43 protein-coding genes (1 of these 43 running past the window's edge) are annotated in these 57,671 nt (G+C 66.4%); 25 read left to right on the forward strand and 18 right to left on the reverse strand.

Annotated elements, in window-relative coordinates; genetic code table 11:
- Positions 1-344: the 5' end (the start) of a hypothetical protein gene (locus F8S13_16300; protein ID KAB8142100.1), read on the reverse strand. Its footprint begins 352 nt before the window's first position; 344 of the gene's 696 nt are visible here — the first part of the coding sequence; it begins with the start codon at positions 342-344; the stop codon falls past the left edge of the window.
- Between the two features lie 241 nt (positions 345-585).
- Between F8S13_16300 and cmk the strand changes: the two genes are divergently transcribed.
- From cmk to F8S13_16345, 9 genes are all read left to right on the forward strand, one after another.
- Positions 586-1,266 carry a (d)CMP kinase gene (cmk, locus tag F8S13_16305; GenBank protein ID KAB8142101.1) on the forward strand — a complete coding sequence of 227 codons (681 nt, stop codon included), beginning with the start codon at positions 586-588 and terminating at the stop codon, positions 1,264-1,266.
- Between the two features lie 31 nt (positions 1,267-1,297).
- Positions 1,298-3,100: a PH domain-containing protein gene (locus F8S13_16310; protein KAB8142102.1), complete on the forward strand. Its 1,803-nt coding sequence runs from the start codon at positions 1,298-1,300 to the stop codon at positions 3,098-3,100.
- A complete protein-coding gene (locus F8S13_16315) occupies positions 3,097-4,962 on the forward strand; it encodes a hypothetical protein (protein KAB8142103.1) in 1,866 nt (621 codons plus the stop codon). The genes F8S13_16310 and F8S13_16315 overlap by 4 nt, the downstream gene beginning before the upstream one ends.
- A 4-nt stretch (positions 4,963-4,966) precedes the next feature.
- Positions 4,967-6,337, forward strand: coding sequence for a tRNA lysidine(34) synthetase TilS (gene tilS / locus F8S13_16320; GenBank protein KAB8142104.1), 1,371 nt, complete (start codon positions 4,967-4,969; stop codon positions 6,335-6,337).
- 149 nt (positions 6,338-6,486) lie between these two features.
- On the forward strand, positions 6,487-7,029 hold the full coding sequence (hpt, locus tag F8S13_16325; GenBank protein KAB8142105.1) for a hypoxanthine phosphoribosyltransferase: 543 nt from the start codon (positions 6,487-6,489) through the stop codon (positions 7,027-7,029).
- A gap of 205 nt (positions 7,030-7,234) precedes the next feature.
- On the forward strand, positions 7,235-9,154 hold the full coding sequence (locus tag F8S13_16330; GenBank protein KAB8142106.1) for an ATP-dependent zinc metalloprotease FtsH: 1,920 nt from the start codon (positions 7,235-7,237) through the stop codon (positions 9,152-9,154).
- A 150-nt stretch (positions 9,155-9,304) separates the two neighbouring features.
- A complete protein-coding gene (locus F8S13_16335) occupies positions 9,305-10,063 on the forward strand; it encodes a YebC/PmpR family DNA-binding transcriptional regulator (protein KAB8142107.1) in 759 nt (252 codons plus the stop codon).
- 75 nt (positions 10,064-10,138) lie between these two features.
- The gene (gene ruvC / locus F8S13_16340) at positions 10,139-10,633 is read left to right on the forward strand and encodes a crossover junction endodeoxyribonuclease RuvC (protein KAB8142108.1); all 495 of its coding nucleotides are present in this window, start codon (positions 10,139-10,141) and stop codon (positions 10,631-10,633) included.
- A gap of 28 nt (positions 10,634-10,661) precedes the next feature.
- On the forward strand, positions 10,662-11,735 hold the full coding sequence (locus tag F8S13_16345) for an isocitrate dehydrogenase (GenBank protein ID KAB8142109.1): 1,074 nt from the start codon (positions 10,662-10,664) through the stop codon (positions 11,733-11,735).
- Between the two features lie 76 nt (positions 11,736-11,811).
- Here the strand turns inward: F8S13_16345 and F8S13_16350 are convergent, their stop codons facing one another.
- The 3 genes from F8S13_16350 to galK all read right to left on the reverse strand — a co-directional run bounded on the left by F8S13_16350 (position 11,812) and on the right by galK (position 15,105).
- Positions 11,812-13,119: a cell wall metabolism sensor histidine kinase WalK gene (locus F8S13_16350; GenBank protein ID KAB8142110.1), complete on the reverse strand. Its 1,308-nt coding sequence runs from the start codon at positions 13,117-13,119 to the stop codon at positions 11,812-11,814.
- Between the two features lie 51 nt (positions 13,120-13,170).
- Positions 13,171-13,869 carry a response regulator transcription factor gene (locus F8S13_16355; GenBank protein ID KAB8142111.1) on the reverse strand — a complete coding sequence of 233 codons (699 nt, stop codon included), beginning with the start codon at positions 13,867-13,869 and terminating at the stop codon, positions 13,171-13,173.
- A 66-nt stretch (positions 13,870-13,935) separates the two neighbouring features.
- Positions 13,936-15,105, reverse strand: coding sequence for a galactokinase (gene galK / locus F8S13_16360; GenBank protein ID KAB8142112.1), 1,170 nt, complete (start codon positions 15,103-15,105; stop codon positions 13,936-13,938).
- A 68-nt stretch (positions 15,106-15,173) separates the two neighbouring features.
- Here galK and F8S13_16365 point away from each other — a divergent pair, with 68 nt between their 5' ends.
- The 9 genes from F8S13_16365 to F8S13_16405 all read left to right on the forward strand — a co-directional run bounded on the left by F8S13_16365 (position 15,174) and on the right by F8S13_16405 (position 25,646).
- Positions 15,174-17,198: a hypothetical protein gene (locus F8S13_16365; protein KAB8142113.1), complete on the forward strand. Its 2,025-nt coding sequence runs from the start codon at positions 15,174-15,176 to the stop codon at positions 17,196-17,198.
- 39 nt (positions 17,199-17,237) lie between these two features.
- A complete protein-coding gene (locus F8S13_16370) occupies positions 17,238-18,668 on the forward strand; it encodes a hypothetical protein (protein ID KAB8142114.1) in 1,431 nt (476 codons plus the stop codon).
- A gap of 41 nt (positions 18,669-18,709) precedes the next feature.
- Entirely contained in the window at positions 18,710-19,621 is a 912-nt protein-coding gene (locus F8S13_16375; protein KAB8142115.1) for a glycosyltransferase family 2 protein, read from the forward strand.
- Complete coding sequence (locus F8S13_16380) at positions 19,612-20,814, forward strand: glycosyltransferase family 4 protein (GenBank protein ID KAB8142116.1); 1,203 nt, start codon at positions 19,612-19,614, stop codon at positions 20,812-20,814. The genes F8S13_16375 and F8S13_16380 overlap by 10 nt, the downstream gene beginning before the upstream one ends.
- 41 nt (positions 20,815-20,855) lie before the next feature.
- Complete coding sequence (locus F8S13_16385; protein ID KAB8142117.1) at positions 20,856-21,791, forward strand: class I SAM-dependent methyltransferase; 936 nt, start codon at positions 20,856-20,858, stop codon at positions 21,789-21,791.
- Between the two features lie 5 nt (positions 21,792-21,796).
- On the forward strand, positions 21,797-22,555 hold the full coding sequence (locus F8S13_16390; protein ID KAB8142118.1) for a class I SAM-dependent methyltransferase: 759 nt from the start codon (positions 21,797-21,799) through the stop codon (positions 22,553-22,555).
- Between the two features lie 3 nt (positions 22,556-22,558).
- Positions 22,559-23,581 carry a hypothetical protein gene (locus tag F8S13_16395; protein KAB8142119.1) on the forward strand — a complete coding sequence of 341 codons (1,023 nt, stop codon included), beginning with the start codon at positions 22,559-22,561 and terminating at the stop codon, positions 23,579-23,581.
- Positions 23,582-23,671: 90 nt separating this feature from the next.
- Entirely contained in the window at positions 23,672-25,072 is a 1,401-nt protein-coding gene (locus F8S13_16400) for a hypothetical protein (protein KAB8142120.1), read from the forward strand.
- Positions 25,073-25,154: 82 nt separating this feature from the next.
- Positions 25,155-25,646, forward strand: a complete 492-nt coding sequence (locus tag F8S13_16405) for a hypothetical protein (GenBank protein KAB8142121.1) — start codon at positions 25,155-25,157, stop codon at positions 25,644-25,646.
- 59 nt (positions 25,647-25,705) lie between these two features.
- Here F8S13_16405 and F8S13_16410 read toward each other — a convergent pair whose 3' ends face one another.
- From F8S13_16410 to F8S13_16440, 7 genes are all read right to left on the reverse strand, one after another.
- Positions 25,706-26,848, reverse strand: a complete 1,143-nt coding sequence (locus F8S13_16410) for a glycosyltransferase (GenBank protein KAB8142122.1) — start codon at positions 26,846-26,848, stop codon at positions 25,706-25,708.
- Positions 26,848-28,503, reverse strand: coding sequence for a nodulation protein (locus F8S13_16415; protein KAB8142123.1), 1,656 nt, complete (start codon positions 28,501-28,503; stop codon positions 26,848-26,850). The genes F8S13_16410 and F8S13_16415 overlap by 1 nt, the downstream gene beginning before the upstream one ends.
- A 141-nt stretch (positions 28,504-28,644) precedes the next feature.
- Complete coding sequence (locus tag F8S13_16420; protein KAB8142124.1) at positions 28,645-30,684, reverse strand: hypothetical protein; 2,040 nt, start codon at positions 30,682-30,684, stop codon at positions 28,645-28,647.
- A 120-nt stretch (positions 30,685-30,804) separates the two neighbouring features.
- Complete coding sequence (locus F8S13_16425) at positions 30,805-31,104, reverse strand: DUF507 family protein (GenBank protein KAB8142125.1); 300 nt, start codon at positions 31,102-31,104, stop codon at positions 30,805-30,807.
- Between the two features lie 116 nt (positions 31,105-31,220).
- Positions 31,221-33,728 (reverse strand): SUMF1/EgtB/PvdO family nonheme iron enzyme, encoded by a 2,508-nt coding sequence (locus F8S13_16430; protein KAB8142126.1) that lies wholly within the window; start codon positions 33,726-33,728, stop codon positions 31,221-31,223.
- A gap of 271 nt (positions 33,729-33,999) precedes the next feature.
- Positions 34,000-34,398, reverse strand: a complete 399-nt coding sequence (locus F8S13_16435; GenBank protein KAB8142127.1) for a response regulator — start codon at positions 34,396-34,398, stop codon at positions 34,000-34,002.
- Positions 34,399-35,116: 718 nt separating this feature from the next.
- Complete coding sequence (locus tag F8S13_16440) at positions 35,117-37,213, reverse strand: elongation factor G (protein ID KAB8142128.1); 2,097 nt, start codon at positions 37,211-37,213, stop codon at positions 35,117-35,119.
- A gap of 1,743 nt (positions 37,214-38,956) precedes the next feature.
- On the opposite strand from F8S13_16440, the gene F8S13_16445 reads away from it, so the two are divergent.
- The gene (locus F8S13_16445) at positions 38,957-39,727 is read left to right on the forward strand and encodes an SDR family NAD(P)-dependent oxidoreductase (protein KAB8142129.1); all 771 of its coding nucleotides are present in this window, start codon (positions 38,957-38,959) and stop codon (positions 39,725-39,727) included.
- Here the strand turns inward: F8S13_16445 and F8S13_16450 are convergent.
- On the reverse strand, positions 39,663-40,247 hold the full coding sequence (locus F8S13_16450; GenBank protein KAB8142130.1) for a dual specificity protein phosphatase family protein: 585 nt from the start codon (positions 40,245-40,247) through the stop codon (positions 39,663-39,665). The genes F8S13_16445 and F8S13_16450 overlap by 65 nt on opposite strands.
- A 79-nt stretch (positions 40,248-40,326) precedes the next feature.
- Between F8S13_16450 and F8S13_16455 the strand changes: the two genes are divergently transcribed.
- The 3 genes from F8S13_16455 to F8S13_16465 are packed head-to-tail and all read left to right on the forward strand — an operon-like array spanning position 40,327 to position 43,336.
- Positions 40,327-40,605: an Lrp/AsnC family transcriptional regulator gene (locus F8S13_16455; protein KAB8142131.1), complete on the forward strand. Its 279-nt coding sequence runs from the start codon at positions 40,327-40,329 to the stop codon at positions 40,603-40,605.
- 4 nt (positions 40,606-40,609) lie between these two features.
- Complete coding sequence (locus tag F8S13_16460) at positions 40,610-42,316, forward strand: hypothetical protein (protein ID KAB8142132.1); 1,707 nt, start codon at positions 40,610-40,612, stop codon at positions 42,314-42,316.
- A gap of 42 nt (positions 42,317-42,358) precedes the next feature.
- Positions 42,359-43,336 (forward strand): quinone oxidoreductase, encoded by a 978-nt coding sequence (locus F8S13_16465; GenBank protein ID KAB8142133.1) that lies wholly within the window; start codon positions 42,359-42,361, stop codon positions 43,334-43,336.
- A gap of 79 nt (positions 43,337-43,415) precedes the next feature.
- On the opposite strand, the gene F8S13_16470 is transcribed toward F8S13_16465, so the two are convergent.
- Complete coding sequence (locus F8S13_16470; protein KAB8142134.1) at positions 43,416-44,042, reverse strand: DUF4388 domain-containing protein; 627 nt, start codon at positions 44,040-44,042, stop codon at positions 43,416-43,418.
- 228 nt (positions 44,043-44,270) lie between these two features.
- Between F8S13_16470 and aroF the strand changes: the two genes are divergently transcribed.
- A complete protein-coding gene (aroF, locus tag F8S13_16475) occupies positions 44,271-45,293 on the forward strand; it encodes a 3-deoxy-7-phosphoheptulonate synthase (protein ID KAB8142135.1) in 1,023 nt (340 codons plus the stop codon).
- Between the two features lie 824 nt (positions 45,294-46,117).
- On the opposite strand, the gene F8S13_16480 is transcribed toward aroF, so the two are convergent.
- The 3 genes from F8S13_16480 to F8S13_16490 are packed head-to-tail and all read right to left on the reverse strand — an operon-like array spanning position 46,118 to position 51,580.
- Entirely contained in the window at positions 46,118-47,443 is a 1,326-nt protein-coding gene (locus tag F8S13_16480; GenBank protein KAB8142136.1) for a nucleotide sugar dehydrogenase, read from the reverse strand.
- A gap of 28 nt (positions 47,444-47,471) precedes the next feature.
- Positions 47,472-48,692: a glycosyltransferase family 4 protein gene (locus tag F8S13_16485; GenBank protein ID KAB8142137.1), complete on the reverse strand. Its 1,221-nt coding sequence runs from the start codon at positions 48,690-48,692 to the stop codon at positions 47,472-47,474.
- Positions 48,689-51,580 carry a glycosyltransferase family 39 protein gene (locus F8S13_16490; protein KAB8142138.1) on the reverse strand — a complete coding sequence of 964 codons (2,892 nt, stop codon included), beginning with the start codon at positions 51,578-51,580 and terminating at the stop codon, positions 48,689-48,691. The genes F8S13_16485 and F8S13_16490 overlap by 4 nt, the downstream gene beginning before the upstream one ends.
- 212 nt (positions 51,581-51,792) lie before the next feature.
- On the opposite strand from F8S13_16490, the gene F8S13_16495 reads away from it, so the two are divergent.
- Entirely contained in the window at positions 51,793-52,017 is a 225-nt protein-coding gene (locus F8S13_16495) for a hypothetical protein (GenBank protein KAB8142139.1), read from the forward strand.
- 72 nt (positions 52,018-52,089) lie between these two features.
- Here F8S13_16495 and F8S13_16500 read toward each other — a convergent pair whose 3' ends face one another.
- Both F8S13_16500 and F8S13_16505 read right to left on the reverse strand, forming a co-directional pair.
- A complete protein-coding gene (locus F8S13_16500; protein ID KAB8142140.1) occupies positions 52,090-53,244 on the reverse strand; it encodes an iron-containing alcohol dehydrogenase in 1,155 nt (384 codons plus the stop codon).
- A 270-nt stretch (positions 53,245-53,514) separates the two neighbouring features.
- Entirely contained in the window at positions 53,515-54,720 is a 1,206-nt protein-coding gene (locus F8S13_16505; GenBank protein ID KAB8142141.1) for a hypothetical protein, read from the reverse strand.
- 758 nt (positions 54,721-55,478) lie between these two features.
- On the opposite strand from F8S13_16505, the gene F8S13_16510 reads away from it, so the two are divergent.
- A complete protein-coding gene (locus F8S13_16510) occupies positions 55,479-57,668 on the forward strand; it encodes a DUF2723 domain-containing protein (GenBank protein KAB8142142.1) in 2,190 nt (729 codons plus the stop codon).
- The last annotated feature ends 3 nt before the right edge of the window (positions 57,669-57,671 follow it).

Below are 57,671 nucleotides of genomic sequence, written 5' to 3' on the forward strand. Positions count from 1 at the left end.
CGGTAGCGCGCCAGACGACCACGGTAGCGCGCCAGACGACCACGGTAGCGCGCCAGACGACCACGGTAGCGCGCCAGACGACCACGGTAGCGCGCCAGACGACCACGGTAGCGCGCCAGACGACCACAGTAGCGCGCCAGACGACCACAGTAGCGCGCCAGACGACCACAGTAGCACCATTTTATCGCATCCCCACGCCATTTCGCCCCTTCGTATCCTCGCGTCTTCGTGGTGAATCGGTTTCCCTGCGTTCTCTTTTGTCTCTTGGTGTCTTGGAGCCTTGGTGGTAAACGAATCGGCGCTCTGTCGAGAACGCAGAAGCCCTGCGCGTCCCAGTCGCGCATATTGCCCGTATCCAGAGGCACATGCTACAATAGCCACAAAATGGCGTACCGAGCGCCTTACGCGCCAGCCGATGCCAAATACCCCACGCACGCCCAACGCCTGGACGATGGACCGATAACTGCATAATTGCACCCAGGCACCGGCGCGCCGTAGGATCGGCTGCGGTACAAGACGAAAACCAGCGGCGCGCGGCCAATGGCGGCCCCACGCCGACACAGAGCGAGTGAGTGAATCGAAACGATGGAAACCCCACACATTATCACGATCGATGGGCCAGCAGGCGCGGGCAAAAGCACCCTGGGCGAGATGCTCGCGCGAAAGCTTGGCTACCTCTACTTTGATACGGGCGTGATGTACCGCGCCCTGACCCTGGCCGCCATCGCGCGCGGGGTCGCCTGCGACGACGTGGCCGGCCTGACCCACCTGGCCGAGACCATCGACATCCAGGTCACCCCGCCCCACATCGAGGACGGCCGCCAGTACACCGTGCGGATCGACGGCCAGGATGTCACCTGGCAGCTGCGCCAGCCCGAGGTCGAGAAGAACGTCTCGGCCTGCTCGCGCGACACCAGCGTGCGCAGCGTGATGCGCAGCCGCCAGCGCGCCATCGGCGAGGCGGGCCGCGTGGTGATGGTCGGGCGCGACATCGGCAGCGTGGTGATGCCCGACGCCCCGCTGAAGATCTACCTTGAGGCATCAATCGACGAGCGGGCCAAGCGGCGCACCGCCGAGCTGCAGGCCCAGGGCCGCCAGGCCGAGGTCGGCCACATCCGCCAGGATGTCGAGCGGCGCGACGCGCTCGACCGCCACGTGATGCAGCCCGCCCCCGACGCCCTGGTGCTGCACAGCGACACGCTCAGCCCCGAGGATGAAGTTGCGGTGATCATGCGCCACATCGCGGCGCAGGCTTCCAGCCGCTGATGAGGCCCTAGCGCCCCAAAGGACGCAATGCATGCTCACATCCCTGCTGATCATTGTTCCGGCCATCCTGCTGGTGCTCACCCTGCTCTCGCGCATCGGCGAGGAGCACGGCGACATCGCCTACGAGCCAGACGAGCACGTCATCTACGCGGCCTACCGCCACTGGACGGTGATCTTCTTCCGCTGCCTGCTGATCGCCATGGTGGCGGCGCTGTTCTTCGCCGCCGCCGCCTACCGCGCGGTGGGCGGCAGCATGGTGGTGGATGCGATCGCGCCGCGCGGCAACGACCTGTTCAACTACATGCTGATCGTGGTGTTCCTGATCATCCTGGGGGTGGGCGGCCAGCAGGCCTATAGCGCCAGGAAAAAAAAGCACAAGCTGCCCATGTGGGAGCGCATGCTGTTCTACATCCTGTTCGCGGCGCTGCTGTTCACCATCGCCTTCCGCTACGACGGCGGGCGGATCTTCAACATCGACCGCGCCAGCGCCGCCGGGCTGGATGTGCTGAACGGCCTGCTGATCGGCATGGGCCTGCTGCTATGCGCCTTTGGGGTCTACACCTACTTCGACCTGCGCGACGACTCGCTGGTGCTGACCAACCTGCGCGTGCTGCGCCGCGAGGTGCAGGAGATCCCCATCCTGGGCGATGTGTTCGCGCTGATCTTCCGCCGCCCGATCGTCATCCGCGAGTATGTGCAGCAGGTGGTGCTGGAGGATATCCAGCAGGTAAACGTGAAGCAGGAGAGCTACTTCGAGTTCTACCTCTGGAAGTTTTTCGAGTTCCTTGAGCGGTTCGGCGTGAAGGGCTACCAGCGCTACGGCACGATCGTGGTGCAGTCGCTCAGCTTCGTGGCCATCCGCTTCGACGACGCATCTGGCCCGGTCGAGATGCAGAAAAAGATCCTGAACCGCGTGCAGGATGTGAACCGCAACGAGACGCCTGACATGCTGCTGCGCCGCACGCTGGAGGAGCAGGTGTGGGGCCAGAAGACCCCGGCGCACCGCAAGATCCGGCGGCACAACATCCAGCAGACGGCGGGCCTGTTCTCGTGGCTGTTCCCGCCCAACCCCGAGTACCAGAATGACGCCAAGCAGACCATCATCTGGCGGCCCTCGTGGGTGTTTATCTTCTGGCGCATGCTGCGGGCCATCCTCACTCTGGTGGGCGTGCTGGTGGCGGCGGCGGTGGTGAGCGCCTACAGCCTGATCGACGGCGCGCTGCTGATGGCGCTGGCCATCCCGCTCATCGCCGGGTCGTGCTTCTGGATGTGGTGGATCTACGACACCTACCAGCACGACCGCTACATCCTCACCGACGAGCGGATCATCGACGAGGACAAGTCGCCCTTCGGCCCCACCAACCGCCGCGAGGCCGAGCTGCGCTCCATCCAGAACGTGCTGTTCGAGGAGGGCTTCGTGGAGGGCCTGCTGAACTACGGCGACGTGATCATCCGCACCGGCGGCGCAGGCGGCGGCGACTTCACGTTCTACCACATCCCCAGCCCGCGCGAGGTGCAGGCCCAGATCAACACCTACGTGGTGGATTTCCGCCGCCGCGAGCAGGAGAAGAACCGCCGCCAGACCATCCAGGCGCTCACCCAGTACCATATCCTGCAGGACAAGCACGACGAGCTGTTCCGAACCGAGCGCGTCGACCAGATGATAGGCACAACCATGCGCAATGTGACCAGCACGATCTCCACCCAGCCCGACGAGGCCGCCACGCGCGAGGTGCTGAGCGCGGCCCGCGCCGAAGCCAAGGCCAGCGCCCGCCGCGAGCTGTACGCCTTTGTCCGCCGCTTCCTCCGCCGCCAGTCGCGAGGCCGCGCATGATCAGCACCCGCACTATGGTCGGCGTGCTGGCCGCGCTGCTGCTGCCGCTGCTGCTGGCAGCCGCCCCGGCCCAGGCCCAGCAGCCCGGCATCCGGCTCGACGCCACGCTGGGCTACGAGGGCATGTACCGCCCCAGCACCTGGACGCCGATCAGCATCACCGCCAGCAACAGCGGCACCAACGCCCAGGGCACGATCGAGTGGAAGGCGGCCAACAGCAGCGCGGTCTTCTCGCAGCAGATCGACCTGCCCAATGGCTCGCAGAAGCATCTGGCGCTCAATGTGCAGCTGCCCAGCTCGACCCGCAGCGGCACGCTCTCATTTATTAGCGGCGGTACGACGCTGGCCCAGATCACCCTGCGCGCCGACGAGCTCGACAGCGACCAGCTGCTGGTGGCAGTGGCCAGCAGCGACTCGGGCCTGCTGAACAGCCTCAGCGGCATGACGGGCAGCAGATTCGCCAGCGCTCGGGTGGCCCACATCGCCCTGGCCGACATCCCCGAGCACGCCGCAGCGCTGGCCTCGGTGAGCGCACTGTTCGTGCACGATCTCGACACCAGCGCCATCACCGAGGCCCAGCGCCGCGCGCTGGGGGCGTGGGCCAGCGTGGGCGGGCAGCTGGTGGTCAGCGGCGGTAGCGGCGACACCACAGTGGCGGCGGGCCTGGGCGACCTGATGCTGGTCGACCTGCCCGGCGGCTACCAGCAGGCCACGCTCAAGCCGCTGGCATCCGGCGCGGCCCAGCAGGCTGGGCTGCCCGACGCCGCCACCATCAGCAACGCCACGCCGCGCCAGGGCAGCAGCCCGCGCTACAGCTCGCTGGTCTACACGCGCTCCACAGGCGGCGGCCAGCTGATCTTCACTGCGTTCGACCTGGCCGCGCTGCGCGGCTGGGCGGGCGAGGCGGGTTTCTGGGGCGGGCTGCTGGAAAACCACCGCATCCAGCCGATCATGCAGTCCATCCAGCAGTACAACGGCACATCGAGCTGGTTCTCGCTCGACAGCATCACCATGCTGCCGGTCTGGGGGCTGTTCTGCATCTTCGCGCTCTACATCCTGGCGCTGGGGCCGGTCAACTACCTCATCCTGCGGCGGCTGCGCAGGCTCGAGCTGGCCTGGGTCACCATCCCCGCGCTGGCGGTGCTGTTTGTGGCGGGCATCTACGTGGGCGGGCGGGCCATGCGCGGCGGCACCACCCAGATCTTCCAGGTGAATATCTTCCAGGGCGGCGCAACCATGGCGGATGGCATCGAGACGAGCTACACCGGCATCTTCTCACCCAACCGCGACAGCTACACGATCGGGTTCGACCCGCAGACGCTGCTGGTGCAGAGCGCCGGTGACGATGGCTTCTATGGCAGCACCAGGATCAGTGGCCAGTACCTCACCGATGATACCGGCATGAAGCTATGGAACGAGGTGGTGGACATTGGCGAGATGCGGACGGTGGTCAGCGAGCGCACCGCCGCCAACCCCGCGCAGGCAAGCGGCAAACTGCGCATGACCGACACATCGCTGAGTGGCAGCATCACCTACAGCGGGATCGAGCTAGAGGATGCGATGGTGGTGCACAGCACCGGCAATGCCCAGCAGCTCGGCAGGCTCAGGCCCAACGAGACCAAGACCATCCAGATCAGCAGCACCTCGCCATCAATCCAGTCGATCAGTATGTCGGAGACGAGCCATGTGCGCCGCGATCAGATCCTCCAGGCGCTGCCCTACCAGATGATGAACCAACCCACATCGGCCTTCCTGATCGGCTGGCAGACCACCGCCACGATAGCGCCCACGATCAACGGCAGCCCCAGCCAGCCGCAGGGCGTCACGCTGTACATCATTCAGCTCGACACGGCGGGCCAGTAGCCCCGTGCGCGACGCGATCGCCCGCCTGTTCGCCGCCCACGCCATGGCCCCGCGCGGCGCGCTGCTGGTGGCCGCCGTGTCGGGCGGGCCGGACTCGCTGGCCATGCTGCACGCGCTGCACGCGCTGCGCGAGCAGCTGGGCATCCGCATCCACGTGGGCCATGTGGACCACATGCTGCGCGGCGCGGCCTCCGCCGCCGACGCGGCCTTCGTGGCCGAGACCGCGCGGGCCTGGGGCCTGCCCTGCACAGTGCAGGCGGTCGACGTGGCGGCCTACGCCCAGGCCCAGCGGCTCAACCTGCACGATGCCGCCCGCCGCGCCCGCTACGAGCTGCTGGCCCAGCTGGGTGGCCAGCTGGGCGCGCACGCCGTGGCCACCGCCCACACCGCCAGCGACCAGGCCGAGACCGTGCTGATGCACCTGCTGCGCGGCGCTGGCCCCGACGGGCTGGGCGGCATCCGCCCAGTGGGCACCATGGCCGGGGCGCGGCTGGTGCGCCCGCTGCTGGGTGTGGCGCGCGCCCAGGTCGAGCAGTACTGCGCCGCCCACCAGCTGCGCCCCCGCGCCGACGCCACCAACGCCGACACCGCCTACACCCGCAACCGGCTGCGCCACGAGCTGCTGCCTCACCTCGCCAGCTACAACCCCCAGATCGAGAGCCTGCTAGGCCGCACCGCCGCGATCTGCGCCGACGAGAGCGACTTCATCCAGCAGGCCCTCGACGCCCAGTGGGGCGCGCTGGCTAGGCAGTCCCCGCTGGGCACCACGCTGGATGGCCCGCGCTGGGCCGCGCTGCACCCCGCGCTGCAGCGCGCCGCGCTGCGCCGCGCCTACGCCGCCCTGGCCACCGGCGAGGCTCTGCCCTGGGAGCAGGTGGAGCAGGCCAGGGCGCTGGCCGCAGGGCCGGTGGGGCGGCGCATGCCGCTGGCGGGCGGGGTGTGGCTGCAGATCGGCTACGGGGGCGAGATCAGCATCGGTGCCGCCCAGCACAGCGGCCCCCAGCTGGGCCACGCCCCGATCGAGCTGGGCGCTATAGGCGACTACCCGCTGGCCAATGGCTGGCGCATCTGGCTCAGCGCCCAGCCGCTGCCGCCGGGGCCGTGGGCCGTCGCCCTGCGCCGCGCCGACCTCCAGCCGCCGCTGCTGGCCCGCCCGCGCCAGCCCGGCGATCGCATCCGCCCCGCCGGGGGGCGCGGCAGCCGCTCGCTGCAAGACCTGTTCGTGGATGCCAAACTGCCCCGCGCCCTGCGCGACCGCTGGCCGATCATCGCCGATGCCCAGCGCGTGCTCTGGGTGCCCGGCCTGCGTGCCGCCGAGGCCGCCAGCGGCCAGGCCGCCGACCTGTGGATCCAGATCTGCCCCCCAGCCGTATAGAAGGCAGATAGTCGCCAGACTGCCCGCCGAGGCGGCGCAGCGCCCATGCCAAAATCGCGTATCATGGCAGCTCTATACGCTACCGGTGCAATCATTCGGCAGATCGTTGCCAGCAGACGCGCCGCACACAGGAAACAGCAGGAGCAGACATGAAGAACGATATGGCATCCATCCTCATCAACGAGGAGCAGCTGCAGGGCCGCATCCGCGAGCTGGCCAAGCAGATCACCGAGGACTACCGCGAGCTGAACGACCTGTTGCTGGTGGGCGTGCTCAAAGGCAGCGTCATGTTCCTGGTCGATCTGGCCCGCAATATCGAGGTGCCGCTGGCCATGGACTTTATGGCCATCTCAAGCTACGGTGCCAGCACCCAGTCCAGCGGGATCGTGCGCATGCTCAAAGATCTGGACACCGACATCAACGGGCGGCACGTGCTGATCGTCGAGGATATCATCGACAGCGGCCTGACCCTGGCCTACCTGGTCGACCAGCTGCAGCGCCGCAACCCGGCCAGCCTGAAGATCTGCGCGCTGCTGAACAAGCCCGAGCGCCGCGTGTCGGATGTGGCGGTCGACTACCTTGGCTTCGACATACCCAACGAGTTCGCCGTCGGCTATGGGCTCGACTACGCCGAGCACTACCGCAACCTACCGTTCATCGGCGTGCTGAAGGAGGAGGTCTACAAGCGCTAGTAGCCCCTAACAGGGCATCGGTGATGGGCGGGCCGCAGAAAACCGACAAATGGTACAAAAACTGTGATCTTGTTACCTTGTCGCGCCTAGAGCGGTTTGCTATAATACCGTCAATTCGCAACTTCACGCTGGCCCTTATCCCTCTTCTGAAGGAAATAGCCTTTTACATCGAGGATCAGTAGGGTCCGGGAGGAACATACCAACTATGGGTGATAACCGCTGGTTGAAAAATAGCTTCGTCTACCTGATCATCTTGGTAGCTGCGCTCGCGCTGTTTTTCAGCTATTTCAGCAATGGGCAGACGCCCCAGCGCTCCATGGACATCCTTGAGGTGCTCAGCAAAGCAAAAGCTGGCCAGCTCAAGCAGATCGACACCACATCCGGATCGACCGATCTGATCGTCACCGATAGCAGCAGCGAGCGCTACAACTCGCGCATCGAGAGCGGCGACACCATCACATCGCTGCTGCTGCAGTCGGGCGTGCAGCCAGTCACCAGCGGCGAGGCCGCTGGCGCGGGCCAGCTGAAGGTGGTGGTGAACGCGCAGCCCGCATGGGGCAGCCTGCTCAACATCGCGACCATCCTGCTGCCAGTGCTGCTGATGATCGGCTTCTTCGTGTTCTTCATGCGCCAGGCGCAGGGTTCCAACAACCAGGCGCTCTCGTTCGGCAAGAGCCGGGCGCGCATGTTCTCGGGCGACAAGCCCACCGTCACCTTCGCCGATGTTGCGGGCCAGGAAGAGGCCAAGCAGGATCTGACCGAGGTGGTCGAGTTCCTCAAGTACCCCGACAAGTTTGCGGCGCTGGGCGCGCGCATCCCGCGCGGCGTGCTGATGGTTGGCCCTCCCGGAACCGGCAAGACGCTGCTCTCGCGCGCGGTGGCCGGTGAGGCCGGGGTGCCCTTCTTCTCGATCTCCGGCTCGGAGTTCGTCGAGATGTTCGTGGGCGTCGGCGCGAGCCGCGTGCGCGACCTGTTCGACCAGGCCAAGCGCAACGCGCCCTGCATCATCTTCATCGATGAGATCGACGCCGTGGGTCGCCAGCGCGGCGCTGGCCTGGGCGGCTCGCACGACGAGCGCGAGCAGACGCTCAACCAGATCCTGGTCGAGATGGATGGCTTCGACACCAACACCAACGTGATCGTGATCGCCGCCACCAACCGCCCCGACGTGCTCGACCCGGCGCTCATCCGCCCTGGCCGCTTCGACCGCCAGGTGGTGCTGGATGCGCCCGACGTCAAGGGCCGCATCGAGGTGCTCAAGGTGCACACCAAGGGCAAGCCCATGGCCGAGGACGTGAACCTTGAGGCGCTGGCCAAGCTGACCCCGGGCTTCTCGGGCGCCGACCTGGCCAACGTGATCAACGAGGGCGCGATCCTGGCGGCCCGCCGCTCGAAGAAGCGGATCGGCATGTCCGAGCTACAGGATGCGGTCGAGCGCGTGGCGCTGGGCGGCCCCGAGCGACGCAGCCGCGTGATGACCGAGCGCGAGAAGATGCTGGTGGCCTACCACGAGGCCGGTCACGCTGTCGTCTCGGCTGGCATGCCGCGCTCGTTCCCGGTGCAGAAGGTCACGATCGTCCCACGCGGGCGGGCGGGCGGCTACACGCTCTACCTCCCCGAGGAAGAGAGCCTGCGCTACACCACCATCGGCCAGTTCGAGGCCCAGCTGGTCTCGGCGCTGGGCGGGCGCGTGGCCGAAGAGATCGTCTTCGGGCGCGATGACGTGACCACCGGCGCATCCGGCGACATCCAGCAGATCACCCGCATCGCCCGTGGCATGGTCACACGCTACGGCATGAGCGAGAAGCTCGGCCCGATCGCCTTCGGCGAGAAGGAGGAGCTGATCTTCCTGGGCCGTGAGATCAGCGAGCAGCGCAACTATGGCGACGAGGTGGCCCGCGAGATCGACCGCGAGGTGCGCAGGATCGTCGAGCTGGCGCACCAGCGCGCCCACGAGATCCTCAACCGCAACCGCGCGGTGCTGAACGACATGGCCAGCGCCCTGATCGAGACCGAGACGGTCGAGGGCGATCGCCTGCGCGAGCTGTTCTCGCGCGTGCAGGTGCAGGATCTCAGCGGTCAGACACCATCGATCGGCACCGAGACCACCACACTGCCCGCCTAGCAACCGGCAGCAACAGACCGCCTAGCAGAAGCGCGCGCAAGGAACCTTGCGCGCGCTTCTGCATGCGATCGTAAGGCAGCCCAATGCACGGAACCAGCACGCGGTATGCTATAATGGCGGGAGATTAACAAGGTTTTAGGAGGCGTAGTTATGTCCGGCCACTCAAAATGGCATACAATCCGCCGCACCAAAGGTGTTCTCGACCAGAAGCGCGGCCAACTCTTCACCAAACTCGGGCGCGACATCACCATGGCGGCGCGCGAGGGCGGCGGCGACCCCGATATGAACTTCCGGCTGCGCCTAGCGGTCGATAAGGCCCGCGCGGCCAACATGCCGATGGACAACATCCAGCGCGCTATCGACAAGGCCACCGGCAAGGGCAGCGAGTCGGCGCTGGAGGAGATCACCTACGAGGGCTACGCGAACGGCGGCATCGCCATCCTTGTCGAGACAGCCACCGACAACCGCAACCGCACAGCATCCGAGGTGCGCGCCACCTTCACCAAGGCGGGCGGCAACCCCGGCGAGCCTGGCTCGGTCTCGTGGATGTTCGAGCAGAAGGGCCTGATCACGCTCGACTTCGCCGGCAAGAAGTTCGACGCCGACGACGTAATGCTGCAGGCCATCGACGCGGGCGCGGATGATGTCGAGGTCTCCGACGACATCGTCGAGATCTACACCGACTTCAAGCAGCTGGCCGCCGTGCGCCAGGCCCTGATCAGCGCGGGCCTGCCGGTGAGCGAGGCCGAGAAGACCATGCGCGCCAAGACCACCATCCAGCCCGATCTGAAGGATGCCCTGCAGGCCCTGAAGCTGATCGAGCGGATGGAGGATCTCGATGACGTGCAGAAGGTCTACAGCAACCTCGACATCACCGACGAGGTCGCCGAGCAGATGGAGAACAGCTAGGCCTGCACCAGCAGGGCGAAAGGGAGCTGGCGCATGTCCGGCTGCCTTTCGCCCTTTCTTTATTTCACCACCACTATGAGAACTCTTGGCATTGACCCAGGGACCGCGATCATGGGCTGGGGCGTGGTCGACGAGACCAGCGGCAAGCTGGCGCTGGTCGACTTTGGCGCGCTCACTACACCCGCTGGGATGCCCCAGCACGAGCGGCTGGTGCAGCTCTACAGCGGGCTGCAGCAACTGATCGCCACCTACGCCCCGCAGGCATCCGCCGTCGAGGAGCTATTCTTCGGCAAGAATGTCAACACCGCCCTAACGGTGGGGCAGGCGCGCGGCGTGGCCCTGCTGGCGCTCACCCAGGCGGGCATCCCGATCAGCGAGTACAAGCCCATGATCATCAAGCAGGCGCTCACCGGCTACGGCAGCGCCGACAAAAAGCAGATGCAGGAGATGGTGCGGCTGACCCTGGGGCTGGAGAAGATCCCCCGCCCCGACGACGCCGCCGACGCGCTAGCCGTGGCGATCTGCCACGCCTACAGCGCCCCGCTGCAGCGCCGCATCGCCCAGGGCTGACACCAGCCCCCAGAGGAGGAGGAGAGATATGCCCGATACGATTGTTGTGCTCGAAGGCGACCAGACTGGCCAAGAGCTGCTCGAAGAGTCGCTGCGCGTGCTGGCCCCCGAGGTGATCGACCTCACGCTCAATCTCCAGCGCTTCGACCTGAGCCTTGAGAACCGCCGCGCCACCAAAAACGCCGTGGTGTTCGACGCCGCCGACGCCATGAAGCAGGCCGGGCTGGGCCTGAAGGCGGCCACCATCACCCCCGAGATCAAGGGCGACGTGGGCAGCCCCAACGCCATCCTGCGCGAGCGGGTGGATGGCTCGGTGATCGTGCGCACCGGGCGGCGCATCCCCGGCGTGCGCCCGCTGGGCGGCGTCTACGCGCCGATCTCGGTCATCCGCATGGCGGTGGGCGACGCCTACGGCGCGAAGGAGTGGCGCGAGGGCGAGGGGCTGGATGAGGTGGCCTTCCGCACCGAGCGGATCGAGCGCAAGATCTGCCGCGCCGTGTCCGAGTACGCCTTCCTGCACGCCGAGCGGATGGGCGGCAAGGTGTTCGGCGGGCCGAAGTACACCGTCAGCCCGGTGTACGAGGGCATGCTGAAGGAAGAGATGGACGCAGCATCCAAGCGCCACCCGGCGGTGCGCTACGAGCCGCAGCTGATCGACGCCACCTACGCGCTGCTGCTGACCCAGAGCGGCGACGCGCTGGTCATCCCCTCGCTCAACCGCGACGGCGACTGCCTGAGCGACCTGGTGCTGCAGATGTTTGGCTCGATCGCCGGGTCGGAGTCGCTGCTGATCAGCTTCGACGACCAGTTCAAGCCCGCCGTGGTGATGGCCGAGGCCCCGCACGGCACCGCGCCCTCGCTGTTTGGCAAGAATATCGCCAACCCCATGGCCATGATCCTGGCCTGCGCCTCGCTGCTGGGCAGCACGGGCGCGGCCAAGGGCACCCTGGCCGGGCGCGCTATCTCCGAGTCGGTGTTCGAGGCGGTGTACGATGGCGTGCGCACCGCCGACCTGGGCGGCCACGCCACCACCACCGAGTTCACCGACGAGGTCATCCGCCGCGTGCGCACCAAGCTGGCGGTCTGGCCGTCGATCGCCTAGCCCCAAGTCATAGGCAAAACAAAAAGGCTTTACAGCTTGGTAATCCCCAAACTGTAAAGCCTTTTCTTGCGCGTCGCTACGCTAGCTCATCCTCAAAGAATCCATCGCTGGCGATCGGCAGCACCAAGTAGAAGGTCGAGCCTTCGCCCTCGGCGCTGGTGGCCCAGATCCTGCCGCCGTGGCCCTCCACCAGATGCTTGGCGATCGCCAGGCCCAGGCCGGTGCCACCCGCGTTGCGGGTGCGCGCCCGATCGACCTTGTAGAAGCGCTCGAAGATACGCGGCAGATCGCGCTGGGGGATGCCGATGCCGGTGTCGGCCACGCTCACCAGCAGCCAGTCGCCGGGGGCCAGCGGCTGGGGCAGGTGCACCTCGGGGCGGCCCTGCTTGGCCAGCGGCACCTGGCTGCGGCGGCGATCCTCGGGCACCAGCATGCGCTCAAGGCGGCGCTCGATATAGCCCGTGTGCAGCGACTCGCTGCCCAGCGTGATCACCATAGCGCGCACGGTGACGGTGTCGCCCGAGGCGGTGAACTTCACCGCGTTGTGCAGCAGATTCAGCAGCACCTGGCCGATACGCTGGGTGTCGATCATGGCGGGCGGCAGGCGGTCGGGCACAAAGGCGCTCACCCGCACCAGCTTGCGCTCGGCCTGCGGGCGGATGCGGTCGAGCGCGCGCGCCACCACCGGCGCAAGCGAGGCCATCTCCATCTGCAGCTTTACGCGGCCCGACTCGATCTGCGACAGCTCGTGCAGCTCATCGACCAGCTGGGTGACGGCGTCCACCTCCTGCGCGGTCTGCACCAGCATGCGCTGGGCCACCTGGGGCGGCGGCGATGACTGGAGGGTCTCGACCAGCAGCTTGATCGAGGCCAGCGGCGTGCGCAGCTCGTGCGAGACATTGGCCACCATGTCGCGGCGGGCGCGCTCCAGCAGGCTCATCTGGGTCACATCGCGCACCAGCAGGGCCGCGCCGCCATCGTAGGTGTCCTTCAGGGCATTGGCGCGCACCTGCAGCGTGCGCCCGCCGCCGTGCTGGTGCACCACCATCTCGCGCGACTCGTGGTCGCGCATCACCTCGCCCACCAGCGCATCCACCTGGTAGTCGCGCAGCAGCGTGATCAGGCCAGAGCCGATAGCCGACTCGGCGCTGAGGCCGAGCAGATCTTCGGCCTGAGGGTTGAGGTAGCGCACCTGGCGCTCGGCGTCGAGCACGATCAGGCCGGAGTCGAGGGTGGACGCGACCGAGTGGACCAGCGGGGGGATGGCGAGGCGGTCGATCGGCGGCGATGTGCGGCGCGCCCGCAGCTGCCGCCGCAGCCACAGCGCCCAGCCGAACGCCCCGCCGCAGGCGAGCCCCAGGATCACGACCAGAAGTGTCTGCATACGACGGTATGAAGTGGGGTTGCCAAGGCCCCCCACCCAAGGACGAGGCGGCTAGCGCCCCGCCGCGACGGGCACCTCGAAGCGATAGCCGACGCCGCGCACGGTCTGGATGTAGACCGGGCGGCCAGGATCTGGCTCGACCTTCTCGCGCAGCCAGCGGATGTGCACATCCACCGTGCGGCTGTCGCCCAGGAAGTCGTAGCCCCACACGCGCTCAAGCAGGATGTCGCGCGAGAGCGCCATACCGCGGTTGCGCACCAGACATGTGAGCAGGTCGAACTCTTTTTGCGAAAGGTTGATCTCGCCGCTCTCGCGCCAGACGCGCCGCGAGCCGGTGTCGATCTTGATCGCGCCCGCATCAAGCACCTCGCGGTCGCCCACCGGGCTGCGCTCGGTGCGCCGCAGGATGGCGCGCACCCGCGCCAGCAGCTCGCCTAGACTGAAGGGCTTGCCCACGTAGTCGTCGGCCCCCAGCTCCAGCCCGGCGATGCGGTCGACCTCATCCTGGCGCGCGGTCAGCATCAGGATGGGGATGCTGCTCTCCTTGCGGAGGATGCGGCAGACCGAGAAGCCATCCAGGCGCGGCAGCATGATGTCGAGGATGACCATGTCGGGCTGATCGCGGCGGGCGTACTCTAGCCCCACCACGCCATCCATGGCCAGCAGCACCGTGTAGCCCTCGCGCTCAAGATTGTAGCGCAGGGTCTCGGAAAGGGTCGGATCGTCTTCTACAAGGAGGATAGTTGACATACATTCCAAACAGAGAAGGAAAAAGCAGGGCTAGGGCGCAGATCAACTACGCCCTAGCCAGCAACTTTACTCTTCTGGTATCGCCCGACCAACGCCATCGCTGGCGGCGCAGATATAGATGTTCGCCTGCTTGCCAGTGCGCTCAAGGTAAGATGCCTTGAGCTGCTCCTGGAAGGCCTCGACGGCGCTGTTTTCCACCAGGCTCACGGTGCAGCCGCCGAAGCCGCCGCCCGTCATGCGCGAGCCGTAGCAGCCGGGGAGGGCCTGCCCGATCTCCACCAGCACATCGATCTCGGGCGCGCTAATCTCGTAGTCGTCGCGCATGCTGGTGTGCGAGGCGTTCATCAGCTGGCCGAAGCGTGTGTAGTCGCCCTGCTCCAGGGCATCAACGCTGGCCAGCACGCGCTCGTTCTCGCTGCACACGTGGCGGGCGCGCCGCAGCACCACGGCATCCAGCAGGTGGCCGTGGGCCTCTAGGTCGGCCAGGGTCACGTCGCGCAGGGCGGTGATGTGGGGCAGCACGCCCTTGAGCACATGCACGGCCTGCTCGCACTGGGCGCGGCGCACGTTGTACTCGGATGTGCCCAGCTCGTGGCGCACGCCGCTGTCGCAGATCACCACCTTGGCGTCGTGGGGCAGCGGCACGGCGCGGGCGGTCAGGTTGCGGCAGTCGATCATCAGCGCGTGATCTGCGCGGCCCAGCGCCGAGATGAACTGATCCATGATGCCGCACTTCACGCCCACGAAGGTGTTTTCCGCACCCTGGGCCAGCAGGGCCAGCTCCTCGCCGAGGATGTTCAGCCGGTTCAGCACCTGGAAGGTGTAACCCACCGAGACCTCCAGCGCAGCCGAGGACGAGAGGCCAGCGCCGCGCGGCACGTCGCTGAGGAACACCATATTTGCGCCGGTGAGCGTGTGGCCAGCGGCCAGCAGGCCCTTCACCACGCCGCGCACATAGTTGCTCCAGCCATACTGCTGGCTGCGCTCGATCGGCGCGTCTAGGTCGAAGATATCGGTCTCGTTCACATCCAGGGCCGTCACATGGATGTATCGGTCATCGCGGGGCCGAGCGGCGACGTAGGTCGCGCGGTCGATCGCAACGGGGAAGACAAAGCCGTCGTTATAGTCGGTATGTTCGCCGATGAGGTTGACGCGCCCCGGTGCGCGGATCATCAGGCGGGGATGCACCCCATAGTGCTGGGCAAATGCATCACGGATCTCGGTGATATCGAGCATCACATTGCTCCTTGGTGGCCAATCAGACGCTGGCCATTATAGCATACGCCTTATGGTACACTATCGCCATGACACGCTCTCGACTTTGGCTTTTTGCGCTTGTTGCTGCCGCCGCGCTGCTGTGGTGGGCTGGCCCCGCCGCCCGCTTGGCCGTGGTGTGCGGGCTGCTGCTATTTGCTCCGGGGTTTGTGATCGCGCGGCTGCTGCCCGGCCCCGATCTCGATGGTCCGTTCGTCGGCCCGGCGGTCTGGCTGGGCCTCAGCATCAGCGTGGTGGCGCTGCTCTACGAGGCGGCCACCTTCACCGGACTGGCGCTGGCCGCGCCGGTGCTGGCCGCGCTGGCGCTGGGCTGCGCGCTGGGTGCGGCGGCGCTGCTGTGGCGCGGCATGCCCGGCGAGCCGCGCTGGCCGCAGCTGGCGGGCCACCACTACGCGCTGGGCGCGGCGCTGCTGGCCACCATGGGCCTGCGGCTCTACCAGATCCGCACGCTTGCGCTGCCATCCTGGGTCGACTCGGTGCACCACGCGCTGCTCATCCGCGTGGCGATCGAGCGCGGCCAGGCCCCCATCGACCTGACACCCTACATGCCGATCACCGAGCTGCCCTACCACTGGGGCTACCACGTGCTGGCCGCCGCCAGCGCCCAGCTCGCGGGGGTCAGCGTGCCACAGGTGATGCTGTGGCAGGGGCAGGCGCTCAACACGCTGCACGTGCTGGCCGTGGCCGCGCTGGCGGCGGCGCTGTGGCGCAGGCCGTGGGCGGGCGTGGCGGCGGGCGTGGTGGTGGGCTGTATATCGTTCATGCCCGCATTTTATGTCAGCTGGGGCCGCTACACCCAGCTCACCGGGCTGCTGCTGCTGCCGCCGCTGGCCATCTGCTGGCGGGCACTGCTGCAGACGGGGCGGCTGCGCCACGCCGTCGCCTCGGCGCTGCTGCTGGCCGGTCTGAACCTGGTGCACTTTCGCATCCTGGTGTTCGCGCTACCGCTACTTGCGATCATCGCGGCTATCGAGCTGGCGGGCATGCCGCTAGCGCCCCGCGCGGCGCTGGCGGCGCTGGTACGCGCGGCAGGCGTGGCCCTAGCGGCCCTGGTGCTGACCGCGCCCTGGCTGTGGCTGCTGGCCCGCAGGCAGCTGAGCACGGTGATCGCCCAGCCCGAGGCGTTCTTCTCCGCCGATGCCTCGGGGGGGATCAACGCCGGGCTGATGTGGGCCGGGCAGAACCGGCTGCTGGTGGCGCTGGCGCTGCTGGGCGCGCTGTGGGGCATCGCCACGCGCAGGCAGGCCGCACTGGCTGTGGTGCTCTGGGTGGCGGCGCTGGTGCTGATGGCCAACCCACAGCTGCTGGTCTCCATCCTGCCAGTGGCGGGCATACCGCTGCTGCTGCTGGGCATCCAGCAGCGCCGCGCGGCGCTGGCCCTGGCGGGCGGGGCGCTGCTGCTGTGCAACCCGTGGCTGCTGCGCCTGCCCTCGTCGTGGCTGATCACCAACGATGTGGTGGTGATCAGTCTGTTCTTGCCCATCGGCCTGTGCGTGGGCCTGCTGTGCGATGGCCTGCCCGCCGCGCTGGCGCGGCTGCCCCGCGCGCGCTACGCCCCGCAGGCGGCGGGCCTGGCCCTGCTGGCGCTGGCGATCTGGGGCGCGTGGGGCCAGCGCGATATCATCAACCCCACCACGGTGCTGGCCACACAGGAGGATGTGGACGCGATCGCGTGGGTCGGCCAGCACACGCCGCCCGACGCGCGCTTCCTGATCGATGCGGTGCCCTGGCTGGGCATCGCACAGCGCGGGGTAGATGGCGGCTGGTGGCTGCTGCCGCTGGCCGGGCGCTGGGTCAGCACGCCGCCCGTGCTGTTCACCTACGGCCCCCAGTCCGAGGTTGATCGGGCGATCACCCACAGCCGCGCGCTGGCGGCGCTGGCCTATCAAGACCGTGCGTCCGCCGAGGCGCTGCTGGACCAGGAGCAGATCGACTACATCTACCTGACCCCGCAGAGCCAGAATCTCACCCGGGCATTTTCGAACAGAAAATCGCTTGCCGTGGTGTACCAGAACGCCAAGGTCACAATCCTTGCCGTCGGCCCGAACCCGTGATATGATCGGCCCGCAAAACAGAGTAGATAGTCACAGATCATGACCTCAGATACGCCCCAGATCAGCGAGCGCGAGCGCGAGATTCTGCGCCTGGTGGCCACCGGCGCGACCAACCAGCAGATCGCGCAGACGCTCAATATCAGCATAAATACGGTCAAGGTGCATCTTCGCAATATCTTTGCGAAGATCGGCGCGGCCTCGCGCACCGAGGCTACCGTGTACGCCATGCGCATGGGCCTGTTCGAAATGCCGCCTGGCCAGAGCGCACCTGCCGACCAGAGCACACCTGCTAGCCAGCCCGAGCCTGCCACACCCGAGCCGATAGTGGTTGCGACGGCAGATCCAGCGCCTATCGATGCCCAGCCGCAGTACGAGGCGCTACCAGTAGCGAACGCCGAGCCTGCGGTTCCCTCCCCAGCACCAGCATTTCGCCGCTGGATCTGGCCTACGCTTGGGTTCGCTGGCATCCTGGTCATCGTCGCTATCGCGAGGCTGTTTGCACCGCAGATCGGCACGCCGCCTCAGCCTACGCCACAGGGCAATACGCTCAACGCCAGCCAGAGCTGGAGCGATATTGCGCCCATGCCGCAGGGCCACGCTGCATTTGGCCTAGCCGCCTACGAGAGCAATGGGAAGCAGTACCTCTACGCGATCGCCGGCATGATCGGCAGCAGCATCGATAGCGGCATGCAGCGCTACGACATTCAAAGTAATACCTGGAGCAGCCTCGCACCCAAGCCAACTGCGGTGGGCGATATTCACGCCGCAGTGCTGGGCAAGCGGATCTATGTGCCAGGCGGCAAGCTTGCTTCGGGGCAGCCGACGGCCACCCTTGAGGCATACGACCAGCAGGACAACCGCTGGATCACGCTAAGCGACATGCCCGCTCCCCGCAGCGGCTATGCGCTGGCCGCATTTGAGGGCAAGCTCTATCTCTTCGGCGGATGGGATGGCAGCCGCTACTGCGACGAGGTGTTCAGCTATACGCCCGACACCGACAGCTGGCAGCAGCTCACCGCCATGCCCACCGCACGCGCCTTCGCCGCCACCGTTCTCGTTGGGCAAGACATCTATGTGGTCGGCGGCGAAAATGAGCAGGGTAGCCTGACATCTAACGAGCGCTACACCCCAGCCGATGACACCTCGGGCACGCCATGGAAAAGCCTTGGCCCCATGCCTATGGCGGCCAGCCATATCGCCGCCGCCAGCACCATCGCGAACGAACGGCAGATCTACACATTCGCGGCAGAGCTCGGCAAAAAGCATATGATCTACCATGTGGCAAAAGATGCGTGGGAAACGGTCGCAATGCCCCAGCCGCTGCCAGTAGATATGCGAATTGCGCTTGTGAATAACAAGATCTACATTATTGGCGGCCAGCTTGATGGAAAAGCAATAACCCAGGGCTTTATCTACCAGCCCGTCTTTGTGATCTTGCTTCCGCAGATCAATCAGTCGGATTCAAGGTAATATCGCCCATACAAACAGCCAGCAGGGGTACAGGCCCGCCCATGACAGCCGCCGCAAACCACGCCCAAACACACCGGCTTATCGTCGCCACGCTCAACTGGAATCGACCCGACGACACCATCGCCTGCCTTCAATCGGCGGCGCGGCTCACCTACCCTGCCGCCGAGCTCGTGGTGGTGGACAACCACAGCAGCGACGACTCGGTCGAGCGCATCCAGGCCGCTGTGCCCCAGGCCACCATCCTGCGCAACGACCGCAACGCCGGGTTCGCTGGCGGCTGCAACATGGCGCTGCGCTACGCGCTTGGGCGTGGGGCCGACTACATCCTGCTAATCAACAACGATACGATCCTCGACCCTGCCATGATCGACCGCATGCTGGCCCACGCCGCGCCAGATGTGGGCATGCTCGTGCCCGCAATCTTCTACATGGCCAGCCCCAGCCTGCCATGGTCGATCGGCGGCATGCGCCACCCGATCACGCTGGAGAAGACCGGCGACTCGGCGCGGCACTTTGGCCAGATCGCCCACGCTGACGCGGTCGAGCGCGACTACGCGGTGGGCTGCGCCATGCTGTTCCAGCGCGCTGCGCTGGAGCGGGCGGGCATGTTCGACGAGCGCTTCTTTATGTACTACGAAGATATGGATCTGAGCCTGCGCTTCCGCCAGGCGGGCTACCGCATCCTGCTGGTGCCCGCCGCGAAAATGTGGCACAAGGTCTCGGCCAGCAGCGGCGGCAGCAACTCGCCGGGCGAGCGCTACTGGATGGCCCGCAGCAGTGTAATCTTCTTCCGCAAGCACGCACGCGGGCTGCGCTGGCTGGCCATCGTGCCCTTCCGCGCGCTCTCGGCGCTGCGCACCACGCTGCGCCTGCTGCGGGCCAACAACGCCGCCGCCGCGCGGGCCTACTGGCGCGGGCTGCGCGATGGAATACAGGAAACTCCATGCACATAGCCATGCTCGTATTCAACCAGCCCGGCAAAGGCACCTACTGGCGGGCTTACTACCTCGCGCGCGAGCTATGCCAGCGCGGGATGCGTGTTACCATCATCAGCACCGCCCCCACCGAGCGCTGGCGCTTCCGCACCCGCTTCGAGCAGGGCGGGCGGCTGGCTCTCGTCGAGGCCCCCGACATGCTGCCGGGCAGCATGCGCTCGGGCTGGGATGTGTGGGCCAGCATCGCCCGCACGGTCTGGATGCACATGGGCCAGTTCGACCTCATCCACGCCTTCGAGTGCCGCCCCTCGGTGATCGCGCCCGCCCTGCACCACCAGTTCTGGCGGCGCATCCCGCTGGTGATCGACTGGTGCGACTGGTTCGGGCGCGGCGGCTCGGTGGAAGAGCGCCCCGACGGCATCCAGAAGACCCTACTGCGCCCCGCCGAGACCTTCTTCGAGCAGCGATTCCGCACCTGGGCCGACGCCACCACGGTGATCAGCCCATTCCTGGGCCAGAAGGCCCAGGCCCTGGGCGTACCCACCGAGCAGATCGCCCTGGTACCCAACGGCTGCGACACCGATGGCTGGGATCTGGCCGAGCCGCAGGCCGAGCGCGCCGCACTGGGGCTGCCCGCCGAGGCCCCACTGGTGGGCTACGTGGGCGCAATCTTCCGCCGCGACGCCGACCTGATGGCCCAGGCCTTCGACGCCATCCGCCAGCGGCGGCCCGACGCGCGGCTGCTGGTGCTGGGCTACTGCAACGTGGCCATCGAGCAGCTGGTGCAGCACCCCGAGGCGGTCATCCGCACCGGCGGGCTGGATGAGCCGACCCTGCGGCGCTACCTGCGCGCCTGCACCCTCGGCTGGGTGCCGCTCTGCGACTCGGGGGCCAACCGCGGGCGCTGGCCGCTGAAGATCAGCACCTACATGGCGGCGGGCATCCCCTTTCTCACCACTAGCATCGGCGACCTCGGCGCATTCGCCCAGCGCTACCCCGCCGGGCTGGCCGTGGCCCCCGCTCCCCAGGCCCTGGCTGACGCCGCCCTCGGCCTGATCGACAGCCCGGCCCAGGCCGCCGCGATGGGCCAGCTGGGCCGCAGCCTGGCCGAGGGCGAGCTTAGTTGGGCAAGTGTTGCTAATACTGTATATGGTGTATATAATAAATTAGAATCAGCAAAAATCCAGCGCACCAAACAGAACAAGGTATAATATCTCATCTTTGCCATACATGGATTAGGAGCTAATCATACATGGAACCGTTGCTTGAGGCAATACACTGTCCCCTTTGTGATCATGACAAAACACAAATTCTGGTAGAAAGCCCCGATCTTTTGCTGGCGCATCCCGACGAGCATGTGTTCCGGCTGGTCACATGCCAGCACTGCGGCCACATCTACCAGAACCCACGCCCCACCATCGAATCTATCGGCCGCTACTACCCGCCCGACTACGCCCCTTTCCAAAAGGCCATCGATGACGAGCCAAGCCCGTGGGTGCGCTTCAACCGCAGGCGCTGGCAGCATAAGATCTGCAGCGCCGTACACACTTATGCAGGGAAGCCGGGCAGGATCCTCGATATCGGCTGCGCCACCGGACTCTTCTTGGATGGCATGAAATCGCTCGGCTGGGAAACCGTAGGCGTCGAGCCATCCGATGTGGCGGCCCAGTACGCCCGCACCCGCATGGGGCTCAATGTCTTCCACGGCACGCTCGAGAGCGCGGCATTCCCTGACAGCAGCTTCGATGTCGTCACGCTCTGGGATGTGTTCGAGCACCTGCACGACCCGATCGCGACGCTTGCCGAGATCCGGCGCATCCTGCGGCCCGACGGAAGGCTTGTCATCAGCATCCCCAACCCCGATAGCTTTGAGGCCCACTTCTTCAAGCAGCACTGGCTCGGCTGGGATCTGCCCCGCCATCTCAACCTCTTCCGACCACTGCACCTTGAAACGAGGCTACGCTCGCTCGGCATAGCCGTCGAGCACAAGCGCTCGTTTATCTACGGCTACGCGCTTTTTGCCATGAGCCTGCGACAGAAGCTTCGCGGCAACCCGCTTGCCAAAATGGCCGACCTGCTGCTGCTGGCTCCCACCACCCGCGCGCTGGCTATGCTCTACTACGATGGCCCAGCAAACTGGTATAATCTGAGTTCGACGATCGTCCTCTTTAGCAGAAAACAGAGCTAGCCCCTATGAATACAGACCCGACGCCATACAACGTACGCTTCGAGATCGAGCTATACCCGCCCGAGGTCGACTGGACTCGTATCGCCTACGATGCGATCTACGAAGATCGCGGCATCCGCCACCTCGACTCCTTCTACTCTTGGAACATCAGCCTGCTCAAGCCCACCGCAGGCAAATCGCTGCTGGATGTGGCCTGCGGCGAGGGCGTGCTGCCCAACCTCGCCCGCCGCACCTTTGGGCTAGAAGCGTACGGCACCGACATATCGCTCGCCGCCACCCGGATCGGTGCCGACGAGGGCAAGCGAACGTTCAGCGTTGCCGTGGGCGAGAAGCTGCCCTTTGCCAGCAAATCCTTTGATTATGTCACATGCATCGGCAGCCTTGAGCACTTCCTCGATGTTGAGGCAGGCATGCGCGAGATGTCGCGCGTGCTGAAGGATGACGGGGTGGCCTGCATCCTGGTGCCCAACACCTACAGCCTGCTCAACAACATCTACAAGGCCTGGAAGACCGGCATGAGCACGGTAGACACCCAGCCGCTGCAGCGCTACGCATCGCGCGGCGAGTGGGCAATGCTGCTTGAGCGCAACGACTTCGAGATTGTGGGTACCACCAAGTACGATCGCGAGCGCCCGCTCTCGCTGAACGACGCGATCTGGTACACCCAGCACTGGCGCGAGCTGGTCAAGCTGGCGCTCACGCCCTTCATCCCGATCAACCTAGCGAACTCGATTGTCTATCTCTGCAAGCCGAAACGAGCATAGCCTATGCGCTTCCCAGGTTGGATAGCCCGAAGATGGAGCAGCAGAAATGTGCTCAAAGCATCGCTCGGGCTTCTTTCTGTCACAGCGCTCACCAGCTTTGCGCTCTATATCTTCTTGTATAAAAACGCAAAGACGATCAATATACAGGATATCATCGGCCACCTAGGGTTTACCACCTTCGCGATCACCAGTGCGATCTACGCCCTCGCCATGGTCTTCTCGGTAATCGTGTGGGGGTGGATGATGGGCACAGTCGGCCACAACTGGCAGTGGTGGGAACACGCGAAGATCTACTTCATCACCACCTTCACGCGCCGCCTGCCAGGGGCGATCTGGTACATGATCGGCCGCGTTATGATGTACGAGCGGCTGGGCGTACCCCGTACGCAAACCATCATCGTCGGCGGGATCGAGGCTGGGGTGCTGATCGCCAGCGGCCTAGTGGTGGCGCTGCTCGCATGGCCCACCAGCCTCTTGGGCCAGGCGCTCTCGCCTGGCTGGTTTATCGCTGGCGCGATCGGCTGTGTTATTGTGCTGAACCCCCAGGTGCTCGGCGCGATCATCCGCAAGGTCAGCCGCCAGCCCGACATCCAGGTCTCCTACCCCCAGCTGCTGGGCTGGATGCTCATCCACAGCCTCACTTGGGCATGCAACGGCAGTATCCTGTTTGCGCTTGCCAACAGCATCCACCCCCTACAGCCGAGCCAGCTGCCCGCCGTCATCGGGATCGGCGCAGCCACCGGCGTGATGTCCTTCTTACTTTCCATCGTGCCATTCGGCCTCGGCATCCAAGAGATCACCATCACGGTCCTCCTCACCCCCATCATTGGCGAGGCCGATGCCCTAATCGTAGCGCTGCTGGCCCGGGCGGTGCTCACCTTCAACGAGCTTCTCTGGGCGATCATTGGGGGGGTGTGGAATATCCAGGAGCTCTACGAAAGTATTAGGAAGGCAAGAATTTCGCTCTCTGAAGCCAAAAAACCAAAAGAAGTAGAGGCCATCGAGGTAGTACCACCAGCAAAATAATCCCTACGGGTTATTGCGCCAGCACCCACCAACCTTCATACTGTATCCGTAGAAACCGTCTTCGGTCTTACCCTTTCTAAGGAGACTTGAATGAAGCTCGCGAACACCGTAGCGCTTGCAGCTGTTGCGGCAAGCTCCCTGGCGATGGTTGGTGCCAGCCCCGTGCAGGCGGCTGCCAGCCACACCTACTCCACTGGCTTCCAGATCCAGAACCTGAGCAGCACCACTGCCAACGTTACCATGTCGTTCTACGCCCAGGGCAGCTCGTCCTCGACGCCTTCGGCGACGTTCTCGACGACTGTTCCCGGCAGCCAGTCGGTCAACTACTCGACCCTGCCCGACGCGGTGTCCGCTGGCTTCACCGGTGGCGCTGTGATCTCCTCGGATCAGAAGGTCGCCGCGACCGTCAACATCGTCGTCGATGGCGATGTCTACTTCGGCGACGCCTACACGGGCGTCAGCGCTGGCTCGACCTCGGTCACCCTGCCGCTGCTGTTCCGCGAGTCCTACGGGTTCAACACGTTCTTCAACGTGCAGAACACCGACACTGCGGCTGCTGCGGTCACTGTCACCTACTCCAACGGCGCAACCGAGACGGCCACCGTCCAGCCTGGCGCGACGGCCCGCTTCGATCAGTCGGCCAACGCTAGCCTGCCGCTCAGTGGCCAGGCTGGGTTCACCGGCTCGGCGGTCGTCACCGCCGACAAGAATGTGGCCGTCACCGTTGCCCAGGTGGACACCAGCACGCTGGCCAACTACAACGGCTTCGGCGACACCAGCAACCTGACCCCGGTCTTCCCGCTGATCAACTCGAACAACTCGGGCTACGTCACGGGTATTCCGATCACCAACGTCGGCAACGCGTCGACCGATGTGACCGTGACCTACACGCCTGGTAGCCAGGCAACCTACCCGAAGAACCCGGTCAAGAGCTGCACCGAGACCCAGACCATCGCTGCTGGCGATACCAAGTACTTCGCGCTGTACTCGCAGGGCCCCTCGACGGCTGAGACCGTGACCAGCGACTGCACCAAGGGTGCCTACTTCGTCGGCTCGGGCGAGGTCACCATCAACACGACCTCGCAGCCGCTGGTGGCTCTGGTCAGCCAGCTGAACTCGGCAGGCAAGAAGTCGGGTATCTACTCGGCGTTCAATGCCGCAACGGCCACCTCGACGGTGCTCTTCCCGATCATCAACGACCGCTTCTACGGCTACAACACTGGCTTCACGATCGTGAACGTTGGTACCGGCACCGTGAACGTGGTCTGCAGCTACGCTGGCTCCAGCTACCAGGACACCGCCACCCTCGGGCCGGATGGTGTGATGGGTACCCTGCAGACCAACAAGCTGGCTGACAAGACCAACACCTCGGGCACCTGCGTTGCCACCGCCACCGATGGCAGCACACCCAAGATCGTCGGCGTCATCAACCAGCTGTCGGTTAGCGCCGCCAAGGATGCGCTGTTCGTCTCCGGCGGCATCAACAACTAGGTCGTCTTTATAGCCAACCCCAACCTGGCTATGCAAGAAAGGGCAGCACCTATGCTGCCCTTTCTTGCGGTATGGAGGAAATATGCGTCATATGGTTATGGCCGCGCTACTGGCAACGTCCCTCTTGATCTCTAGCTGCACCACTGCACAAAATCCAGCCAGTCCTCAGCCAAACACAACAGCCGCCGCATCTGTAAATGTCAACCAGGCTCCCTCAGATAATCAGGCTGGAAATATCTCGGGAAAGCTCATTTATATAAAAGAAGATGGATCTCGTATTCCTTTCAATAACGCAGATCTATATCTTGGCGAGTTGATCGGTAACGAGCAGAATCCGCAGGCTATGGCCAGCATGTCACGTGAAAATTCGCCAAAAACTAATACCGATGCCAATGGTAACTTCATCTTCCAAAATGTGAAACCAGGCAACTACACACTCTGGATCGATACCCCTCGTGGCGCAATCATGCTGAACGCGCCCACCGATGGAAAGAACTTTATATTTCAGTCAACGGCGGGAAAAGTCACCAATCTCGGTGATCTGCCCTATAATCTGCCATTTCCCCCTCAATAGAAAAAAGCCCGAGTATCAAATATTGATACTCGGGCCTTTTCCATCTCCTCAGCGCTCACCTACCCCACTGGCAGCCCCGCAATTACCTCTACCAACTTCGCCCACGAAAACCGATCGCCCTGCTGATGCTGGACAAACTCGGTCAGGCGCACGCCACAGCCATCTTGGAAGAAATCCTCAATAGCCTGAGCGAGCTGCACCTCATCCTGCGGTGGCACGATCAGGCCATTCACCCCGTGCTCCACCACCTCGTGCAGGCCACCCACGCGCGTGGTGATCACCGGCTTGCCAAAGCCAAAGGCCAGCTGCACCACGCCGCTCTGCGTGGCCGAGACATACGGCAGCACCACCACATCGCATAGGTCGAAATAGGGGCGGATCTCCTCGTTGGGGATGTAGCTATTGATGAAGGTGATCGCGCCCTCGATCCCAAACTCACGGGCGTAGCGCACGTAGAAATCTGGGTCGGTCCAGAATTCACCCACCACCACCAGGTGCACATGGCGCTGCTTGAGCACCAGCGGCATCGCCTGGATCAGGTACTCCAGCCCTTTGTAGGGCCGCACAAACCCAAAGAACAGCAGGATGGGCAGTTCGGGATCGATACCATAATGTTTGCGCAGCTCAGCCGGCGTGGTCGAGCCAGCCGAGGTTGCCAGCTCGGCGTAGGTTGGGTGGTACATCTTCACCACATGAGCATCGGGCAACAGCGCCTGAAGCTGGTAGCGATCGGACTCGCTGTGCACGATAAAGGTGTCGCCCTGGCGAAGAACCGCAGTCGCAAGGCGGCGGTCGAGAATACCACCGCCGTCATGCGGCACCACATTATGGCAAATGTAGACAATGTGCGTTTTTGTATGCCGCTTCAGCCAGCGCGAGATCGCCGTCAGGCATGGCGTCCAGTAGGGTACCCACCACTGAAGAATGATCACATCAGGGGCATCAGCCCTGATCCGATTGCAGAGCCGCCACCACGTGATCGGGTTCATTGGGTCGAGCAGGTACTCGCACTCGATCTGCAGCGGCGCGAGGCTGGGGTCTTTGTCGGTACGCCCAGGGAAGAGGATACGCGGGTACTGGCGCGTAAACGAGTAGAGCCGCGTCCAGTGCCCGGCCTCGCGCAGATGCCTCACCAACAGCGTTGTATAGTGTGCGATGCCCCCTCGATAGGGGTAGGTTGGGCCAACCACACAGATGCGCACTAGATCTCATCCTCGGGCAGGGCGGTATCTGCCTTCCAAACTAGATAGTCGCCAATCGCCATATAGTCCAGACCACAGTTCTGGAATGTCCAGATCGCATCCGCCGGAGACGAGACGATCGGCTGCGAGTCGATGTTAAAGCTGGTGTTCATCACCGCGGGCACACCGCTCAGCTCGTAGAAGGCATTGATCATGCCCCAGTAGCGCGGCTGGATCTCGCGCGAGACCGTCTGCGGGCGGCACGAGTTGTCCACATGGATGGCGCTGGCCATGCTGACGCACTTCTCGGGCTTGGTCTGGAAGGCCATGATCATGAAGGGCGAGGAGGCCGCATCCACAATATACTCTTCCGCATGCTCCTCAAGGATCGAGGGGGCAAACGGACGCCAAGGCTCACGCCGCTTCACCTTGATGTTCACAGTATCTTTCATCTCGGCAATTGAGGGGTTGGCCAAGATGCTGCGCGCCCCGAGCGCGCGCGGGCCTACCTCGGCGCGGCCCTGGAACCAGCCCACGATCTTGCCGTGGTGGAGCGCCCGCGCGGTATCTTTAGCGATATCATCCGACTTGCGGTAGGTGCGGATGCCCGCCAGCTGCAGCGCCTGCTCGATCTCGTCATTGCCAAACTCTGGCCCCCAGAACGCGTGGCGCATGTGGAAGGTCGGGCGTGTGCCGGTCAGCTTGATATGGGCAGCCAGCGCCGCGCCCAGAGCGGTACCCGCATCGTGCGCAGCAGGCTGGATGAAGATCTCGTCCACGTAGGGCGAGCGCAGCAGCGCCCCGTTCATCGAGCAGTTGAGCGCGACGCCACCCGCAAGACACAGCCGCCGCGATCCGCTGCGACGGTGCATATACGCCACCATCTGTAGCGCCGCCCGCTCAAGGTCGTGCTGGAGCGTGGCCGCCAGATCCTTGTGGTACTGCGTCAGCGGCTCGTCAGGCTTGCGCTGCGGGACATTGGCCAGAAAGCGCAGCTTCTCGGCCTTGATGATCTTTGGTAGCTCGCCCGACCAGTCGATAAACGGTAGGCCATCGGGATAGGGTGTGCCATAGGGCGCAAGGCCCATGGTCTTGCCCTCACCGCTATGCCGCTTGAAGCCGATCTTCCCCGTGATCTGCTCGTAGAGCACGCCCCAGCTATTGTAGTTGGAAAGGCGCTCGTAGACCTGCATCGAGGTGCCCTCGGCATAGCCCAAGAAGCCCGACTCGGAGCCGCCCGTCGCATCGAATGTCATGAAGTTCGTGCTCTCAAAGCCGCTGGCAAACACCGCGCTGGAAGCGTGGGCCACATGGTGGCTCACATACATAATTTTCTTACCGACATCCCGGCCCGGAATATGCCGTGCGTGCCAGGGTGTCTTGAAGGCCCAGCGGAGCGCGCCATGCCAGCCATTCCAGACACCAGTGCGGGTCAGGTGGCCATAGGCCACACCCAACGCGCGGCCAAACCCGGCAGCCACCACATCCACATCATCCATGGTGATACCAGCGGCCTTGAGCACATATTCTGTTGCCAGCACAGGTGGCATGAGCGGCGCATGCTTGATACGGTTGAGGCGCTCCTCCTCCACCATCGCTATCAACTCGCCATCTTTCACAATACATGCAGCCGTATTCCAAGATATAGGGTGACTTACGCCAAGTATAATCATCATTACCTCACTATAGGGACAGAAAAAACGTAGCTAGCATAGAGCGAAACATTCAAGCAGAATATTCAACAAGCACCATTATAGGGTTATAGCATTCAGTCCGATGCGATCTTTCCGATGCGATCTTTTCCGATAACATCTCAGCTATCGTATCCTCCAGATAGTCACGCCGCCCTTGGCGTAGACCTTCTCGTACAGGTCGGGTAGGCCATCCACCACATCAGGGCGGATGTATTCGGCCCCGCCCGGCGAGGTGTTGCCTGGCCCATCGTAGAGATAGCTGAACCCCGCACGCTTCAGCGCCTGCACGGCCTCGGGCTGCTCAAGGCTGTGGGCCATGATTGTCTCGTTGACGCCCTGCACCCAAAATTGGAAATCGGGCCGCTCGCCCGCCTCGGTGCCGTAGGGCGCGGGCTGGACATTGGTGGTGCGGCCAGCCAGGAACGTGATCCACCAGCCGCCATCCGAGCCAGTGTACACGCCGCCGCCGTAGGATGGAAAGCTATTGACAAAGATCTGCGCGTCCGCCGGGATCTCCTGGCGGATCCAGTCCATCGCCTGCATATCGGCGGGGAAGACCAGCTGATTCTGCGGTGCCAGGATCTGCTGCTGCCAGGGCAAGCCCCAGCCGATCAGCGCCACGCCCAGCAGCGCGGGCAGGCCCGCCCGCAGCAGCGGCGCACGCACCCGCAGCAGGCCCAGCGCCAGCTCGGCCCCGTAGGCCAGCGCCGCGCCCGCCAGCGGCATCAGAAACAGATACAGCCCGATCAGCACCGTGAAGCTGGTGATCAGGCCGGTGCCGGGCAGGTGCAGCAGGTAGGGGTTGGCCGCCAGCCATGTGAGCACCAGCCACCCGGCCAGCAGCAGCGCGCGCCACTGCCGCCGCCAGAGGCACAGCCCCAGGCCCGCCGCCGCCAGCGCCGCCAGCCACGGCGCCAGGTACAGCCCAAAGGCGTCGCCCACACCAGCGTCGGCGCTGACCGCCGTCGAGAGATAGTAGCCGCCGATCCGCAGCAGCGCGCCCTCGCGCAGGCGGATGAGCCACGGCAGCGTGGCCAGCACCACAGCCGCGCAGGCCGCCGCTCCAGCCCACACCAGCGGCAGCAGCCGCGCCAGCCAGGCCCGCCAGGTGTAGCCCGCGCCGCGCTCGTGTAGCCAAGCCGCGCTCAGCGCATAGCACACATATAGCGGCACAAAGCACACCGCGAACACCGCGATCCGGTAGTGTGTGACCACAATGCCTGCAGTTGTGAGCGCCGCCAGGGCCACCAGCCGCACCCGCTGGCCCCAGCCCAGCTGCGGCTGGTCAAGCGTCGCATCCACCAGCCACATCCACGCCACCATGATCGCCACCAGCTCGGTCTGCCCGCCCAGCTGGGTGTAGCGGCCCCAGTTCACATAGTAGGCGGGCATGGTGCTCACAAAGACGGTCAGCAGCGCGCCGAACAGCGCCGCGCCCTCGTGGCGCAGCAGCCGCCGCGTCAGCAGGTAGACCATGGGCGCGGCCAGAGCGCTCTCGACCTGGCCCACCGCGATCACGCTGGCGGTGGCGGGGATGCCGCCCAGCATGGACAGGAAGGCCGCCAGGCTATGGAAGCCGTAGTGGTAGGTGAAGGTTTTTAGCGGCGCGTAGGGCTGCCACGAGGAAAACAGGCCGCCGTGATCGATCAGCAGCTGCGTGATGATGGTATGGTGGTACGAGTCGCCAAACATCGCCACCGGCAGGTCGCGGCTCACATACAGCCGCAGCAGCAGCGCCAGCGCGGTGATGCCCAGCAGCGCCACGTGTGAGGGCGAGAGCGCAAGGCCAGCCCGCGCGTGCCCGCGCCGCCGCCACCAGCCCCAGGCCACCACCCCAGCGCAGAGCGCCAGCAGCGCCCATGCCAGCGCCGCACCCCAGCGCAGCCCCACCAAGCTCGACCCGAGCAGCAGCAGCGGGATAGCCGAGCAGCTCACCCCGACGGCCAGCACCCAGCGCTCGGCGGGGGCCAGCGGGCCAAACCACAGCAGCTCCAGCAGGGCCATGCCGGGCAGCAGGAGCAGCGCCGCAGCCGCCACGATCGGCAGCAGCGCGGGGATCACGTTCCGCGCCCCCCACAGCACCATGGCTGGGGCGAGCGCGCACACGATAGCGAAGATCAGCGCTGCGGCAAGGGCTTGCTTCCACCAGCTATACCTAACCAAAGATGGCTCATCTCGCAAGGCCACTTGCTCCATACCAGCCCCTAGCGCTGCAAATCTGTGTGCGAAAGCGCATTATACGAGCGCCAAAAAGGTGTGTCAATCGCAGCTCGGCGCGGCGAGCTAGAGCACATAGCCACGCTTGCGCGCGACCTCCTCTTTGTGCTTGCGAAACAACACGTCGCGCTCGGTCGCCTTCAGCTCGCGCTGGTAGGTGCCCAGGATGCGCTCGACCTCGGCATCGATCTCGGCCTCGACCGCCAGATCGGCCATGATGAAGTCGTAGATCTCCTTCACCCGCGCGGCGCGGCCTGTGCCGGGCTTCACACCCTTCGGCTCTTTGTACGACAGCAGGCCGCGCTGCTCTAGCTCATCGTGCAGGCGCTCAGAAATGCGGCGGACTTTATCCTCGGACAGACGCATAGCACCACCTCCCAGACCTATTCGCAGAAGCTGCTGCATTATAGCACCGCTCGACCGCAGCCAAAAAAGAAGGGCGGCAGGCAGAAAGCTGCCCGCCGCCCAGGTCGCACTCGCGGCTAGCCCTCATCCGCCGCCAGCGTGATCAGCGGCAAGCCCAGCACCACGCGGAAGCCCAGGTGGTAGCGCCAGTAGTCCACGGGCAGTCGGCTGCGGTAGGTGCAGCGCGCGTGCGTGGGCAGCGATGCGCACGACGAGCCGCGCAGTGTGTACGAGCCAGCCTCGTGGAACGATGCCAGCGCACCTGGGTAGCTGGCATACTCGCTCATGGTCCACTCCCACACATTGCCAATCATGTCGTGTGCGCCATAGGCGCTCTGCCCAGCAGGGAAGCAGCCCACCGGCGCGGTAGTCCACGCGCCGCGGCCCTCGGTGGTGTTGGCCGCACCGGACAGCCAGGCATCGCCCCAAGGGTAGGTGCGCTTGCTGCGCCGCCGCGCATCCCAGCTGGCCACCTTCTCCCACTCCACCTCCAGCGGCAGTCGCACCTCCATGGTTGCGGGCAGCAGCCCGGTGGCCCGCAGCTTCACCGTGAGCCACTGGCAGTAGGCCACCGCATCGCCCCATGTCACACCCACCACCGGCTGCGAGGGGTTGTTGTACGACTGGTCGTACCAGTATTTGGGGCGCGGTTGCGACGGCATCTCATCCAAAAAGCGGCCATACTCGCGATTCGTCACCGGGTAGGTGCCGATCGCAAACGCTGGTATGTCCACCCACTGCTGCGGCCCCTCATCTTCGTAGCCGTCGCGCGTGCCCAGCAGGAAGGCCCCGGCGGGCACCCGCACCAGCGGCGGCAGCATAGTGGCGAAGCGCGGGTCGCCCAGCTGGCCCAGCAGCATGCCCGCCCGCACCCGCTCGCTCGCCGCCACCTCGCGCATGCGCATGATGTCCTGCAGGCGCTCCTGAAGCTCGGCCAAGATGGCCCGCTCGGGCGTGCCGATCGACTCGAACTCGATCAGGCATTCGGCAGCCAGCAGCGTATCGCTCACGGCGCGCTCGCTTGAGTGCTGCGCGCTCTCCAGCAGCAGCCGCAGCAGCTCGCGCGCCGCATACACGCCCGCGCCCAGGGCCAGCTCGCGCACGGCCAGCAGCAGCGTCTCGCGCCAGCGCGGCTCGGCGGCTAGGCTATGGGCGCGGGTGGGGAAATCCTGCTGCGCGGCCAGCGCGCGGGCGGCCAGGTACTCGCGCAGCGAGCGCCACGGCATGGCGTACTCGCTCGACGACTCGTTGGTGGCCAGCAGGCCGTGGCGGCACAGCCACTGCAGCAGCTGCGGGATCACGTGCTCCACCGCGCGCCGCCACTCGACGCCCATGTGCATCAAGCTCTCGCGCAGCCACGGCTCGACCTCAGGGTAGCGCATGGTGGCTGGCATGTCGCCGCTCAGGTCGGGGCGCAGCTGCAGGGCCAGGGCCAGCGGCTGCAGCAGCGCCAGCCGCATCTCCAGCCGCGCCAGCTGCTCCACATCCAGCATGCTCGCGAGCGGCGCAATCGCCTCCTCGCTGCGGCGCTGCTCCCAGCGCTCCAGCAGCAGATCGATCATGCGCGTGAACACCACCCCGCGCGCGCTGGGCAGCGGCTGGCCCTCGGCCTCGGTGAGCAGACACACCACCGCGCCCAGCGGGTTGCTGGCCATGGTGCGCAGCCGCTCGTGGGTGCGGATGCTGCTGCAGATCCGCCGCGTGTAGCTTTCCGGCTCGTCAAAGGTGAGCGCGCTCAGCGGGGTGAGCAGCGGGTAGTAGGCGACGATCAGCGCATCAAGCTGCTCGTTTTCCAATGGGGGCAGGCTGTAGTGGCTGAAGCCAAACAGCGACGCGGTGGAGAGATTGGACAGATGGCGGCAGGTGAACACATAGCGACTATCGGGGTAGCGGGCCACAAAACGGCTGATCATGGCGGGCAGGTTGCGCCCCCGCTCACCTACCATGATCTCATCCAGCCCATCGATCATCACCAGGCCCAGCCCTGCGCGCAGCGCCTGCTCGATCGCGGGCAGCGCCGAGGCAAAGCCGTCGTGCTGGAAGGTATACTCGATCACATCCCAGAGGCCCAGCTGCCGTCCCGCCACATCCAGCGCCGCCATGGCGCGCGCGATGTCGTAGGAGTCGAGCACCACGGGGATGGGGGCGCTGTCGAGCATGCGCGGGAAGAAGGCCATCTGGCGCTCATCGCCGCTGTGCAGGCCGATGCAGGCCAGGGCCAGCCGCCGGATGGCGATCGTCTTGCCGCCGCCCAGCTCGGATGCGATCAGAATGCGGGTGTGGTTGTCGGCCAGCAGCCCGGCCAGGGTGGCGGTGGGCATACCAGCGGCCTGCGGCGTAAGATCACGCTCGATATAGATATCGCTGAGCGGCAGGGCTGGGCCGCGCCACTCGGCGAGGCCGTCGAGCGAGATATAGCCCAGTCGGTCGCCCACGGTGCGCAGATACGCACGCAACGTGCTGTTCTGGTGAGCACCCAGCACGATCGTCGCGCTCAGGCCGCGATCCGAGGCGGTATCGCCGGGCTGCTCATCCACATCCGCACCAAGGGAGGCAAGCTCGGCCTTCACCTGAGCGATCTGCATCCTGGTATCATCCAGCTGATGTCGGATATGCAACGGGGTGAGAGGCCCAAAGTGAGAGCATTGCTCTTCGAGATAGGCCACAGTCCGCCGATGGATGGCAAGCCGCGTTTGCAGCGATGAGATTGGATCGACACCAATGGCCATGCGGTATGTATACTCCTGGCACAACAGGCGCGGGAATACATCGATATCGTTAAAAAGCGCGGATGGCTAGCGAGCATTGCTGCTCACCGCCGGTTCCGCGCATTCGACACAATCATTATGACCCTTGTTAGGCAAATCGTGACATGAGCGGAATAGTAGGTTGTAGGAAAGATGAGACCTCTTGTAGCAGGGCGTCAAGGTTGAACGGCTTGAAGATCACGCGCTGGATACCCGCGCGGCGGGCGGCATAGAGCGTAGCGCCCACACCATAGGCGGTCATGGCGATGATCGGGACATCCTCGTGCAGCGGATCGGATCGGAGCTGGCGGGCAACCTCAAGCCCATCGATACCCGGCAGATTGATATCCATCACGATCAGCGATGGGCGATGGCGATGGGCTTTCTGGACAGCTTCAAGGCCGCTTTCGGCCTCGATGACACGGCAGCCATTCTTGGTGAGAAGTCGCGTGACGATCTTGCGAATATCGGCGGAATCATCAACTACCAGAACAAGGTTGGTTGTCATGGGCGTGCCTTCCCATCTGTATATGCATGCGGGACGAGATCTGGCAGGGTATCGCAACGGGATATATTGTTGCAACTACATTATGTCGTAGAACAGTATAGTGGATAGGGCGGGCTGAGTCAATGCAATTTTAATGAAATTCTTACAATTTTTTCCTTAAAAGATAAATGCCCGCCTGGGATTAGGCACCCCAAGATAGTCTACATGCTGAAACGCCAAAATAATCCTAGCGGTAGCCTAATACCATTTTATTACCACCGGTAATACTTGCCTTGCTAGTATCATTCACGCGCAGAGCCACCCGTTTAAATAAGTACTTCTCGTCTACTCATGCGGCTGTTAGGGCAGGCAATAGCATGCCTGTTCGTGCTCTTTTTCTTTGCGTGCGCTTGTAGCCACATGCGTCTGCAAGTGTAGCCAGATTATAAAGCGGAGCATGTTCATCGCGATCGCAAACAGCGAATCAATATCATGCCAATTATGACGATCAGGCCCAGAGATCGAATCAAACATAAGGTATATAACGCATCGCACAATCATACAACAATCGGACTAGATGCTCCCGCTTATTTTGCAACATATGCGCAAAGAACGATCATAGCGATCATAATCATCACCCAACGGGCAAGCATGAATCTGCTCCCCAAGCGATGCTTGGAGAGCAGAAATGATGGCCCCATTTCTATGACAGAGCCTATGATCCTTCCAAAACTGACGATCAGTGTGAGATGTGCGCCTTCTTCTGGGCCTCGACGAGGGCGGCCAGCAGGTGGGCAGGCACATCGTCGTAGTGGTCGAAGCGCTGCGAGAAGTGGCCGCGCCCCTGGGTCATCGAGCGCAGGTCGGTAGCGTAGCGCAGGATCTCGGACAGCGGCACGTGGGCGGTGATGTGGGTGTGGCCATTCTCGGGCAGCATGCCCAGCACGCGCCCGCGCCGCGTGGTGATGTCGCCCATGATGTCGCCGGCAAACTGATCGGGGATGTTGATCTCCAGCTGGTAGACCGGCTCCAGCAGCGCGGCACCGGCCTTGAGCGCGGCCTGCTTGAAGGCCTCGTGCCCGGCGATCTGGAAGGCGATGTCCTTGCTGTCCACGGGGTGCATCTTGCCGTCGAACAGCTCGACCCGCACATCGATCATGGGATTGCCAGTGATCACGCCCTCCTGCATGGCGGCGCGCACGCCCTTTTCAACCGAGGGGATAAACGAGCGGTCGATCACGCCGCCGACGATGGCGTTGACAAACTCCAGCGGGTCGGCGCGGTTCGGGTCGGTGGGCAGCGGCTCGACGCGGATGGTGACATCGGCGAACTGGCCAGCGCCGCCCGACTGCTTCTTGTGGCGGTACTGCGCCTCGGCCTTGCCGCGAATGGCCTCGCGGTAGGCCACCTTGGGCAGCTCGATATCGACATCGACATCGAACTTGTGCTTCATGCGCTCGGCCAAGATCTGCAGGTGCGACTCGCCCAGGCCGGAGAGCAGGGTGCCGCCCTGACTGTCGCGGCTCAGGGTGATCGAGGGGTCCTCCTCGATCATGTGCTGCAGCGCGACGCCCATCTTGTCTAGATCGTTGCGGGTGTGGGGCTTGATCACGGCGGTGAACTCGACGGGCGGGAAGGCGATCGGGGCTAGGCGCAGCGGGCGGTCGAGCTGGCAGAGCGTGTCGCCGGTGAGCGCGTCGGGCAGCTTGGTGGCCGCGCCGATGTCGCCCGCCACCAGCTCGGTGGTGGGGATCTGCTCTTTGCCGCGCAGCAGTACCAGCTGGCCGATGCGCTCTTCCTTGCCGGTGCGGGCGTTCATCACGGTGGTGTTGGCGGAGATCTTGCCGCTGTAGACCCGCAGGCACGAGACCTTGCCGTAGCGGTCGGAGATGGTCTTGAAGACCATCGCGCCTAGCGGCTGGGCGGTGCTGGGGCTGATGGCCACCGGCTTGCCCGTAGCTGGCTCGCTGGCCACGATGCTGACGCGGGCGGCGGAGGGGATGCAGTCGAGGATGCCATCCAGCAGCTGGGCGGTGCCCACGGCCTGGTCGGCGGCGCCGCACAGCACCGGCACGATCGAGCCGTTGGCGATGCCCGCGCGCAGGCCGCGCTGCAGCTCCTCGGGGGTGAGCGCGTCGGCCCCACCCTCAAGGTACTTTTCGATCAGGTCGTCGTTGGTGGCGGCGATCTTGTCGATCAGCTTCTCGCGCCACTCCAGCTCTAGCTCGCGGTGCTCGGCGGGGATGTCGGCGTCGACGAACGAGCCGTCGTGGGCGGGGGCGATCATCCAGGCGCGCTGGCGACGCAGCGAGATAATGCCCTTCAGCTCGCGCTGCGCGCCGATCGGGATCTGCAGCGGGATGACCGAGGCATCCAGCAGCTGCTGGGCCTGCTCGACGGCGCGGAAGAAGTTGGCGTTCTCGCGGTCGAGCTTGTTGATGAAGAGGATGCGCGGCACGCCCAGCCGCACGGCCTCGGCCCAGGCGGCCTCGGTGCCGACCTCGACGCCGCCAGCGGCGTCGATCACGATCACCGCGCCCTCGACCACGCGCATGGCTGCGGCCACATCGCCTGCGAAGTCGGCGTAGCCGGGCACGTCGATCAGGTTGATCTTGTCGTCTTTCCACTCGATAGGGGCAACGGAGAGATTGATGGAGAGGTGTCGCTTCTGCTCATCCGGGTCGTAATCGCTGACGGTGTTGGCATCCTCGACTCGTCCAGCGCGGGGTATAGCCTTGGCGGTGAGCAGCAGCGATTCGAACAGGGTCGTCTTCCCGCATCCGCCATGGCCAAAAAGCCCAACGTTGTGGATACGTTCAGTGCCATAGGTTCGCATCATGTCCTCCTTGACGACGCGAAGTCGCCCACGTAGAGCCAACGGGCAGTCCCAGAGGAGTCGAACGGACCCGAGCAGCGGCCCTGCTCGGCTCCCGGCGGTTTGTCACGTTGGTTCCAATACCGCTCTCCACTGTTCCGTGGGGATTAAGGGTATGTTATCGAAGTTTGCGGGCGGGGTCAATAGCCAAAAAAAGGCGCTGTGTTGTGGTTTCAACACCATGGGGTGGCGGTGGGTTGCGGAAGCAACACAGGCGGCGGCGGATGCACAGATTGCGCGTTCGGGCAAGTTGCCCTGTCTATGAGTAGGGTTTATGCGTTCTCGACAGTTCGCCAAATCTTTTACCACCAAGACACCAAGACACCAAGGAACAACGGGAACCACTCCCCACGAAGGCTTGAAGATTCGAGGAAGAAAGCGATAACACCTGCGCGTCTTCGTGGTGAAAAATCCCTGGCGAATCAAGAACGCATAGACCCTAGTCTATGGGTATTAGGGAGGAAGCAGGAGGGCTAGGCCGCCCACGGGTGATTGGGTGCATGCCCTGCGCAGGCGGCACCCGTGGGCCTGCCCCTCGGAACCCCGCCAGGGGGCATCGCCCTCACATGGTGTCACTTTTATGGTTTGCTGAGGCATTTTGACGAAAAGGTGCGTTGCCGTTGATTCGTCAGGGTGCGCCTTCGTGGAATAGTGGGTGTGTTTGGATGGTGGTGGATGCCCTGTGCGGGCGGCACCAAGGGCTCCGCGCCCTTGGAACCCCGCCAGGGGCATCGCCCCTCACATGGTGTCACTTTGGAGTGGTTCTGCGTCGGCCCGACCGTGGGCAATGCTTGAAGTGTTGCCCGGTCGGGTCGACCGGTTGCGGCTTCGATGAAGGTGATCCTTTTGTTTGGTGGGTGGATGCCCTGCGCGGGCGGCGCCGAGGGGCCAGCCCCTCGGAACCCCGCCAGGGGGCATCGCCCCCTTGGAACCCCCAATTTGTAGCCTTCCTATGCCGAAATCCGGCGGCTGATGTGTGTGCATATGGCCAGTGTGCACGAGCGGCACCTTCGCCGTATGGGTCGGGTGGGATAGTGCGCCACGATCACGCATTGTGTGAAGCGGGTCGGGAGCGACGCCCGCAATGCACTACCACAGGTGGAAGGGCGTACCTCGTGTCCGCCCCATCGCCATGCGCCGCATGCATCGCCATCCCACTCGATGCACGCGGCGCGGGCGGGCATACAACCCGCCCCTACGTCAATGATCGTATCGTTGGTTCTGCATAGCCGAGGGTGCTGCATGATCAAGGGTGAGGTTCACCGGCCAGACAGGGGGGTCACCGGCCAGACAGGGGGGTTCACCGAATAAAAGATCTTTTTCGACGCTTGTATGTTGAATAGACAGATAAAAGCATGTCTTCTGCTTGAGCGAGCGTATTCTGGATGAAGATAGTGCTTCGGGCATGGGCGATATGATATTTTCTATCTATCATGCATTCATCTATCGTGTAGAGATCACCCGCTACGATAAAAATGCGCGGCCTTGCCCATCCAGCGAAGGCGCGTGTAGCTGGCGGCTGGCCATGATCAAGCCCGCAGCGACGAGGGCTTGGCGCGGAGGAAGGCAGATTTTCCCCAAGATCGTGTCGGCGCTCCGTGCTATCACATCTTCATCACCGTCGCGCCTTCGCGGTATTCGTCCCCTTTGCGGCTGTGTAGAGCGGCCTTGCCAAGAGCGATTCGGCAGGCCTATAATCGGCCCATGAACATACAAGGAAAAGTTGTGGTAATCACCGGCGCTTCGTCGGGGATCGGGGCGGCGGCGGCGCGGGCGTTTGCGGCGGCGGGGGCCAGGCTGGTGCTGGCGGCGCGCGGCGAGCAGCAGCTGCGGGCCGTGGCCGAGGAGACGGGCGGGCTGGCGGTGCCGACCGATGTGGCCAGCCGCGCCGACACCGATGCGCTGGTGGCGCGGGCCTGCGAGGCCTTCGGCGGGGTGGATGTGCTGGTGAACAACGCCGGGGTGGGCATCGCGTCGCCGGTGGGGGCGATCCGCGAGGAGGACATGCTGGCGGCGCTGCGGGTGAATGTGCTGGGGCCGCTGGCGCTAACCCAGGCGGCGCTGCCCGCGCTGCGCGAGCGGGGCGGGCAGGTGATCTTCGTGTCGTCGGTGGTGGGGCTGCGGGCGCTGCCCTACCTGGGCGGCTACGCGGCCACCAAGGCCGCGCTCGACCGCCTGAGCGAGGCGCTGCGGGTGGAGCTGCGGGGCAGCGGCGTGGCGGTGACGCTGGCGCGGCCCGGCACCACCAGCACGGGGTTTGCGGGCAGCAGGCTGGGCAGCGGCCACGAGCGGCGGCGCATGAGCAGCCGCGCCGTGCCGCCCGAGCAGGTGGCGCGGGCGCTGGTGCGCGCGGCGCAGCGGCGGCCCCGCGTGGTCTACGCGGCCTTCGGCGATCGGCTGAACATCCTGTTTAGCCTGCTGACGCCGAGCCTGACCGACCGGCTGCTGGGCTGGGCGTTCCAGTGGGAGGCGTAGCGCGCGCCCTGGCCTCCCACTCGGCCAGGCGGCGGCGCTGGCGGCCATTGAGCCGGATGATCGGGCGGGCGTGGTAGATGCGGCCCAGCGCCTCGGCGTAGCTGGCGCCCTCGGCCACGAGGAAGGCCGCCGCCGTGAGCGGCGCGCGCCCGACGCCCGCGTGGCAGTGCACCAGCGTAGGCATGCCCTGGGCGCGGGACTCGCGCAGGAAGGCCACCGCCTGATCGAGCTGTTCGAGCGAGGGCGGGTGGAAGTCGCGCACCTCCAGGCGCAGGGTGCGCAGCGGCAGCGGGTCGCAGAAGGCGTCCTCGCGCTCGCCCTGGAGGCTGAGCACGGCACGCACGCCCAGGGCGTGCAGGGCGGGCCACGCGGCCAGAGAGAACTCGCCGCCGACGTACAGCATGCTATCGACCTGCGAGAGGTTGGGGCCGACCACGCGCCGCCACTGGGTGCGCAGGTAGCGCAGCCACAGCGCGGGGGCGAGCGGCGGGGGCGAGCCAGGCTCTAGGGGAGGGATCATCGATATCGCTCTTCGGTATGCGAAACGGCAGATATGGTAGTATACCATGCAGCAGAGCCACTAGAAGAAGGAGCGACGTATGCTCACCGCCTTTGTGATGATTGACGCCGAGCAGGACAAGATCGTGGAGGTCGCGCAGGCCGTGGCCAACCTGCCGCACGTGGCCGAGGTCTACAGTGTGACCGGCGAGAACGACATTATCGCGGTGGTGCGGCTGGCCGACTACGAGCAGCTGGCCATCGCCGTGCCGGAGGGGATCGCGCGAATACCGGGGGTGGTGCGCACCAGCACCACGCTGGCGTTCCGGCGCTTCTCGGCCCAGGATCTGAGCGCCGCGTGGGACATCGGGGTCTCGTAGCGCCATGAGTGAACGACGAACCAAGCACGACACGCTGGACAGCTTCCAGCGCACCTACCGCTCGCTGCTGCGCAGCAGCGGCGAGATCCAGATCGAGGCGATGGTGGAGCCGTACCTGATGGCCGAGCCGGTGCTGCACGAGGGCGCGCGCAGCGCCGCGCCGGATGCGGCGGCGCTGATCTACAGCTCGCTGCGGCTGCCCGCGTGCATGGGGCAGGTGCGGCTGCTGCTGTTCGGGCAGAGCCACGAGGTGTTCGCGCAGCACGGCTTCGGCGACGTGCAGAGCTGGCAGCAGGTGACGGCCCCAGGTCGGCGGCGCAAGATGTACTTCGACGGCGAGCAGACGCTGGCCGTGCTGATCGCCAGCCCCTCGGACATCGACGACATCATCCCCATGGTGCTGGCCTACCAGATCGAGTGGAACAAGATCTACCGCCTGCTGCAGGATCCGGCGCTGGCCCGCCAGCTGCAGGGGGCCGAGAGCGCCCAGGCCGAGGCCGAGGCGCTGGCCGCGCTGGGGCTGGCCCCCGAGGACCAGGCGCGGCTGCGCAGCATCTGGGGGGCGCGGCTGGGCGCGCACCTCCTGGCCATGGGCGAGCGCCGCAAGCGGCTGGCCGTGCGCATGCTGGGCGGCGCGCTGATGGACTACCAGCGGGCCACGCTGCGCTGGTGGTGGCACGTGGAGGACAGCACGCCGCTGGCCATGCGCGACCGCCCGATCTACTTTGTGAGCAGCAACACCCACGCGCTGGTAAACCTGCTCTCGGGCTTCGCGCTGCGCCACACCGACGAGCTGCTGGGCTTCATCCAAGGCCAGCGCCACGCCTCGCTGATGGAGGAGTACGAGAAGATCCAGGCGATGCAGGTGCCATCCAGCCGCGAGAACTTCTTCTACTATGTGCAGAAGAAGTACCAGGCCGACACGGCCAGCCAGGGCTACTTCGCGCAGCGCGCCCGCGACGAGCAGGGCTGCGGCATCCACCGGATCGCCAGCGAGTTCTACCTGGATGTGGATGTGCAGATCATGGAGCTGGGCAAGCTGCGGCCCGACTGGCTCGATCCGCGCCTGCGGGTGGAGGGCATCGAGCGGCTGGCCGAGAGCGACGCGCTGATCGTGAATATCGACTACCCGCTGGGCATGGCGGCCTACCAGATCCTGACGATTGTGGCCAGGAGCGTGGGCAGCATCCGCGGCGTGTACGTGCTGGGCAAGGCCGCCACGCTGAACGGCAAGATCGGCGACGTGCTCATCCCCAACGTGGTGTTCGACGACCACACCGACAACACCTACCACTTCGCGCCCTGCTTCAGCGCCGCCGATGTGGAGCCGTACCTGACCTACGGCGCGGTGCTGGACAACCAGAAGGCGGCGACGGTGCGCGGCACCTTCCTGCAGAACCGCACCTTCCTGGATGCGCTGTACGGCGAGTTTCTGACCGACCTGGAGATGGAGGCCGGGCCGTACCTGAGCGCGATCTACGAGCAGAGCGAGCCAGACCGCACGCCCCATCGGCAGAACATCAGCTTCTTCCGCCCCGCCTACGAGTTCGGGTTCCTGCACTACGCCTCGGACACGCCGGCCAGCAAGGGGCGCAACCTGGGGTCGCAGAACCTGAGCTACTTTGGGATGGACCCAACCTACGCCACCGCGCTGGCGGCGGCGCGGCGCATTCTGACCCAGGAGATCGAGCGGCTCCACCGGGGCCGCTAGGCAGCACGCCGCCCCGGTGGCGGCGCATAGAAAGGTCGAGACATGAAGGCGATTCGCGTACACGAGTTCGGCGGGCCGGAGCAGCTGCGCTACGACGAGATCCCCACGCCCGAGCCGGGGCCGGGCCAGGCGCGGGTGAAGATCGGCGCGGCAGGCGTGAACTTCATCGATATCTACCACCGCTCGGGCACCTACCCCAACCAGCTGCCTATGGTGCTGGGCAGCGAGGCGGCGGGCACGGTAGACGCGGTGGGCGAGGGCGTAGCCGACGTGCGGGTGGGCGACCGCGTGGCCTACTGCGGCGTGGTCGGCTCGTACGCCGAGTACGCGGTGGTGCCAGCGGCGCGGCTGGTGCCCGTGCCCGAGGGCATCAGCGACGAGGTGGCGGCGGCGGCGATGCTGCAGGGCATCACGGCGCACTACCTGGTGGATGCGACCTACCCGGTGAAGCGCGGCGACACCGTGCTGCTGCACGCGGCGGCGGGCGGCGTGGGGCTGCTGCTGGTGCAGCTGGCCAAGCAGCGCGGCGCGCGCCTGATCGGCACCGTCTCGACCGAGGAGAAGGCCGAGCGCATCCTGGCGCTGGGGGCCGACGAGGCCATCCTCTACACCGAGCAGGATTTCGAGGCCGAGGTGAAGCGGCTGACCGGCGGGCGCGGCGTGGATGTGGTCTACGACTCGGTGGGCAAGACGACCTTCGAGAAGAGCCTGGCCAGCCTGCGCCCGCGCGGCATGATGGTGCTGTTCGGCCAGTCGAGCGGGCTGGTGCCGCCCATAGACCCCAACATCCTGCAGCGCTACGGCTCGATCTACCTGACCCGCCCGACCATGGGCCACTACATCGCCAGCCGCGACGAGCTGCTCTACCGCGCCGGGGCGGTGCTCAGCGCGCTGGATGAGGGCACGCTCGACCTGCGGATCGACCGCAGCTACCCGCTGGCCCAGGCCGGCCAGGCCCAGGCCGATCTGGCCAGCCGCGCCACTTCCGGCAAGGTGCTGCTCATCCCCGAGCGGGCCTAGCGGCGGGCGCGCGAGGCAGAAAAGGAGAAAGGCGCGGCGGTTACCCGCTGCGCCTTTCTGATCTGAGCCGTGGTGTGGATTAGTGTTGGTACTCGCCCGCCGAGGCCATGATGCGGCCAAAGAAGCCCTGGCTGTGCGTGCTGCGCGCGGCAGGCTCGGGCCGGGCCGGGCGAGGGCGGGCCGCGATCAGGCGGACCGCGCCCTGATCGTGCAGGTCGCAGAGCGCGGCGGCCACATCCAGCGCGAGCTGGCCAAGGTGCTCGGCGATCTCGTTGATGCTACGGTGGCCATCGATGGCCGAGAGAACCCCCCAGGATGTATCCTGAAGCCGCACGGCGTTGGCGCTCGGCTGTGTCAGCACTGGCACAAGGTCAAAGCTTGGGATCATGCGCTGTACGCGCTTCCAGCTGCGCTCGTTCTTCTGGGCGAAGGCGATCAGCTCGTCCGCGCTCTGCCAGAGCGACTCCTCGCGGATGGCCGTGCCTGCAGTGAAGCGAAATGGTGCGTCGCCCTTTAGAAACAGCTGGCAGAAGGCAGCTACCCCCGTATCGGTGTCGGTTGCGGCGTGGTAGGGCTTGCCGTCGCGGAAGTACAACCGCCCCGGCGCTGCCTCGCCAATCTCCAGGCATCCGGTCACCGAACTGCCCGCGATCATCGCTAGGAGCTCCGGTAAGGGAAACTGCGCAAGAGTGCTTTCGAGTTGCATGGGTTCTTGACTCCTTGCTCAGGATTTTATTGTAGCACGGTTAAAATGCGAAGAAAACAGGACTTGTATACCGTTGTCCCCTAGGTCTATACGTAGGTTTCCCACCAGCCGACTGCATACAGCGTGCCACAGGATCGCGCTGTACAGCGCGGGGCAGATCAGGTAGCATGGGGCGCATCGCTCTACGCAAACTATCATTTTGCTACCAAGGAAGGAAAAGGTTCGGCTATGCTGATTGTTATGGATGCGAACGCCACCGAGGCGCAGATCCGCCAGGTCTGCAAGGCGGTTGAGGAGCTAGGCTATGTGCCCAACCCCATGCCAGGGCCGACCCGCACGGCCATCGGGATCACGGGCAACCGCGGGCCGATCACCGAGTCGGAGATGATCACGCGGCTGCCGGGGGTGCGCGAGATCATCCGCGTGACCTCGCCCTACAAGCTGGTCTCGCGCGAGTTCCACGAGGCCGACACGGTGGTGCAGGTGGGCCAGGCGCGCTTCGGCGGGCCGGGGGTGGCGGTGATCGGCGGGCCGTGCACGGTGGAGACCCGCGAGCAGACGCTGCGCGTGGCCCAAGAGGTGAAGGAGCTGGGCGCGGTGATGCTGCGCGGCGGGGCCTACAAGCCGCGCACCTCGCCCTACGCCTTCAGCGGGCTGGGCGAGGAGGGCCTGAAGATCTTGGCCGAGGCCCGCGAGCTGACCGGGCTGCCGGTGGTGACCGAGGTGATGGATGTGGAGACGCTGCCGCTGGTGTGCGAGTACGCCGACATGCTGCAGATCGGCGCGCGCAACATGCAGAACTACCCGCTGCTGCGCGCCGCTGGCCGCGCCAAGCGCCCGGTGCTGCTCAAGCGCGGCTTCGCCTCCACCGTCAAGGATCTGCTGCTGGCCGCCGAGTATATCGTGAACGAGGGCAACGCCGACGTGGTGCTCTGCGAGCGCGGCATCCGCACCTTCGACGATAGCGCCCGCTTCACGCTGGACCTGGGCGCGGTGCCGATCATCAAGCAGCTCTCGCACCTGCCGGTGGTGGTGGACCCATCCCACGCCACAGGGCGAGCCGACCGCGTGTTGCCGCTGGCGCGCGCGGCTATCGCCGTGGGGGCCGATGGCCTGATCGTGGAGGTGCACGACGACCCGCTGCACGCGCTGTGCGATGGCGAGCAGGCCCTGGTGTCGGAGAGCTTCGGCCAGATGATGGACGAGGTGGGCAAGATCGCGGTGGCCATTGGCCGCTCGCTTCAGGCCTAAGGGGGACCGTTTTACTACGAAGGCTCCTTCTGGGAACCGCTTTACCACGAAGACTCCAATGCTCCAAGTTTCCGAAGAAACGGGGGCTTGGAGTCTTTTGTTGCACGGTGCTCTTGGGATGGTTGCGCGTCGGTCCGACCGTAGGCAATGCTTGGAGCGTTGCCCGGTCGGACCGACTGGCTGCGGCCTCGATCATAATGGTTCCTCGTGGATGCTGGGTGCGTGCCCTGCGCGGGCGGCGCCGAGGGGCCAGCCCCTAGGAACCCCGCCATGGGGCTACGCCCCCTTGGAACCCCCAATTTGAGGCGTTCCTATGCTGCTCGCTGGCTGCTGGTGTTCGTGCATATGGCCATCAAAACATGAGCGACACCTTCGCCGCATGGGCCGGGTAGGTGGGGCGGCGTGCTGTTTTGTTGTATGTCGTGCTCTTTTGTGGGCGGGGATAATTGAGGCGGCGCGCGGGCCGCTGGTCATCCTGCGGGCTGGGGTGGGCTGCGCTGAGGTGGTATGGGCAAAAAAGTGCAGGCGGCCTATTTTTTCTCTCGCCATACTGATGATCGCTCGCGGCATGCTTGGGAGGAAAAGCGGGCTGCTTGGGGAGAAAAGTGGCGTGCTTTATAGACAGGAGAGCACATCTGTTCGCAGAAGTACGCTGCATTGTTGTTCAAGCATGCCGCATGATGGGGGAAGCAAGCGGCGCAAGCGGGTAGGCAAGATCCAAAAGAAGCCAAGTAAGCTACGCAAGCAGGCTGCGCAAAAGAACAAACAGCACAAAGCTCGCCTGATGATGGTCAGGCGAGCTTGGGGACGGGAACACCTGCGGGCTAGAGCAGCGTGATCTTCTCACGGCCCTGGGCCACGGCCTTGGTGGCGTTGCGGGTGTCCACCACCGCGCGCGAGAGCGACACGATGCGCTCGTACTCGAAGGCGCTGTGGTTGGTGATGATCACCGCGCAGTCGGCGGAGGCCAGCAGCTCGTCGGTGAGGCGCACGGTGTGGTGGGCCTTGCCATCGTGGGCGATGAACTCATCGACGAAGGGGTCGACCATGGCCAGCCGCGCGCCGTCGTGCTCCAGCAGATCCATCACCTTGAACACCGGCGACTCGCGGTAGTCGGCCACGTCAGGCTTGTAGGCCACGCCCAGCAGCACGATGCTCGCGCCGCGCAGGGCCTTGCCCTGAGCGTTGAGGGCGCGCACCACCAGCTCGCGCACATGGCGGGGCATCTCGGCGTTGATCTCGCCAGCCAGCTCGGTGAAGCGGGTGGAGAAATCGAACTCGCGGGCCTTCCAAGTGAGGTAGAAGGGATCGATGGGGATACAGTGGCCGCCCCAGCCGGGGCCGGGTGAGAACTTCATGAAGCCGAAGGGCTTGGTAGCCGCCGCGTCGATCACCTCCCACGGGCTGACGCCCATGCGGTCGCACAGCAGGGCCAGCTCGTTCACCAGCGCGATATTCACATTGCGGAACACGTTCTCGAACAGCTTGGTCAGCTCGGCCACGCGGGGCGAGGAGACCGGCACCACGGTGGTGGTGATCTGGCTATAGAAGGCGGCGGCCAGCTCGGAGCAGCGAGGGGTGACGCCGCCCACGACCTTGGGGGTGTTCTCGACGGTGTAGCCCTTGCTGGAGACCTGGCCCGGGTCGATGCGCTCGGGCGAGAAGGCCAAGAAGAAGGTCTCGCCCACGGTGATGCCGGGCCGCACCATGCGGGGCATCAGCACCTCCTCGGTGGTGCCAGGCCATGTGGTGCTCTCCAGCACCACCAGCTGACCAGGGCGCACGGCGGCGGCGATATCGTCGGCGGCGTGCTCGATGTAGCGCATGTCGGGGTCGCGGGTCTTGTTCAGCGGGGTGGGCACGCAGATGATGATCGCATCGCACTGGGCCAGGCGGGCCATGTCGGTGGTAGCCTCGATGCGGCCCTGGGCGCGCAGCGCGGCGATCTCGGATGCGGGCACGTCGCCCACATCGCTGCCGCCGCCATTGATCAGGTCGATCTTGGCCTGGCTCACATCGAAGCCCAGCACGCGGAAGCCGACCCGCCCGGCGCGCGCGGCCAGCGGCAGGCCGACGTAGCCCAGCCCAATGATGCCGATCGTCGCCGTGCGCGTGGAGATGGCATCCAGCAGTGATTCAAAAACAGACATCGGAATCCTCGTTCCCGTAGAAAACAGATCAGCAGGCGCTCTGAAAGAGACGCTCAAAGCGCTCGGCGGTGTTGTCCCATGTTAGCTCGTTGACGATGCGCTGGCGAGCGGCCTCGCCCAGCCGCTGGGCCAGGGCGCGGTCATCCAGCAGGCGGCACATGGCCTCGGCCAGGGCCTGGGGGTCGCGCTCGGGCACCAGCAGGCCGTGGCGCTCGTGGTCGATGGCCTCGGGGATACCCGCCACCCGCGAGGCCACAATGGGCCGGGCCGCGCCCATACCCTCCAGCAGCGCATTGGGCAGGCCATCCACGTTGCCGCCCTGGTCGCGGATGGAGGGCACGGCGTACACATCCGCCGCCGCGATGTAGCGGGCGGCCTGCTCGCGGTCGAGCTGGCCGGGGAAGCGCACGCTGGCGGCAATGCCCAGCGCCTGGGCCTGGCGCTCCAGATCCTCGCGCAGGTCGCCGTAGCCGCAGATCGCCAGCACGGCGTCGGGGTGGCGGGCCAGCACGGCGGGGAAGGCGTCGAGCAGGTAGGTCAGGCCCTTCTTGTAGACCAGGCGGCTGACAGTGACGACCAGCGGCGCGGCAGCGGCCATGCCCAGCTCGGCGCGCACCTGCGGCCCGGCCTCGGGGCTGGGGCGGAAGGCGCTGGCATCAACGCCGTAGGGGATCACGTCGAAGTTGGCGGGCCGCGCGCCCAGGCGCAGGGCGCGGTCGCGCAGGTCGCCGCTGCACGCGCTCACGCCCGCTGCGGCGCGAAAGGCCCAGGCGGCGGCGGCGGAGAGCGGCGGGGCCTGCTCGGAGAGGAACACATCGGACCCGTGCAGGCTCACCACCAGCGGCACGCGGCGGATGCCCGCCACCCACGCGGCGGGCACGGCGTTGGGCAGCACCCAGTGGGCCTGGATGATGTCGAAGCGGGCGGCGGCGGTGACGCGCAGCATGGCCAGCGCGGCGGCGGAGAGCGCCAGCGGCGCGGCGGCCAGGGTGCGGCCCCGCACGCTCACATCGGCGTGGAGCGACTCGGCGTAGCCCCACACGTTCAGCGCGGGCACCGGCGCGTAGCGGAAGAAGTGCAGGTGGATGCCGCGCTCGACCTGGCCCCGGCGGACATCGCGGTGGAAGGGCGCGACCACGTGGACCTCGTGCCCGCGCCGCACCAGCCCGGCGGCGATCTCCTCGATAAAGGGCGCGGTGGTCTCACCGGGGTATTTCGGGTACGAAGAAGTCAGCATGCAGATCTTCACGGGCGTAGCTCCGGCACATTGCCATAGTCGGCGGGAAACTCATAGACGAGGGTGCTCCCCTTCTCGTAGCGAGGGGTTGCGTAGCGCAGCAGCGCCGGGTCGGCGAACAGCTGCTCCAGCTTCTGCTGGGTGGCCGGCTCGGGGCGCTGGGCCACATCCATCACCAGATAGCGCACGCGGTAGTGGCGGGCGATCTGCAGCAGCTTGGTGGTGTCCTCGGTAAACGGGATCATCACGGTCGGGCGCTCGGTGTACCAGTTCACCTGCCAGGGCACGCGGGTCATCAGCACGGCGTCGGGCGGGGTATGCTCGCGGATCCAGGCGTAGGCGTCGCGGTCGCCGTCGGCGTAGGTCCACTGGTGCAGCTTCACCTGGGTGAGGCTCCACGAGGGCACGACGATCTGGGCCACCAGCGCCGCCGAGAGCGCCAGCGCCAGCGGGGCCAGCCTGCCGCCGCGCCAGGATGCCACGCGGTCGTAGATACGCCAGACCGCCAGCGCGATGGCCAGCGCCAGCCAGGGCATCAGGGCCACGAAATAGCGCTCCTCGTCGGCGTGCCAGTAGAGAATGAGGAAGGCGGTGTAGGGCGCGAAGCCCAGCGCCAGCAGCCCGGCCAGATCGGCGCGGCGGCGCAGCGCGGCCAGCAGGCCCAGCGCCGCCAGCCACGCGCCCATGGCCGAAAACAGCCGCTTGTCGTCGAGGTTGGGGCGGGCGGCGGTGGGGCCGCCGCTGGGGCCGCTCAGCAGATCGCCCAGCCCAGCGGGCATGCCGTACCAGGGCGGCAGCAGGTAGTTGCGCACGGCGGCCAGGCCCGGGTCGCCCACCACGGTGGCCAGGGCGCGGTCGAAGCCCCAGCGCAGCAGCCAGCTGCGGTCGGGCAGGCCCTGGGTCTCGCTCAGGCCCGCCTCGTCGGTGTAGATCTTGTAGATCCAGTCGCTGTTGGGCGCGTACTTCCAGACCCAGGCGTCGCGGCTCTCGGTCGAGTAGATCAGCGAGCCGTAGATGCCACCGCTCGCCCGTGAGAGGGCCAGATTGCGCATCAGGTAGGGCGCGAGCATGCATAGCGCCACGGCAGTCCAGACCGCCAGCGGCAGCAGGCGCGGCAGCAGCGCCGCCCAGCGCCGATCGCCGCGCCCGCGCCAGAGCATGGCCAGCATCCACAGGCCCATACCCGCCGCCATAAACACGCCGTTCGAGGTCTTCTGCAGAAACATCAGGCCGGTGAGCAGCCCCAGGCCCAGCGACCACCAGCCGCCCAGTCGCTGCCACAGCGGGCGCGGCGCTTCCTGGCCCGCGCGCATGCGCTGGCCGCGCCAGTAGACCATGCCCAGCGCGGCGAAGGAGAACAGCACGAAGGGCAGATCGGTGGTGGCGTTGATCACCAGCAGCAGGAACAGGTTGCTGGTGACCAGCAGCGCCGCCGCCAGCAGGCCCACGCGGCGATCCCAGGCCCTCGCCCCGAAGCGGTAGACCAGCACGCCCAGCGCGGCGGTGAACAGCAGGTTCGGCAGCTTGGCGGCCCAGTCCACCGCGCCGAACAGCAGGAAAAACGGCGCGATCCACACCGGCTGCATCAGCGACCATGTCTCCTGCGGGCGGGTGAGCGAGGGGTAGAGCTTGTAGAACTGCGTCACGTAGTCCACCACCCAGCCGCGCCCGCGCACCAGGTTGCGCGCCACCACCGCGTTGTCGGCGTAGTCGGCGTGGCCCACCCCCGGCATGGTGAAGATCAGGTAGGCCTCGTAGCCCAGACAGCCAGCCAGCACGAAGCCTAGCACCAGCAGCGCGCCGCGCCTGCCGCCCAGGGCGCGGCCAAGCCCCTGCGCGGCGCGGGGCAGCAGCAGCGCGCGGGGCACGAAGGCCCAGGCCGCCAGCAGCAGCGCCGCCAGCCAGAAGCATAGCTCGGCGGGGCCAGCGCCCGAGCGGGCCAGCGCCGCCGCCCGCAGGCCGCCGTAGAGCAGCCAGCCGCACAGCGCGGCCGCCATGCCCGCATCCAGCGCGGCGGGGCGCGCCAGCCGCGCCATGAAGCCCCGCAGCGGCGGCCACACCGCGCGCCAATACACCACCAGCAGCGCCAGCGCCAGCAGGCCCGCCGCCCACGGCAGCAGCGCCGCCGCCCACACCCGCGCCAGCGCCAGCGCCAGCCCGCCCAGCGCGGCCAGCGCGCCAGCCCCAGCTAGGCCCGCCCAGCGGCGGCGGCTGGCCCGCGCCAGGGCCGCGTAGCCCAGCGCCACGCCCAGCGCCAGCAGCACCAGCGGCGCGGCGGCGGGCCGCGAGGATACACCCGCCACGCGCAGGCTGGCCACGCGCAGCACCTTCTGGCGCACGTCCTCACCGTCGCTTGTATCCGTGAAATAGTCGGGGGAGCGCAGCTCGATCTGCAGGTCGCCGCCCGAAAGCGCGGCGGGCGGGATGGCCACGCGGTGCTCGGCCCACTGCGGCGTGGGCTGGATGCTGCCCGCCGACACGCCGTTGACCAGCACCTCCACCGTGGGCTGGGCGGGCGCGCCGGGGCCGCGCAGGGCGTTGGCAGGCCAGCCCTGCGCCACCAGCGTCAGATCGGCCTGGCCAGCCGCGCCCAGGCCTGGCAGCCGCACCAGGGCGCGCTGGCGCATCCAGCGCGAGCGGTGGGTGGGCGCGTCGTCGGTCAGCTCATCCGAAAACCAGCGGCCCGCCTCGGCCTCGCGCGCGCCCAGGCCCTCGCTGGCGGGCAAGAACAGCCGGTCGCCCAGCCAGCCCACGGCCAGGCTGGCGCGCGGCGGGGCCAGGTAGCCCAGCAGGCCCGCCAGCAGCCCCAGCGCCAGCGCGCAGCCCACCCCCCAGTCAAAAAGACGCGCCAGCGTCAAAAGACGGGCGCGGGAAAGTCCCATGTTGTCGGTTGTTTCCATATGCACGCCGCGTATTATACCGCGAAGTGCCAGATCTGCTGATAGCGCCGCGCTGAGACCAGCCTGAGCCGCAAATCGCTGGGATCTCACCAAATACTCAGAAACATTTAATCGTGGCACAGCATATGCTATAATATCCTCACCTCGAGAAGAGAGATTATGTATAACTGCGGGGTAGAAAAACGCGGGAATGCTGCGTTCAGGAGGCATGTATGTCAGCAGTTGAGATCGACTCGCTGATCATTCGGCTGTTGCCAAAAGTTCTTGCCGACCGCGATCTTGGCGACGGTCGGATCTTCACCAAACTTCACCTTAACCACCTGTGGGCGCTGAGCTGCATGTACGCCGGCGAGTGCTACGACGAGGAGCTGCTGGCCCAGCGTGTCCCCTACCACCTGCCGCCCCAGGTTCAGATGGTGCGCGAGGTCGGCACCTAGCCGCCGCCACAGCGCATACGAAAGCCCAGGCTCGCCACGACGCGAACCTGGGCCTTTTTGCGCCCTGCGACCCTACCAGGCCGCCTGCAGCAGCGCCAGGATGTCCCCGGCGCTGGCCTCGCGCGGGTTGGAGAAGATCGCCGCATCCACCAGCGCCGTCTCGGCCAGGGCGGGCAGCGCCTCCTCGGGGATCTCTAGGCTGCGCAGCCGCATGGGCAGCCCGCAGTCCTGGGCCAGCGCGCGCACCGCGTCGATCCCATCCTCGATCACGTGCTCCTCGGGGCGGCCCCCGGCGTTCACGCCCAGCGCGCGGGACACCCGCACCAGCCGGTTGGGCACCACCGCGCTGTTGAAGCGCATGCCGTGCGGCAGCAGGATGGCGTTCACCGTGCCGTGGTGGACGGGGAACACCCCGCCGACCGCGTGCGCCATGGCGTGCACCACGCCCAGCATGCTGCTGGAGAAGGCCATGCCCGCGATGCACGAGCCGATCAGCAGCTGGCCGCGCGCGAACTGGTCCTCGGGGGTGAAGGTGGCGGCGCGCAGGTTGTTGGCGATCAGGTCGATGGCCTGCAGCGCCAGCGGCTCGCTGATCGGGTTCGACTCGCGCGAGAGGAACGACTCGATCGCGTGGGTCAGCGCATCCATGCCGGTGGCGCTGGTGATCGGCGGCGGCAGCTCGCGCGTGGTCTCGGGGTCGAGGATGGCCACCTCGGGGGAGAGGTAGGGGCTGGAAAAGGTGAGCTTGAGCTGCTGCTCCTCGTCGCGGATGACGGCGAAGGGCGTGACCTCGCTGCCGGTGCCGCCCGTGGTGGGGATGGCGATCATGGGGGTGAGCGCGCGCTCCAGGACGTTGTAGCCCTCGTAGTCGCGCAGCTGGCCGCCCTCGGTCAGCAGGATGCGCATGGCCTTGGCGGTGTCCAGCGGCGAGCCGCCGCCCAGCCCCACCACGATATCGGCCTGGGCCTGCCGCGCCGCCGCCGCGGCCCGCTCTACCGCCGCCACCGACGAGTTAGCGGGCACATCGCAGAAGATCCCCACCACCTCGGCGCTGCCGCCGATGCCGCGCACCACGCGGTCGAGCAGGCCCGAGCGCTGGAGGCCAGCGTCGCTGACGATAAACACGCGGCGCGCGCCGCGCTGGGCTATCTCGTGGCCCAGCTCATCCACCAGGCCCTGGCGGTAGAGCACACGGGGCCGCACCTGAAACTCAAAGAAGTCTGGCATCTCCATGCTCCTGGGGTGATACTCGCGATCGCTTTAGCCGGGGCGTGCAAGCTCCCTCCGGGGATGGGGCCGATGCCCCCTTTTCCGCCTCCGCACGCTATGCGCCGCTGTGAAACGATGCCACATGCAGCGTTCTTATGCTCATTATATGCGTGCAGATAGGCGAGACAAGGGGGCTTTTCTGAGAATACGGGTAGGAATCTGCGCGGGGATCATGGCTGGGGCGCTGCGGCGGCGGGAAACCCTGCGCCGCCGCAGCGCCCCAGCCGATCAGATCATGCCGGCCTGCACCTGGCTGAGCAGCTGGCGCTGCTGGTCGGCGCGCTGGGCCGATGCCTCGTCGCCACGGCTGCGGGCGGCGGCGATGTAGACATCCAGGGCTTGCTGGGCCACGCTGGTGAGCAGCGCGGGGTGGGCCAGCAGTGCGCGCTCCAGCGCATCGGTGTCGGCGGCGGCCAGCAGATCTTGCAGGGCCTTGGTCAGCGCCTCGTCGCCCAGCAGGATGGCACGCATGGCAGCCAGCGCGTCGGCGCGGTCCTCGATCAGGGTGGCCAGCCGCTCGTTGCCCTCCTCCAGCGTGCGCTCGATCCGCGCCGAGAGCAGCTCGTCGATCTGCGGCTCCAGCAGCAGCGGGAAGATCCGGATGGCCTCCATCAGCGTGGCGTCGGATGCGGTCTGCAGCAGGGCCTGGTATGCGCCGTCGGGGATGTCGGCCAGGCCGGGGGCGGGCTGGTCGGGGGCGGCCAGGGCGGGCAGGGCGGCATCGTGGCCCGAGCGCAGGGCGGCCAGGGCGGTGCGCAGCCCGTGCAGCGCGGTGGAGAGGTCGCGGTCGCCCTGGTTGAAGGCGTCGTCGGCCAGCTGGCGCAGCTGCTCGTCGGCGTCCTCGCCCAGCAGGCGCGGGTTGTCGTGCACGATGGCGCGCAGCTGCTCGGGGGTGCTGGCGGCCAGGGCCTGGGTGATCGCCGCCGAGATCGCGGGGCCAGTGCGGCGGGCCGGGGCGGGCCGGGGCGCAGGCGCGGCGGCGGCGGGCGTGTCGGGCATGGGGATGGGCTTGCCAAAGCTGGGCTTGCCGCCGACCCGCGTGATCTGGCGGCGCACCAGGGCGCGGCGCAGGCCCTCGATCTCCTGGTGCACCTGCACGTCGCCCAGGTAGGGCAGCTGCGACTCCTCGGGCAGGGCGTCGGCCAGGCTATAGATCAGGGCCTGCGCCCGCTCGCGCCAGCGGTACTCCTCCTGCCCGGCGGGCACGGCGAAGTGCACCCGCCGCCGCACCGGGTCGTGGTAGAGCAGCTCGACCTGCGACTGGTTGGGTGCGCCGCACTGCGGGCAGGGGGCCATGTCCAGCTCGCCGTCGAGCAGCTGCTGGTCGAGGTCGGGGCGCTCGCCCGCATCCACGATCACCCAGGCCTCAACCTCGATTGGTGCGCCGCAGGCCGCGCACGTGAGGCGTATCCACTCCTGCGCCGAGATCGCCATAGCTCATCCTTTCTACTTGCTCATCGCATGATAGCAGATTCTGCGCGCCGATGCTGCGGGGAAACGGATACCTCGATGGCACAGGGGGAGGCGAATACCACGAAGGCACGAAGGGGAAAAGCGGCCATGGTGCAAGCCCGACCTGCCATGGTGCAAGCCCGACCTGCCATGGTGCAAGCCCGACCTGCCATGGTGCAAGGGTCGAGCCGACCGTAGGCAATGCTTGGAGCGTTGCCCGGTCGGCCCGACCAGCTGCGGCTTCGATGATAGCTGAAGATGACACCCATCACATAATGCACGCTTAACCATTCGCAGTCGGCTGCCGCTCATTGCGCCTGGGCGGCATCGCCTACCCACCCGATGCCTACGGCCCGCAACAATGCGCTCCACGCCGCGCATCGGCATCATCGAACACCCCTGCGATGCGCACGATGCCCACGGCGCGGGCGGGCACGAGACCCGCCCCTACAACAATGATTGCATCGCTGGCAGGGCATGACCGCTGGGGTCACGTGGTCAGGCATCCGCATGCCCAATGGCTGAAAACGGCCAACTGTCGCGCATGGGTCGGTGCGCGGTTTTTCGCCAACGGCCTCGCCCATCCAGCGAAGGTGCCGCGCGCGACGGCTGGCCATAATCCGCACCGAAGCGGTAGAGCATCGCCTCACGCGGCGGCCTATGTTCTCTTAAAAAAGCGGCCAGCGGCGTGCGCATGGCCTATTTGACGGGAAAAGAGGCGCTCCTCTACAATCGGGGCTATGAAAGCAACGATCAACACACGCGGCGCGACGCTGCGACGACATCTGCCCGCCATGGGCGCTGCGGTCATCATGGCCGCGAGCCTGCTGCGGCTGTACCGCCTGGGCGCGCAGAGCCTGTGGCTGGATGAGGGCGGCACCTGGGCCGAGGTGACGGGCAAGGGCTGGGGGCAGCTGGCCCAAGATCTCTTCGCGGGAACGGCGGGCTACCCGCTGTACCACCTGCTGATGAAGGCCTGGGTGGCGCTGGCGGGCGACAGCGAGTGGTCGCTGCGGCTGCCCTCGGCGCTGGCCGGGGTGGCCATGGTGGCCGCGCTGATGTCCGCCGCCCGCGAGCTGGCCCGCGCCAGCGGGGCCGACGGGCCTGGCCAGGCGCGCTGCGGGCTGGCCGCCGGGGCGGTGGCGGCGATCTCGCCCTACGCGCTGTGGCACGCGCAGGACGCCAAGGTCTACAGCCTGCTGATGCTGACGATGGCGCTGCTGCTGTGGGCGGCGCTGCGGGCGCTGCGGCTGCGCAGCCTGCGGGCATGGGCCGCCGTGGGCGCGCTGCTGCTGGTCAGCCTGTTCGTGCACCGGCTGGCGCTGCTGGCGGTGGCCGGGCTGCTGCTGGGGCTGGGCTGGGGCGGTCTGGCCGCTGGCGGCGGCATCTACCTGCCCGCGCTGCGCAGGCGCGGCGGGCTGGGGCTGAGCGCCGCGCTGGCCGCGCTGGGCCTGGGGGCGGGCGGCCTGGGCGTATGGGGGCTGGCCAGCGCGATCGAGACCAATGGCTGGCACGAGAGCGGGCACGCCGCCGCCGCGCCGCTGGAGAGCGTGTGGCTGAACCTGATGCACTTCGCGCTGGACCGTGGCGACCTAGGCGGCTGGCTGGGCGTGCCGCTGGCGCTGTGGGCCGCGCCCGCGCTGGCGCTGGGCGCGTGGGGGCTGGCGCTGCTGGGCCGGGCCGCGCGGCGCGGCGCCGGGGCCGCCGCCGTGGTGGGCGCGGCGCTGCTGCCGCTGCTGCTGTTCGCGCTGGCGCTGTTGCGCAGCCCGGTGTACGAGCCGCGCTACGCCGCCGTGGCCTTCCCGGCCTGGGCTATGCTGGTGGCCTGGCCGCTGGGGCAGGCCAGGGGCGGCGAGCGGGCCGCCGCGCTGGCGCTGGGCGCGGCGCTGCTGGGCGTGAATGCCGCCGCGCTGGCCCAGCCGGTGCACGGCCAGTTCAGCGGCGCGCCGGTGAAGGAGCAGTGGCGCGAGGGTGTGGCCGCCATCGCCGCCGAGGCCCACCCCGACGACCTGCTGGTGGTGCACCCCTACTACACCGAGGTGATGTGGCGCTACTACGCCAGCCGTGTGACTCCCGACCCGCTGCCCGCGCCCAGGGTGTTCGACATCTACGGCCAGGGCAACTGCGTGGAGGAAAACCGGGGCAACGCGGCGGCCATCCGCGAGTGCTACCGCCGCGCCTACGACGACCCATTCAACCAATTCGCCGAGGGCAAGAAGCGCGCCCTGCTGCTGATCGCGCCCGACCACGCCGCCACGATCGACCCGCCCAAGAAGCTGGCCGACCTGGAGTCCGACTACGCGGCGGGCTACATCCAGCAGCGGCCCGCCAAGGATGACGCCTACGGCTCGGTGGGGCTGCGCTTCGCCATCCCGCAGCGCTCGTGGCCGTGCGGCGGGCAAACGTTTGTGGGCGTGGAGACCATGTGCCAGAGCTACCCCGAGTTCTACCGCAGCGGCCACAGCAGCCGCGCGCCCGCGCCAGCGGTGGCGCTGGAAGCGACCTTCGGCGGGCTGATCACGCTGCGCGGCTACAGCGTGGACATGTTCGGCGGCGCGGCGCGGCCCGGCGGGGCACTGCCCGTGACGCTGTACTGGCAGGCGGCCAGCCCGGTCGACCGGCCCTACAGCATGTTCCTGCACCTGTGCCGCGACTGCGCGCTGCCGCCGCTGGCCGCCAACGACGGCCCGCCGCTGCACGGCTACCCCGACGCTGGCCTGACCAACACATGGGAGGTGGGCTACCCCGTCCACGACGAGCGCAGCATCGCGCTGCCCGCCGACCTGGCGCCCGGGCGCTACACACTGCTGCTGGGCATCTACCCCGCCGACAACCCCGCCGAGGCGGCGCGGCTGCCGGTGGCCAGCGCGCGGGGCCAGGTGCTGGGCGGCACGCGGCTGGTGCTGGGCCAGGTGGAGATCAGCAGGTAGCAA

It is taken from the genome of Chloroflexia bacterium SDU3-3 (assembly GCA_009268125.1).
Taxonomy (GTDB): Bacteria; Chloroflexota; Chloroflexia; order Chloroflexales; family Roseiflexaceae; genus SDU3-3.

Excerpts from the sequence above, each read along its gene's own strand:
- cmk (KAB8142101.1), top strand. The coding sequence starts at position 586 with ATGGAAACCCCACACATTATCACGATCGATGGGCCAGCAGGCGCGGGC.
- F8S13_16310 (KAB8142102.1), top strand. The coding sequence starts at position 1,298 with ATGCTCACATCCCTGCTGATCATTGTTCCGGCCATCCTGCTGGTGCTC.
- F8S13_16315 (KAB8142103.1), top strand. The coding sequence starts at position 3,097 with ATGATCAGCACCCGCACTATGGTCGGCGTGCTGGCCGCGCTGCTGCTG.
- hpt (KAB8142105.1), top strand. The coding sequence starts at position 6,487 with ATGAAGAACGATATGGCATCCATCCTCATCAACGAGGAGCAGCTGCAG.
- F8S13_16330 (KAB8142106.1), top strand. The coding sequence starts at position 7,235 with ATGGGTGATAACCGCTGGTTGAAAAATAGCTTCGTCTACCTGATCATC.
- F8S13_16335 (KAB8142107.1), top strand. The coding sequence starts at position 9,305 with ATGTCCGGCCACTCAAAATGGCATACAATCCGCCGCACCAAAGGTGTT.
- ruvC (KAB8142108.1), top strand. The coding sequence starts at position 10,139 with ATGAGAACTCTTGGCATTGACCCAGGGACCGCGATCATGGGCTGGGGC.
- F8S13_16345 (KAB8142109.1), top strand. The coding sequence starts at position 10,662 with ATGCCCGATACGATTGTTGTGCTCGAAGGCGACCAGACTGGCCAAGAG.
- F8S13_16350 (KAB8142110.1), bottom strand. The coding sequence starts at position 13,119 with ATGCAGACACTTCTGGTCGTGATCCTGGGGCTCGCCTGCGGCGGGGCG.
- F8S13_16355 (KAB8142111.1), bottom strand. The coding sequence starts at position 13,869 with ATGTCAACTATCCTCCTTGTAGAAGACGATCCGACCCTTTCCGAGACC.
- galK (KAB8142112.1), bottom strand. The coding sequence starts at position 15,105 with ATGCTCGATATCACCGAGATCCGTGATGCATTTGCCCAGCACTATGGG.
- F8S13_16365 (KAB8142113.1), top strand. The coding sequence starts at position 15,174 with ATGACACGCTCTCGACTTTGGCTTTTTGCGCTTGTTGCTGCCGCCGCG.
- F8S13_16370 (KAB8142114.1), top strand. The coding sequence starts at position 17,238 with ATGACCTCAGATACGCCCCAGATCAGCGAGCGCGAGCGCGAGATTCTG.
- F8S13_16375 (KAB8142115.1), top strand. The coding sequence starts at position 18,710 with ATGACAGCCGCCGCAAACCACGCCCAAACACACCGGCTTATCGTCGCC.
- F8S13_16380 (KAB8142116.1), top strand. The coding sequence starts at position 19,612 with ATGCACATAGCCATGCTCGTATTCAACCAGCCCGGCAAAGGCACCTAC.
- F8S13_16385 (KAB8142117.1), top strand. The coding sequence starts at position 20,856 with ATGGAACCGTTGCTTGAGGCAATACACTGTCCCCTTTGTGATCATGAC.
- F8S13_16390 (KAB8142118.1), top strand. The coding sequence starts at position 21,797 with ATGAATACAGACCCGACGCCATACAACGTACGCTTCGAGATCGAGCTA.
- F8S13_16395 (KAB8142119.1), top strand. The coding sequence starts at position 22,559 with ATGCGCTTCCCAGGTTGGATAGCCCGAAGATGGAGCAGCAGAAATGTG.
- F8S13_16400 (KAB8142120.1), top strand. The coding sequence starts at position 23,672 with ATGAAGCTCGCGAACACCGTAGCGCTTGCAGCTGTTGCGGCAAGCTCC.
- F8S13_16405 (KAB8142121.1), top strand. The coding sequence starts at position 25,155 with ATGCGTCATATGGTTATGGCCGCGCTACTGGCAACGTCCCTCTTGATC.
- F8S13_16415 (KAB8142123.1), bottom strand. The coding sequence starts at position 28,503 with ATGATGATTATACTTGGCGTAAGTCACCCTATATCTTGGAATACGGCT.
- F8S13_16425 (KAB8142125.1), bottom strand. The coding sequence starts at position 31,104 with ATGCGTCTGTCCGAGGATAAAGTCCGCCGCATTTCTGAGCGCCTGCAC.
- F8S13_16430 (KAB8142126.1), bottom strand. The coding sequence starts at position 33,728 with ATGCAGATCGCTCAGGTGAAGGCCGAGCTTGCCTCCCTTGGTGCGGAT.
- F8S13_16435 (KAB8142127.1), bottom strand. The coding sequence starts at position 34,398 with ATGACAACCAACCTTGTTCTGGTAGTTGATGATTCCGCCGATATTCGC.
- F8S13_16440 (KAB8142128.1), bottom strand. The coding sequence starts at position 37,213 with ATGCGAACCTATGGCACTGAACGTATCCACAACGTTGGGCTTTTTGGC.
- F8S13_16445 (KAB8142129.1), top strand. The coding sequence starts at position 38,957 with ATGAACATACAAGGAAAAGTTGTGGTAATCACCGGCGCTTCGTCGGGG.
- F8S13_16450 (KAB8142130.1), bottom strand. The coding sequence starts at position 40,247 with ATGATCCCTCCCCTAGAGCCTGGCTCGCCCCCGCCGCTCGCCCCCGCG.
- F8S13_16455 (KAB8142131.1), top strand. The coding sequence starts at position 40,327 with ATGCTCACCGCCTTTGTGATGATTGACGCCGAGCAGGACAAGATCGTG.
- F8S13_16460 (KAB8142132.1), top strand. The coding sequence starts at position 40,610 with ATGAGTGAACGACGAACCAAGCACGACACGCTGGACAGCTTCCAGCGC.
- F8S13_16465 (KAB8142133.1), top strand. The coding sequence starts at position 42,359 with ATGAAGGCGATTCGCGTACACGAGTTCGGCGGGCCGGAGCAGCTGCGC.
- F8S13_16470 (KAB8142134.1), bottom strand. The coding sequence starts at position 44,042 with ATGCAACTCGAAAGCACTCTTGCGCAGTTTCCCTTACCGGAGCTCCTA.
- aroF (KAB8142135.1), top strand. The coding sequence starts at position 44,271 with ATGCTGATTGTTATGGATGCGAACGCCACCGAGGCGCAGATCCGCCAG.
- F8S13_16480 (KAB8142136.1), bottom strand. The coding sequence starts at position 47,443 with ATGTCTGTTTTTGAATCACTGCTGGATGCCATCTCCACGCGCACGGCG.
- F8S13_16490 (KAB8142138.1), bottom strand. The coding sequence starts at position 51,580 with ATGGAAACAACCGACAACATGGGACTTTCCCGCGCCCGTCTTTTGACG.
- F8S13_16495 (KAB8142139.1), top strand. The coding sequence starts at position 51,793 with ATGTCAGCAGTTGAGATCGACTCGCTGATCATTCGGCTGTTGCCAAAA.
- F8S13_16500 (KAB8142140.1), bottom strand. The coding sequence starts at position 53,244 with ATGCCAGACTTCTTTGAGTTTCAGGTGCGGCCCCGTGTGCTCTACCGC.
- F8S13_16505 (KAB8142141.1), bottom strand. The coding sequence starts at position 54,720 with ATGGCGATCTCGGCGCAGGAGTGGATACGCCTCACGTGCGCGGCCTGC.
- F8S13_16510 (KAB8142142.1), top strand. The coding sequence starts at position 55,479 with ATGAAAGCAACGATCAACACACGCGGCGCGACGCTGCGACGACATCTG.